Origin of the sequence: Rhodococcus sp. T2V (assembly GCF_029269925.1) — a bacterium.
GTDB classification, from domain to species: Bacteria; Actinomycetota; Actinomycetes; order Mycobacteriales; family Mycobacteriaceae; genus Rhodococcus_F; species Rhodococcus_F koreensis.
Map to the genome: position 1 here is coordinate 1 of NZ_JARJBD010000063.1, position 56980 is coordinate 56980.

Below are 56980 nucleotides of genomic sequence, written 5' to 3' on the forward strand. Positions count from 1 at the left end.
TATCGCAGGTCAACCACCCAAAACCCGGCTCGACACGCGGCGGTCGGCTGTCGGAAAATTCAGCACGCTCCTAGCTAGGACGGGTCGGCGGTCCCTCGGTCGGCCTGCCGGGTCGCGCGGTACGCGGTGAACACGCCGGCGGTCGCGATGACGCCGAGACCGAGGAACAGCAGTTGCGCCGAGGTGAGGGTCGAGGGCGCGCCGAGATTGACCAGCACTCCGGCGACCGCGGACCCCACGGCCATGGCGATCAACTCGACCGTGTTGAGCCCGGCCGCCGCCTTGGCGCCCTCGTGCGCGTCGTCGGTGCTCTGCATGGCGGCGACCATCAGGTGCGGGAAGGCGAGTCCGATGCCGGCGCCCGCGGCGGCCAGCGTGACCGCCCACAGAATCACCACGGCGAGTCCGGCGTCGTCGCGCCAGAGGGCAGCCGTCAGGAGCAGTCCCGCGGCGAGGACCAGTGGTCCGGTGACCATGGCCACCGTCTTCGTGCGCCGTCGGGAGATGTCGGAACTGAAGATCATGGTCACCGACCATCCGACCGACATCATGGCGCCGAGGAATCCGGCAGCGAACGGCGCCAGTCCGGCGAGCCGTTGACCGAACAGCGGTGTGAAGGCCTCGGACACGGTTCCGGACGCGAGGACCGCGATGGTGAGGTAGATCCACTTCAGGGACGACGCCCGGCTGTATGTCGATGTCGGCAGCACTCGGCGCGGTGATCGCCGCTCCCAGGCCAGGAACGCAGCGACGAACACGACTCCGACGGCGATCAGGATCAGCATGTGGGTGCGGTTGCCGAGGATGCCGGCCACACTGATCGCGATCGTCGCCAGGGTGAGCAGCGCGAGCGACGTGGCGGGGACGGGTTCGCCACCCCGCACACGCTCGGTGCGCGGCAACGCGCGGGGCGCGATCACTGCGATGACGGCGGCGACCACCGCCAGCGCGACGAACGCGAGTCGCCAATGGCCGAGTTGGGCGAACAGGCCGCCGATCGCCGGTCCGGCGAGAGTTCCCACGCCCCACATCGCCGACACCAATGCGGTCGCGCGGGCCCACAGACGTTCGGGCAGCGCCTCGCGCAGTACGGCGTAACTCAGGCCGGCGAGCAGGCCCCCGCCGATCCCCTGCACTGCACGTCCGACGAGGAGCACCTCCATCGACGGACCGATTGCGCAGATCATCGTGCCCGCGAAGAACGGCGCCAGCGCGAACAGATACGCACCCAGCGCCCCGCGGTGTGCGAGGAGGCGGCTCACGATCATCGACGAAATCACCGACGCCACCATGAAGACGGTCGCGCTCCACGCGTACAGCGATTCGCGGCCGAGCTCGCCGATGGCGGTGGGCAGCAGACTCGTGGTCAGGAAGATGTTGACGGCGTGCAGTCCGACGCCGCCGGCGAGGACAGCGGAGGTCGAGCGGTACCGGGGTCCGAGCAATTCGGACCAGCCGGCCTGTGACGGGGCGGTCGTTGTCATGCACTCCACGCTAAAAGCTCGAGTGGACTCGAGGTCAAGGGGACGATGCGATGTCTGTCGAACCGAAGGACTGAACGATGACGTGTTTCAGAGGTATTCGTGGCGGTGGCCGCATTCGAGGCCGTCGGGGGCCGATCGTGAGCATCGATTCATGCAGTGGAAGACCCGGTACCGCTTGCCCGGAGGCAGCGACGCGAATCCGGCGTGGGCGTCCTTGATTTCGTATCCGATCGGACCGTGGCAGGACGAACAGGTCTTGGTCGCGTCGGTTCCGCTCTCCATTCATCCATCGTAGGGCGATTCACGGGCGGGCACGGAGAAATTCACGTCCCACCTCGAGGTCTGGCTCGTCGTCCCGACCATACCCGGGAAAGCGGGAAAGTCCACCGGAGTCGTAGTCGTGAGATCCCAAGAAGCGCAGTAAAGCTCACGAACTTGCTTATTCCCTGCGGGTGGCTATGGTGCATGCAGGCATCAACGCCAATTACCGGAGGACTGAAATGTGAATGCAGCTACCGATCGTCAATGGGCGGTTCGTGACGCTGTTCTGCGTTGGCTTCTCGCGAAGGCTACCGAAGGGTATCGGAGTCCGATTCTGGACGCGGACGCCATCGGTGAGACCGTCGGCTGGGCGCCGTCGCCCTTGACCCGGGACGAAGTGGCCGACGCGTCGAATCATCTCTACAAGGAAGGGTATGTGACGGGCGTGCCGGTGATGGGTATCGGGATTCCGCGCCCGATGCTGACGGTCGCCGGGCGGCGGGTCGCCGAGGGCGGAAGGTCGCTGCGCCCAGTCGATTGCCGTCACGATGTCGAGGGTGGGCACTCGGTCCTCGAAAGCGGCCTCGTGCATTAGTCACAGGTGAGTGGCACGGTGTGCGTCAGTACACCGTGCCACTCACGTGCTGGGATGGCACACTGCGGGGGTGGAGCTTTCGCAGATCCTCGAATGGCGTGGCAGGTCGGTGGCGTGGGACAAGTTCGGGAACGGCCCCGCCGTAGTGATGTGCCACGGGACGCCGTGGTCTTCGCAGCTGTGGTGGCCGTTCGCACGCGCATTCGCCGCCGAGTTCTCGGTCTACCTGTGGGACATGCCCGGGTACGGGCAGTCGTCGAAGGACGGTGACCACGACGTCGATCTCGGCATTCAGGGTGAACTGCTCACCGACCTCCTGCGGCATTGGAACCTCGAGGCACCCCACGTCGTCGCGCACGACTACGGGGGTGCCGTCGCACTCCGCGCCCATCTCCTGCACGGCGCGCGGTACGCCTCGCTGGCCCTGATCGACGTGGTGGCACTGCGGCCGTGGGGATCCGGCTACTTCCGGCTCGTCGCGGACAACGCCGACGTCTTCGCCGCGCAACCGGCGTCCGTGCACCGTGGTGCTCTCGAGGCGTACATCGCGGGTGCGTCCCACCGCGGCCTGACCCCCGCTCAGATGGCCGTGCTGACCACGCCGTGGCTGTCGGAGGAGGGGCAGGTCGCGTTCTACCGGCAGATCGCCCAGGCCGACGAGCGGTACACCGACGAGATCCAGGACCGGTACGCGTCGATCGAGGTTCCCGTCGCGGTCGTGTGGGGGAGGGACGACGCCTGGATCCCCGTCGACCGGGCCGAGGAACTGGCGCGCCTCATCCCCGGTGCCACACTCGAGGTGATCGACGGCGCCGGGCACCTGATCCAGTTCGACGCTCCCGTCGAACTGGCGGTGTCGCTGCAGAGATGGCTCACGGCGCCGTCACACCCTCGATGACAGCCGCGGTCGTGTCGGCGATCGCCTGGTTGTTTCCCTGCGCGTCTTCCTGATTCGTGAGGCTGTCGGTGAGGATGGCGAGAACGATGGGGGAGCCGTCCGGACTCCAGGCGACGCCGGCGTCGTTGGCGGTTCCGAACCCGCCGCCACCGGTCTTGTCGGCGGCGGTCCATCCGGGCGGAAGACCGGCGCGCATCCGCTTGTCCGAAGTCTTGCTCGCCCCCATCCACTCGAGAAGCTGATCGCGGCTCGCCGCGTCGAGGGCATCGTCGACGAGCAGCGCCCGGAAACCCCGGGCGAGGCTGGTCGGTGTCGTCGTGTCCCGGGGATCGCCGCGGAAAGCGGTGTTGAGTTCGGTCTCCCACCGGTCCAGTCGTGTGCTCTCGTCGCCGAGGTCGCGGGCGAGGGCGGTGACCGCCTGCGGACCGCCGATCTCGCGGAGCAGATAGTTTCCGGCGGTGTTGTCGCTCTGCGTCAGCGCCGCTTCGGCGATCTGCCCCAACGTCATCGGGGTGCCCACGGCAGCGGCGGTGACCGGCGAGTTCTCGACGAGATCGCCGGGTTCGATCACCACCGTCTTGTCGAGGGCGGTCGACCCGTCCTCGATCTTGCGCAGGACCGCGGCGGACGCGTAGGCCTTGAACGTCGAGCACATCGCGAATCGTTCGTCGCCCCGGTGGCTGTAGACCGCGCCGGTCGCGGGATCGACGGCCGTCACCCCGATCCGCGTGGCGTACTGCGCCTCCAGTGCCTCGATTTTCGCGTCGAGGGACTGCTGATCCGGTAACGCAGCCACCTCCGACGTCGTGGGCAGGGTTTGCTCCGCGGTGGCCGTGCACGCCCCGACCAGCAACGGCAGAGCCAGTGCGAGTGCAACGGCGCCGCGACGACCGGTGCAGCTGGGCTTCGGGTGATGTCGATGTATCAGCATGGACCCAATGTGGGGGTGCCCCCGGCCATAGCGCAAAGACGAATCCGGCGTCGCGGCGAGTCGGGTGCGCTATTGCCCCAGGTCGGCAGGACGTTTTGTGTGTGCGAAATGACGGGCTCGCCCGAGGCGGGCGATCGGAACTGGTTCAATGGGCGGCATGGATCTGCTGCGCCATCTGAGTTTCTTTGTCGCCGTTGCGGAAGAGGGGCACTTCGGCAATGCCGCGTCGCGACTCGGCATGACGCAGCCGCCACTGTCACAGGGGGTGCGTCGGCTCGAACAGAGACTCGGCACGGAGTTGATTCAGCGCAGTGCCCGCGGCGTCGGACTCACCGAGGCGGGACGCCAATTGCTCCCGCGTGCGAGGCTTCTCGTGGACGACGCGGCCAGGTTCGAGGACGAGGCGCACCGCATCGCGGGTGGTCGCGACGCGGTGGTGCGATGGGGTGTCGCGCACTCGGTGGCCGACGCCGTGGTGGTGCGCTGTGTTCGTGCGTTGCGAGACGCCGACGCCACGCGTCCCACCCGGGTGGTGACGACCACGGCATCCACCACCGAACTCGTGGACGCAGTCCGCGCAGGCAGTCTCGAGATCGCCGTGGTCGAGCACCCGGCCCTGCTGACTGGTCTCGACATCGGCCCGGTCGTCAAGCTCCGGCGGTGGGTGGTGGTGCCCGACGACCACCCGGTGGCAGCCGCGAAGAAGGCGCAGGTCCGGATGCTGCGCGGGCTGATGCTGGCCATCGGTCCGCGCTCGGACAATCCGCCTGCCCACGACCTGTTCGTCGACCTGTGGCGGGTGCGGGGTCTGGACCCGGACCTCGTGATCGCGTCGGGGCAGCGGGAACTCCTCACACGCGTGTCCGCCGGCGGGCATTTCGGAGTGACGGCGACGCCGCCCGCGGTGATGCCCGGTGTGGCGTGGGTCGATCTGCTGCGCGACGTCCTCTCGCTGCGCGTGCGCATCGTCTGGCGCTCCGGGGCGGATGCCGCATCGTCTGCCGCCGCCCTCGACCGAGTGCTGATCAGGGCCGATCGATGACATCGGCGGAGAAGCGGATCCGTGACGTCTTCGCCGACGCCGGGTGCACCGGATGGTTGCACGCCCGCCGCGTCGGTACCCCGGTCGGCGATGCCGGCGACATCGCAGTCGGCGCGGACGACCTCGTCGTGCTCGCGTCCGTCTACAAACTTCCGCTGCTCGTGGCCCTGTGCCGCGCTTTCGAATCCGGGGAGTTGTCGCCGACCGCGCCCGTCCGGGTCACTCCGGCCGACTGCACTCCTGGACCGACGGGAGTGTCGACGTTCCGCGACCCGGTGGTGCTGAGCTGGCGGGATCTGGCGTTGTCGATGATGACTGTGTCCGACAACGCGGCCGCCGACCTGGTTCTCGGGCGGGTGGGACTCGCGAGCGTCGAGCGGGCACTGTCGGACCTGGGCCTGACGAGCACGCGCATCATCGGCGGCACCGCGGATGCGCACCGCAGTCTGGTGATCGACGCCCATGCGCACACCACCGCAGAAGCATTCGCGGCGCTCGCGGACAACGACGAGGCGTGGACGGTGTCCGCCTACGACCCGTCGTACGCGAGCGCGACGACGCCGCGGGAGATGACGTCGCTTCTCGACGCGATCTGGACCGGACGGGCGGTGCCCGGGGCGCAGGGCGAGTTCGTTCGGCAGGTGATGTCCGCGCAGATCTGGCAGCACCGTATCCGTTCCGGCTTTCCGCACTCCGGGGTGGACGTCGCCGGGAAGACCGGGACCATCGGCGCCATCCGCAACGAGGTGGCCGTCGTGACGTTTCCCGGCGAGATTCCGGTCGCGGTCGCCGTCTTCACCCGCGCCGCCCGGACGGACCCGGTGCTGCCGGTGGTCGATGCCGCGATCGGGCACGTCGCCCGGATCGCGGTGACCGAACTCCGCTTCGGCCGCGTCGCCTGATCGGTGTGAAAACACTTTCGATCGGGAACAGCAAGGACATGGCACTGAGAATCGTCGTTCCCGAGGACCTGATCGTGGATGGCCAGTGCGCGTTTCCCGTGGTCGGAGATGTCGCGGAGTACGCGCTGCGGTTCTACCCGCGCGGAGATACCGATACCGGTCCGGGCGACTTGCCGGACTTCGGATCGGACGTGACAGGAGAGATCGAGAATCTCGACGACAGGCCGGTGCGGTCGATGTTGCTTCGTGGCGCCGGGTTCACCGCATACGTGAAATCGGCCGACGAGCTGCGCGGTCCGGTCCACCTCCGTGGTTACTTCGAGGCGGATTTCGCCGCGCTGCTCCCCGAGTCCGCCCGAGTGACGGGATCGATCCGGCGCCGGCAGTTGATCACGCACACGCGTCACGCCGATCCCGACGGGCGGTACCGCTCCGCAGGCACCTACACGCTGAGCGAGGTTCCCGACGGAAAGGCCGGCCTCCGCACGGGTCTGGTTCCCGCACCGCCACCTGTGTCGGGGCCGTTCGCGGGAACGGGCTGGGTCGAGATGGTGGCGCCGCGGGACGGTCCCTGGATCCGGGAGAGCGGAATCCTGGTGGAGCTCGATCCACTCAGCCCGGATAGCGCCGAGGCGTGAAGACCCTCGTCCCGTGTTCGTTCTCGACGACGGTCGTCATGGAGGAGCCCACGATGAGCAGGCACCGCATGTCGATCTCGGCCGGGTCGAGGTCGGCGAGCCGCACGACCCGCACCGACTCCTGCGCGCCCGCCACGTCGCGGCCGATGATCACCGGGGTATCGGGGGAGCGGTGTTCGAGAACGAGGTCACGCATCGCGGCGACTTGCCAGGTCCGTGACTTCGACGCCGGGTTGTAGACGGCGAAGGCCATGTCGGCGCTCGCGACCGCCGAGATGCGCTGCGCCACAACGTCCCACGGCTTGAGTCGATCTGACAGGGACAGCACGGCGTAGTCGTGTCCGAGGGGTGCGCCGACCCGGCTCGCCACAGCGTTCGCGGCAGTCATGCCGGGCAGCACGCGGACGGGGACGCCCCGCCACTGTTCCTCGGCGGCCACTTCCAGCACCGCGGCGGCCATCGCGAACACACCCGGGTCGCCCGAGGACACGACGGCGACGCGGGCCCCGTTCTTGGCGAGGTCGAGCGCCATCGCGGCCCGTTCGGCCTCGACCCGGTTGTCGCTGGAGTGCCGGCGCTGGCCCGGACGTTCGGGGACCCGGTCGATGTACGGCCCGTATCCGACGAGGTCGGTGGCAAGCGACAGTTCGTGCTGCACTTCCGGGGTGGTCCAGGCCTGATCGCCCGGGCCGAGCCCGACGACGACGAGTTCGCCCTGCGGCGGCGCATCGTCGCGGCGGGCGTTCGACGGGCTGGGCACGATGGCGATCGAGAAGTAGGGGACGTCGCTGTCCGACACGTCGTCCGCGTGGTCGATCTTCTGCCGTGTCGTGCTGGCCCGCTCGACGTACCACGTCTCGTCGATGCGACCGGAGTCCTTCAACGCCTGCCGCACCGCCGGGTAGGTGCGTCCGAGTTTCAGGATGGCGGCGGCGTCGGTCTCCCGCAGGCGCCGCGTCAGCTCACCGCGCGGCAGGGTGCCGGGCAGGACGGTGAGGATTTCCTCGCCCTCGACGAGCGGCATCGCCAGCGCTGCCGAGGCGGCGCTGATCGACGTCACCCCGGGAATCACCTCCGCCTCGAAGCGCTGCGCCAGCCGCTTGTGCATGTGCATGTAGGAGCTGTAGAAGAGCGGGTCGCCCGCCGCGAGGAGCGCCACCGAACGGCCGGCCTCGAGGTGCGCGGCGAGCCGCTGCGACGCTTCCTCGTAGAACTCGTCCATCGCCCCCTGGTATCCGCCGGGGTGGTCGACGGTCTCGGTGGTGACCGGGTAGACGAGGTGCTCCTCGATCTGGCCCGCACGCAGGTACGGCGCCGCGACCGCGCGGGAGATGCTCTTGCCGTGCCGGGCGCTGTGGAACGCCACCACGTCGGCCTCGGCGATGATCCGCGCAGCCTTGACCGTCACCAGTTCCGGGTCGCCCGGTCCGATGCCGACGCCCCACAGCTTGCCGGTCGACTGCTCGTGGGAACTCATTCGACCTCGCTCGCAATCGCATTCAGCGCCGCAGCCGTGATGGCACTGCCACCGCGGCGGCCGCGGACCACCAGATAGTCGAGTCCGCTCGGGTGCTCGATCAATGCTTCCTTCGACTCCGCCGCGCCGATGAACCCGACCGGGCCGCCCACGATCGCGGCGGGCCGGGGTGCACCGGATTCGATCATGTCCAACAGGTAGAACAGGGCGGTCGGGGCGTTGCCGATCGCGACGACGGCCCCCTCCAGTTTGCTGCCCCACAATTCGAGCGCGGCCGCCGAGCGGGTGTTCCCGATCTGCTCCGCCAGCACCGGAACCCGGGGGTCGCGCAGGGTGCAGATCACCTCGTTGTCCGCCGGGAGACGCTTGCGGGTCACGCCGGCAGCGACCATCTGCGCGTCGCACAAGATCGGGGCGCCGTCCGCCAGCGCCGCGCGGGCGGCCTTCACGACGCCGGGGGTGAACGCGACGTCGTCCACGAGATCGACCTGACCGCTCGCGTGGATCATGCGGACCACGGCCTGTGAGACGTCCTCGGGAAAGGCACTGAGATCCGCCTCGGCGCGGATCGTGGCGAAGGACTGGCGGTAGATCTCCGCGCCGTCTCGGATGTACTCGATCATCCGCTCACGATAGAGGCTGCGGGTTCACCGCTCCTCCACCCGGTAACCCGTCTCGGTGGCGACGACGTCGGCGACCTCGCCCTTGGGGCGGCCGCAGCACCGCTCGCAGCCCGACCAGTGCTGTCGGCCCTCCACCGGGAGTTCGCCGTTCGCGACGGCGTCCCGCGCATCGGATCGCACATCGGCGAGCGCCTTCTCGCACCCGGGTTGCCCGGTGCAGGCGCTGACGTTCAGCCACGGGGAGTTCTCGTCGAAGATCAGGCCCATCGGCGCGAGGACCCGGACCACCTGCTCGGCGGACCATTCGTCCAGATCGCACAGCAGCACCGTTTTCCACGGCGTGACGATCACCGGCTTCTCGACCGCGGCGAGGAATTCCGCCAGCCGGGCGTCGAGGACCCCGAATGCGAGACCGCCGCCGAGGGTCACGTTGCCGTCCGGCTGGTCGAGCCACCCGATCGGCGGCCGGTGCTCGTCGAACCCGGGCACCGGGTCGGCTGTCGGTGCGAGCGTCAGTGCCGACAGCGTCCGTTCGACCCCGTCGGCGATCTCGGACAGCCGCCAGTGCCGATCGCGCAGCTCCAGGAAGACGCGGGCGGCATCGACGAGCACCGACACCGCGTCCGCTGCCGGGATCCGGGCGCCGCTGTCGCGACCGGCGAGGATCAGCGCGACCTCCGACCCACCGACCGCGTGGACCCCGAAATCGCCGCCGAGCGCCGAGACGTCGCCCCGGCCGTCGTCGAGGGTGAACAGGGTGCGGCCGGGCAGGTCGGCCAACGCGGAGTCGGCGCACAACGTCCGATCCAGTACACCGACCAGATCGCGCAGGTCCGTCAGACCCCCGATCCGGCCGGTCAGCGGCGAGACGAGGATGTTCCGGACCCGTTCGTGGGTTTCCGAGGGCAGCAGGCCTGCGTCGGCGAGGCGCCGGGCGAACTCCAGCGGATCGCGGACCGCCCGCAGTTGCGCATTGCCTCGGGACGTCAATTCGATCTCGCCGTTGCCGAGGTCGCGCGCCGATTCCGCGAGTGTCTGCAGCTGGGCGGAGGTCAGCACACCGCCGGGGAGGCGCACCCGGGCGAGCGCACCGTCGGCCGCCTGGTGGACCTGCAACGCGCCGGGGCATGCATCGGGGCGGGAACGGGAGTCGACCATGGTCCCAGGTTACGTCCGGCCCCGGGTAGCATCACCAGCACTTGCGACAGCAGGAGAGGAAGCCGGTGAGAATCCGGTGCGGTCGCGCCACTGTGAGCTCGCCGGAACCGGTGGGCGAGCCAGACCCTCGCCTGCCGTCCTCCGACCTCCGGTTCCGAACAGAACCACCGCCACGGGGCGCGATACCCCCAGGAAGGCTCCACACGTGATCCTGCTGCTCTCCACCTCCGACACTGACCTGCTCAGCGCACGCGCCAGCGGGGCGGACTACCGCTGGGCCAACCCGGCACGGCTGCTGGTCGAGGAGGATCTGCCGGGACTGCTCGACGGCGCCGACCTGGTCGTGGTGCGCATCCTCGGCGGCAAGCGGGCGTGGGAAGAGGGCCTCGACGCGGTCCTGGCCAGCGGACTGCCCGTGGTGGTCCTCGGCGGCGAGCACGCCCCGGACGCGGAGTTGATGGAGTGCTCGACGGTCGCGGCCGGTGTCTCGGCGGAGGCGCACAACTATCTCGCCGAGGGCGGCGCCGACAACCTCGCCCAACTGCACCATTTCCTGTCGGACACCGTGCTGCTGACCGGTCACGGTTTCGAGGCGCCGGTCCACCTGCCGAGCTGGGGTGTTGCGCCGTTCGCCCCCGACGCCGACGCGGACCGCCCCACGATCGCCGTTCTGTACTACCGTGCCCAGCACCTGGCCGGGAACACCCGCTACATCGAGGCCCTGTGCGAGGCCGTCGACGCGGCGGGCGGCACTCCGCTGCCGATCTTCTGCGCGTCGCTGCGCACCGCCGAACCGGAGTTGCTGACGACGCTGCGCCGAGCGGACGCGATGGTGGTCACCGTGCTCGCCGCCGGCGGCACCAAGCCGGCGGGTGCGTCGGCCGGCGGCGACGACGAGGCATGGGACGTCGCCGCGCTGGCCGCGCTGGACGTGCCGATCCTGCAGGGGCTCTGCCTCACCAGCAGCCGGGAGTCGTGGGAGTCCAACGACGACGGACTGTCCCCCCTCGACGTGGCCACCCAGGTCGCGGTCCCCGAGTTCGACGGCCGGCTGATCACGGTGCCGTTCTCGTTCAAGGAGATCGACGCCGACGGCCTGTCCACCTACGTTCCCGACGCCGAGCGCGCCTCCCGGGTGGCGGGCATCGCCGTCCGGCACGCCCGGCTCCGGCACATCCCCGCACCCGAACGCCGGATCGCCCTGTTGCTGTCGGCGTACCCGACGAAGCACGCCCGCATCGGCAACGCCGTCGGTCTCGACACCCCGGCGAGCGCGATCAGGTTGCTCACCGAGATGCGGGCCGCCGGCTACGACCTGGGCCCCGCGGACGGGCCGGACTCCGTGCCCGGCCTCGCGGCCCAGGACGGCGACGCGCTGATCCATGCCCTCATCGCCGCAGGCGGCCAGGACCCGGACTGGCTGACCGCGGAGCAGCTGGAGGGGAACCCGATCCGGATCTCCGCCGCCCGCTACCGCGAATGGTTCTCGGCGCTGCCCGCGGAACTGCGCGAGGGCGTCGAGGAACACTGGGGACCCGCGCCCGGCGAACTGTACGTCGACCGATCGCAGGATCCCGCCGGCGAAATCGTCATCGCCGCAATGCAGTTCGGAAACCTCGTGCTGATGGTGCAGCCGCCCCGCGGATTCGGGGAGAAGCCGGTCGCGATCTACCACGACCCGGACCTGCCGCCGAGCCACCACTACCTCGCCGCGTACCGGTGGATCGCGGCGGACGCCGCGGCCGGCGGTTTCGGCGCCGACGCCGTCGTCCATCTCGGCAAGCACGGAAACCTCGAATGGCTGCCCGGCAAGACACTCGGCATGTCCTCCTCGTGCGGCACCGACGCCGCGCTCGGCGACCTGCCCCTCATTTGCCCGTTCCTCGTCAACGACCCGGGGGAGGGCACGCAGGCCAAGCGCCGCGCCCACGCGACCCTCGTCGATCACCTGATCCCGCCGATGGCCCGCGCCGAGAGTTACGGCGACATCTCGCGGCTCGAGCAACTCCTCGACGAGCACTCGAACATCTCCGCACTCGACCCGTCGAAGCTGCCCGCCATTCGCCAGCAGATCTGGACGCTGATGCGTGCCGCCAAGATGGACCACGACCTCGGACTCGAGGAACGTCCCGACGAGGACGTGTTCGACGACATGCTGCTGCACGTCGACGGCTGGCTGTGCGAGATCAAGGACGTCCAGATCCGGGACGGCCTCCACGTGCTCGGTGCGGCGCCCCGGGACGACGCCGAGGTCGAACTGGTGCTCGCCATGCTGCGCGCCCGGCAGATGTGGGGCGGCGAGCAGAACGTCCCCGGACTCCGTGAGGCTCTCGGCCTCAGCGAGGACGGCGACGAATCCCGCACCCGTGTGGACGAGATCGAGCAGCAGGCGCACCGGCTGGTGCAGGGCATGCACGACGCCGACTGGAACCCGGACGCCGCCGACACCCTCACCGACGACGCCACGGTCGCGAAGATCCTGCGGTTCGCGGCCACCGAGGTGGTGCCCCGGCTGCGAGAGACGGACAACGAGATCGCCCAGGTGCTGCACGCGCTCGACGGCGGTTTCATCGCCGCCGGGCCGAGCGGGTCGCCGCTGCGCGGGCTGATCAACGTGCTCCCGACGGGCCGGAACTTCTACTCCGTCGACCCGAAGGCCGTGCCGTCGCGGCTCGCCTGGGAGACCGGTCAGGCGATGGCCGAATCGTTGCTGGACCGCTATAGGTCCGATCACGGCGAGTGGCCGCGGTCGGTGGGGCTGTCCGTGTGGGGCACGTCCGCGATGCGCACGTCCGGCGACGACATCGCCGAGGTGTTCGCGCTCCTCGGCGTGCGCCCGGTGTGGGACGAGGCGAGCCGGCGCGTGGTGAACCTCGAGGTGATCGGCCTCGAGGAACTGGGCCGTCCGCGCATCGACGTCACGGTCCGGATCAGCGGATTCTTCCGGGACGCGTTCCCGCACGTCCTGGCGCTGCTCGACGACGCCGTCCGGCTCGTCGCCGCACTGGACGAACCGGCCGAGAGCAACTTCGTGCACGCCCATGCGCAGGCGGATCTCGCCGAGCACGGCGACGAGCGTCGCGCGACCACGCGCATCTTCGGGTCCAAGCCGGGCACCTACGGGGCCGGACTGCTGCAGCTGATCGACTCCAAGAGCTGGCGCGGCGACGCCGACCTCGCCGACGTGTACACCACGTGGGGTGGCTTCGCGTACGGCCGCGGACTGGACGGCGCACCCGCCGCCGACGACATGCGGACGGCCTACCGGCGAATCACAGTGGCGGCCAAGAACACCGACACCCGCGAGCACGACATCGCGGACGCCGACGACTACTTCCAGTACCACGGCGGGATGGTCGCGACCGTGCGCGCACTCACCGGGAAGTCCCCCGAGGCGTACATCGGCGACAGCACCCGGCCCGAGTCGGTGCGCACCCGGACGCTGTCGGAGGAGACGTCCCGCGTCTTCCGGGCCCGGGTCGTGAACCCGCGGTGGCTCGAGGCGATGCGCCGTCACGGCTACAAGGGTGCGTTCGAGATGGCGGCGACCGTCGACTACCTGTTCGGATACGACGCCACCACCAACGTCGTCGCCGACTGGATGTACGAGAAACTCGCCGAGTCGTACGTGCTGGACGAGCAGAACCGCAAGTTCATGGAACAGTCCAACCCGTGGGCCCTGCACGGCATCGCCGAACGACTCCTGGAGGCGGCCGAGCGGGACATGTGGGAGCACCCCGAGCAGCAGACCCTCGACGGCCTGCGGCAGGTGTACCTCGAAACCGAAGGCGAACTCGAGGGGGACTGACCGGCATCGGGGCTAGCATGGGCCGGGTGACCACAGAATTCGATCGGGTGTCGTCCGCGAAATATGTCCTGCTCACCACGTTTCGGAAAGACGGCACCCCGGTGGCGACGCCGCTGTGGGCCGCCGCCGACGGTGACCGTCTGCTGATGTGGACGGTCACCGACTCCTACAAGGTCAAACGCATCCGCCGCAATCCGGAGGTGACGGTGGCCGCGTGCGATGCGCGCGGCAAGCCGAAGGGCCCCGAGGTGCCCGCCCGCGCCGTCATCCTCGACGCTGCGGACACCGATCACACCCGGGACGTGATCGCCCGCAAGTACGGCATCCTCGGCTGGCTCACGATGAAAGGCAGCCTCCTGCGCCGAGGGAAGACCGGCACCATAGGGCTCGCCGTCACGGCCGACGACCGGTAGCCCCTGTGTGGTCCGATGCGTCTCCCGGTGGGGCTCGGGCGCATACGATCTGGTGATGTCGCAGACGCTTCCCGCGGATGTTCGCCGCGGACAGCTCATCGAGGCGGGGCTGGCGATCGCCGCTCACCAGGGTGTCGCCGCGCTGACCATCCGCCGCCTGGCCGACGCGGCCGGTGTGTCGCTCGGGGTGGCGCACTACCACTTCGAGGACAAGGAAGAACTCCTGACCGAGATGGGGGAGAACCTGATCCTGCAGGTCAGCGAGTCGATGCGGGCGGCATTCGGCCGGCTGACGGGGGCCGCGGAACTGCCGGGCATTCCCGGTCTCCGGGAACTCCTCTCTGCCGGGATCGGCGGCCTGTGGCCGGTCATCGAGGCCACCCCCGACCACCAGTTGCTGACCTACGAGATCACCGCGCGGGCCCTGCGGCGCCGCGGCGCCGGCCACGACTCCGCCGGGGCGGTTGCGAGCCACCAGTACCGCACCATGGATGCCGAAGCTATCGCGTTCCTCGACCTGTGCGCTCACCGGGCCGGTGTCGCCTGGGGCACGCCCGTGGAGCAGGTCGCGCGCTTCGCGTTGGCGGCGCTCGACGGGCTGGTGCTGCGGTGGCTCGTCGACCGTGACGGCGACGCCGCACTCGCCGCTCTCGACGACCTGGTCCAGGTCGTCACCTCGAAGGCACTGGACGAAGGCTGACCGGTGCGCGGCGCGACTCGATCCTGCCCGGCCAGGTGGAAACGACGGACGAGCGCCCCGACGGCATGGACTCCTGTGTCGGGCACCCGCGGACGGGGCAGACGTGATCAATGCCCGGCCTGCCCCGGTATCTCGGTCACCAGTGTCCGAGATTGCCCTGCCAGATCGCCGAAATGATGTAGAGCGCCACGGTCAGTAGGTAGTACAAGTTGATCATTGTGCGCACCTCCTCGTCAGGGGCACAGCGGTTGCGGGCGGATGTCCCCGTGCCGGCTGGGTACCCCGTACGCCACGACTCAAGCGGGGTGCGCCGACATGCTGCGATCGGTGTTCATCACAGCCCCGCCTCGGCCTGTCACCGACGGCGCTACCGTCAAGTTGATTGAGTGTCTTGATGATTCGGTCATATTGTGTCGCCATGCGGTCGTCGACACGCCCTCGAGGAGTTTGCGGACGAACTTCTTGCCCACCTCGCCGCGGAGGCACCGGCGACGCGCCACGCCACCGGGCAGCACTCGTTCCACTCGCGGGTCCACTGCGCCCGATCCGGCACCGCCTAGAATGGGGTGACACGGACGCCTTCGCTGCATCGGGCGGGGTGGTCCGGCGGGGCTGCTCGTGAGCCGACCCGTGGGAGGTGGCCATGCAACCGTCCGACCGGATGTGGGCGCTGCCGCGTCGGGCCCGGGTCACGATCATAGTGACGGTGGCGCTCGTTGCTGTGCTGGTGATCGGGCCGCGTCTGGTAGTCGGGTATACCGATTGGCTGTGGTTCGGTGAGGTCGGCTACCGCCGCGTGTGGGGGACGGTCCTGGTCACGCGGCTGATCCTGTTCACGGCGGTGACGCTGCTGGTGGGTGCGGTGATCTTCGCGGCCACGGTGTGGGCGTACCGATCCCGCCCACTGTTCGCGGCCACTGCCGCGGACGCGGCGACGGATCCGCTCGAGCGGTACCGGACGGTGGTACTGCGCCGCCCGCGGTCGTTCACGGTCGGGATCGCGGTGCTGCTGGCGCTGCCGTTCGGGCTACACGCGCAGGCGAGTTGGGGGACGGTGCAACTGTTCTTGCACGGCGGTGGCTTCGGCACTGTGGACGCGGAGTTCGGATACGACATCGGCTTCTACGTCTTCGACCTGCCGTTCTACCGGCTGATCCTGACGTGGCTGTTCATCGCGGTGTTCCTGGCGTTGCTGATCGGACTGGGAACCCACTACCTGTTCGGCGGCATCCGGCTGGCGCCGAGCAAGGACCACCTCATCGAGGTGTCCCGGCCGGCGCGCATCCAGCTCGCGGTGCTCGCGGGCACGTTCATCGCGTTGAAGGCGGCCTCCTACTGGCTCGACCGGTACTCGTTGTTGTGGAGCGGCCGGAAGGAGCCCACCTTCACCGGGGCCGGATACACCGACATCAACGCGGTGCTGCCGGCGCGGCTGATCATGGTCGCGATCGCGGTACTGTGCGCGGCGGCGTTCTTCGCCGCGATCGCGGTGCGGGACCTGCGGATCCCGGCGATGGCCACGGTACTGCTGGTGCTCTCGGCGATCGTGGTCGGCGGAATCTACCCGGCGCTGATCGAGCAGTTCTCGGTTCGCCCCAACGCCGCCGATCGGGAGAGCCCCTACATCGAACGCAACATCGCCGCGACCCGGCAGGCCTATGGAATCGGCCCGGACCGCGTCGACTACCTCGACTATCCCGGGGTTGGCACCCGGCCGCCCCGGGACATTCCCGCCGACGTCACCACCATCGCCAACGCCCGCCTGCTCGACCCGACCGTGCTCTCGCGCACCTTCACCCAGCAGCAACAGCTGAAGAACTTCTACGGCTTCCCCGAGCACCTCGACATCGACCGCTACACCATCGACGGACGACTCGCCGACTACATCGTCGCCGCCCGCGAGCTCTCCCCGAACAGTCTCAGCGGCAACCAGACCCAGTGGATCAACCGGCACACCGTCTACACCCACGGCAACGGGTTCGTCGCCGCCCCCGCCAACAGGGTCAACGCCGCCGTCCGCGACGCCGCCGGGCAGAGCGCGAGCAGCGACAGCGGGTACCCGATCTACGCGGTCAGCGACATAGCCTCGCAGGCCGGCGGCGGCCAGGTGATCCCCGTCGAGCAACCACGCATCTACTTCGGTGAGGTGATCGCGCAGGCGGACCCCGACTACGCCATCGTCGGCGGACCCGAGGGCGCGCCGCCGCGCGAGTACGACACCGACACCGCCCAGTACACCTACACCGGCACCGGCGGGGTGCCGGTGGGAAGCTGGGTCAACCGGTTGGCGTTCGCCGCCCGGTACGCCGAACGCAACATCCTGTTCTCCGGCGCCATCGGGCCCGAGTCGAAAATCATCTTCAACCGGGACCCGGCCACCCGAGTCGAGCACGTCGCCCCGTGGCTGACCACCGACACCAACCCGTATCCAGCGGTGGTCGGCGGCCGGATCGTGTGGATCGTCGACGGCTACACCACTGCCGCACACTACCCGTACTCGCAGGTTGGCTCACTCGCCGAGCCGGTGGCCACCGACACCGGCCGCACCCTGCCCCTCGAGCAGGTGTCCTATGTGCGGAACTCGGTGAAGGCCACCGTCGACGCCTACGACGGCACCGTCACCCTCTACCAGGTCGACGAGAACGACCCGGTCCTGCGGGCGTGGATGAGCGTGTTCCCCGGCACCGTGCAGCCGCCGAAGGCGATCCCGCCCGAGCTGCGCGCGCACTTCCGCTACCCCGAGGATCTGTTCCGCCTGCAGCGGGACCTGCTGGCGAAGTACCACGTCGATGATCCGCGGGAGTTCTTCACCACCAATGCATTCTGGTCGGTGCCCAGCGATCCGACCGCCGACACCGGTGGCGAGCAGCCGCCGTACTACGTCCTGGTCGGCGACGCCGGCACCGCGGCCCCGTCCTTCCGGCTCACCAGCGCCATGGTCGGCTTCAACCGGGAATTTCTCTCCGCCTACCTCTCGGTGCACTCCGACCCCGACAACTACGGCAAGATCGACATTCTGCGGTTGCCGACGGACACCCAGACCCAGGGCCCGCGGCAGACCCAGAACTCGATGATCTCCGACACCCGCGTCGCCTCCGAGCGCACCCTGCTCGAGCGGTCCAACCGGATCTACTATGCCAACCTGCTGACCCTGCCGATCGCCGACGGCGGCATCCTCTACGTCGAACCGGTGTTCACCGAACGCTTGACCAGCACGCCCAACGGTTCCACGTTCCCGCAGCTGGCCCGGGTCCTGGTCAGCTACCGCGAACCCGGCACCGGCGGGGTGCGTATCGGGTACGCCCCCACTCTCGCCGAGGCCCTCGACCAGGTCTTCGGCACCGGCACCGGCGCCGTCGCCACGGCACCCGGCGGCGACGTCACCACTCCTCCACCCATCGAGGGGCAACCGCCGGCGGTGCCTCCAGCGGGCGCCCCGCCCGCCCCGCCGCCGGCGGCATCGGACCAGCTGACCGCGGCGGTCCTCGAACTCAACGCCGCCCTGGCCAACCTGCGCGAGGCGCAACGCACCGGCGACTTCACCGCCTACGGCGCGGCCCTGGACCGCCTGCAACAGGCCATCGACACCTACCTGGCCGCGGGCGGAACCCCGCACTGACCCGTCTCCTCGGCGCGTTCGACGCAATGACGTTGTGCCGTAGATGCGAACTGCAGGCAATGACGATCGATCAGAGCCGACCCCGCAGTAGTCTCGGTGGATGACGATTCTCGAGGACGCTGTTGCTCTGGCACGGGATGACAACGGCCTGGCGGTGGTCGCCACTTTGCGCGCGAACGGAACCATTCAGGCCTCGATGGTCAACGTCGGCCTGCTCGAGCACCCGGCCACAGGCGAACCGGTTCTGGGATTCGTGACCTACGGAAGGGTGAAGCTGAACAACCTGAGGTCTCGCCCTCAGATCGCCACCACCTTCCGGGACGGGTGGCAGTGGGCGACCGTCGAGGGAACCGCCGAGATAGCCGGTCCCGACGACCCCCAGCCGTGGCTCGACGACGAGAGATTGCGGCTTCTGCGTCGGGAGGTATTCGTCGCTGCCGGAGGCACGCACGAGGACTGGGACGAATACGACCGGGTGATGGCCGAGCAGGGTCGGGCGGTCGTATTCGTGCGGGTCGATCGGGTCTACAGCAACTGACAACCCACGAGGCACGAACCGCTCCGGCGAGCCTCACAACCATCGAGTTCCCACCGCTACGCTGCGCTCGACGTCATGCGCGGCGCGGCGATCCTGGGCACGCTCGCCACCAACATCTGGATCTTCACCAACGTCGAGGGACTCGTCGGATACATCAACGGCACCGGAAAGGCCACCGGCGGATGGGCTCCGGTGCAGGCGGTGCTGCAGCAATTCGCGCAGGGCAAGTTCCTCGGCCTGCTCACCGTCATGTTCGGCATCGGACTGGTCATCCAAAAGCGTTCCGCCCAGCGGCGCGGTCAACGGTGGCCGGGCGGATACCCGTGGCGCGCAGCGCTGCTGATGCTCGACGGAGCACTGCACTTCGTGCTGTTCACCGAATTCGACGTCCTGACCGGGTATGCCCTCACCGGACTGATCGTCGCCTTCGTCCTGACCACGGGCATCCGCGCGCAGCGAACGTGGATAGTGTGCGCGGTGGCCGTCCACGCGGCGATGCTCGCCCTCGTCGTCGCGGCCCTGTCCTCGGCGCCCGCGCGGGATCCGCAGTCGCTGTCGCCGAATCCCTATGCGGACGGCAGTTTCTGGGACCTCGTCGTCTTCCGCGCCGACAATCTGTTGCTGTTCCGGCTCGAGGTGCTGTTCATCCTGCCGCTGTCGATCGCGTTGTTCCTCGTCGGCGCGCACCTCTACGGTGCGCGCGTCCTCGACCCGGACCGTGGCGCGCTGCGGCGCCGCCTCATGATCGCCGGCCTGGCGATCGCCCTTCCACTCGACCTCGCGCTCGGACTGTTCGGTGGCGACGCGGGTCTGATCCTCGGCAGGTACGGGACCGCGCCGATCGTCGCGTTGGGGTTACTCGCGGCGATCGCGCACCGCTACGCCGACGGCCGCGCACCCGGCGTGCCCGGCCGGGCACTCTCGGGCGTCGGCCGCACCGCGCTCAGTTGCTATGTGCTGCAGAACATTCTGTGCTCGATCGTCTGCTACGGCTGGGGATTCGGCCTCGCGGCCCGAGTGGACGGCACCACCGTGGTTCCGGCGACGCTCGCACTGTTCGGCGCCGTCTCGGCGACCCTGATCGTCGTGTCGCGCCTGTGGTTGCGGCGATTCGATCGTGGGCCGCTCGAATGGCTCACGCATCGGGGCTACCAGCGGCTCACCCGGGCGGACCGGGAGGACGTCACCGCGCCAGCAGCGTCGTCCATTCCGTGAACTCGAGTGCGTAGGGCGGTGTCGGCGTCGTCACGGACGGGCACGGCTGTCGCCGAGTCGCCAATTCCACCAGCGATTTCGCTGCCCGCAGCACGCTGACGTGGTGATGGCGGGAGACGTCGAGCAATTCCTCGAACGCCTCGGCATCGCCGTATCCGCGGGTGGCGATGAGGATGCCCTTCGCGGTGGCGAGGACCTCGCGTCCGTCGGGGTGGCGGTGCGGAATCGAATGTGCAGGCGGTGCAGCCTCGAGGACGTCGTTCGACACTGGGATCTCCTGGATTGTGGTACTTCGCTGAATGCTCGGCGCGGTCATACCGCCGCCACCATCAGCGCCGTGGCGAGGACGACGATCAGTCCCCCCGTCGCGGCGGCGAGAACTGAACCGGTGATGATGCCTATGCCGGTGGCGCAGACGAGGCAGACGAACGTCGTCAGTGCCACGTCGGCGAGCGCGAACCGTCTCGTGACCTTGGTGTGGCCGTGGAGTGCTTCGCGGATGCGGGTATCGGAGTGCATGAAACCTCCTGTTCGGGCGTGCAAGGGACGGACTCGGCGCATGCGTCGGCCACGCGGCGATGCGGGAGGTTCGGTCCCGTTCTCTGGAGACCTGAATATGACATCCGCGGCGAAACGTCTCTGGAGTGAGCAATCTCATATGCGTGATGTCTGCAGCATTTATAACGGAAAGCTCACGGCCTGTCACCTAGACGAGCGTCCGCATAGAAATCGCGCCCTCACAGCGCCTTGCTGACCGAAGACATGTGGAAGTCCGGCACCCGCACCGACGGCATCGCGGTCCGGGTGAACCAGTCCTTCCACTCGCGGGGCAGGGTCCGCTCGGTGGCGCTGGTCTGCGTGACCCTCCGCAGCAGGTCGAGGGGGCTCTCGTTGAATCGGAAGTTGTTCACGGCGCCCGTGACCTTCCCGTTCTCGACGAGGTAGACGCCGTCCCGCGTCAATCCCGTGAGCAGCAGCGTGGCGGGGTCGACCTCCCGGATGTACCACAGGGTGGTCAGTAGCAGCCCGCGTTCGGTCTCGGTCACCATCTGGTCGAGCGTCACCGAACCGCCGGCGTCGAGGATCAGGTTGTCGCCGGGCACGGTCGCCTCGGCGCCGAACTCCTTCGCCGCCGACCGCGGGTACGCGAGCGCACCGACGGTGCCATCGCGGATCCAGTCGACCCGGCTCGCGTCCATCCCGTTGTCGAAGACGGACACCGACTCGGACGACGACCCGGCGATCACGAACGGCGCGTACTCCAGGCCGAGCGCGGCGGGATCGGAATAGAGGGTGAGGGGGAGTGCGCTGAGCTTCTCCCCGATGCGGGTGCCCCCGGGCGCCGACAGGGCCGAATGGCCCTCTTCGGCGGCCCTGCCCTCCATGGTCCACATGAGGTAGATCATGAGGTCCGCGACCGCGGACGGCGGCAGGATCGTCTCGTACCGGCCCGCGGGCAACTCCACCCGGTTACCGGCCCAGTCCAGGCGCGTCGACAGGTCCTCGAGCAACTTCACTCCGGCCACGTCGGTGAAGTCCTTGGTGCTGGTGCCCACCCAGGCGCTGGCGTCGCCGCGCTTGCCGTTGATCTCGACCGACCCGGTCGGCTGGACGAATCGGCGCCGGATTCCCGTCGACGTGCCCAGCCACGTGGTGTGCAGCTGATGATGCGCGAAACCGTAGAGTTGATCGTCGCCGTCGAAGCCCATGCGCAGATCCTGGGCGAGTTGTTCGAACGCGCCGATCTCGGTGCGCTGCGCCGAATCCTCCCAGTGCTCGTCGGTGCCGGTTCCGGTGAGCAGCGGCATCGCGTCGGAGGCGGGTGTGGCTGCGCGGGCCGAGATTTCGGCCGATCGGACCACTCCGTCGATGTCGGCGACGTCGACGGACGCGGAGGTGACGATCCCGACCCTGGCGTCCTGCCCGGAGCGGACGATCGAGATGACCGTCCAACTACGCGAGGTGGACACGCCGTTGGTGGTCATCGAGTTGCCCGCCCACCGCAGCGACGCCTCGCTGGCATCGGTGACGATCACGATGGTTTCGTCCACGGTGGCCCGGGCGAGGACCTGCTCGACGAGGTGCTGCGGTGCGATCATCGGCCGCCTTCCGTCCGAGTGTTCAGTACGTTGACGCCGCGGAAGCGTGCCGACGGGCAGCCGTGGCTGACGGCCGCGACCTGACCGGGTTGCGCCTTGCCGCAGTTGAATGCGCCGCCCAGCTGCCAGGTGGACCGGCCGCCGACGGCGTCCATCGAACCCCAGAAGTCGGTGGTGGTCGCCTGGTAGGCGACGTCGCGGAGTTGACCGTCGAGCTTCCCGCCGCGGATGCGGTAGAACCGCTGGCCGGTGAACTGGAAGTTGTAGCGCTGCATGTCGATCGACCAGGACTTGTCGCCCACCACGTAGATGCCGTCCTCCACCCCGGAGATCAGGTCCTCGGTGCTGCGGTCGCTGTCGGGATCGGGCTGCAACGACACGTTCGCCATCCGCTGGATCGGGACGTGGTGCGGCGAGTCGGCGTACGAGCAGCCGTTCGACCGCTCCAGCCCGAGCCGGGGCGCGAACGCCCGATCGAGTTGGTAGCCGACGAGAACCCCGTCGGCGACCAGGTCCCACGACAGCGTCTCGACACCGTCGTCGTCGTATCCGACTGTGGCGAGGCCGTGCCGCTCGGTCCGGTCGGCGGTCACCCGCATGATCGGTGTCCCGTAGCGGAGCGTGCCGAGCTTGTCTGGCGTGGCGAACGACGTGCCGGCGTAGGCGGCCTCGTAGCCGATGGCCCGGTCGTACTCGGTGGCGTGCCCGATGGACTCGTGGATCGTCAACCACAGGTTGGTCGGGTCGATCACCAGATCGGTGGGGCCGGCCACCACGCTGGGGGCCTTCACCTTCTCGGCGAGCAGGTCCGGGATGTGGGCGAGTTCGTCGGTCCAGTTCCACACCCCGTCTCCGGCGACGTATTCCCATCCGCGGCCGACGGGGGGAGCGAGGGTGCGCATCGTCTCGAACACACCTGCCGACTGGTCGACGGTGGTCGCTTCGAGTTGCGGATGCAACCGCACCCGCTGTTGCACGATGGAGGACCCGGCGAGATCGGCGTAGAACGTCTGCTCCTTCACCTGCAGGCATCCGGCGGTGACGTGGTCGACCCCGTCGGAGGCGAGCAGCCTGCGGGAGTATTCGCCCAGCAGCGAGATTTTCTCCGACGCGGGGATGTCGAACGGGTCGACGTCGTAGTCGGACACCCAGTGCACGTCCGAGTACACCGGCTCGTCCGCGAGTTCGACGTGTTCCCGGTTCAGCCCGCGCAGCGCCCGGGCGACGGCGACGGCCTGTTCCGCGGTGGCGGCGGCGGTCGCGGGGGTCAGCTCGGCATGCGAGGCGAAACCCCACGTGCCGTCGACGACGACCCGCACCGCGAACCCGAGTTCGTCCGTGTCCACCGCCGACTGCACCTCGCCGTCGCGGAGCCGCAGGGACTGGCTGGTCAGTCGATGTACCCGCAGGTCGGCGTGCGACGCACCCGCCGCACGGGCGGCGGCGAGCGCTGCGTCCGCCAGCGAACGCAGTGGAAGGGCAAGGAATTCCGGATCAACCTGTCGTGGAGCCGTCACCTGGACCACCGTAGTCGGTCGATCACCTGAATTGCTGCCAACCCAACCGGATCACCATCGCGATCACCACGATCAGCAGGGTGATCCGGACGAAACCGGCACCCTTGCTCAGCGCCATCCGTGAACCGGTGATCGCTCCGATCACGTTGCAGACCGCCATGCTCAAACCGAGCGCCCACAGCACGTGGCCGGTGGCGGCGAAGAACACCAGCGCTCCGAGATTCGATCCGAGATTGATCACCTTCGCCATCGCGGCGCTGCGCACGAATTCCGTGCCGAGGAACGTGGCGAAGCTGATGATGAGGAACGTCCCGGTGCCCGGCCCGAACAGGCCGTCGTAGAAACCGAGGAGCCCGGCGGAGAGCAGGACGACGGCGACGACCTTCCGCCGGGTCGGCGGATCCTTCGCCAGCGTGGTCCCGAGTTGCGGACGGATGGTCACGAACACGGCGACCCCGACGAGCACCGCCATGATGAGCGGGATGAAGACGTCCTTGTCGATGCGCGACACCGTCGCGGCGCCGAGCGCGGACGTCACCGCCGCGAGAACACCTGCGGGAACCAGCAGCCGCCAGTTCATGGGGATGCGGCGCGCGAACGTGACGACGGCGGCGGACGTGCCGGTGAACGCGGTGAGCTTGTTGGTGGCCAGTGCCGCCTGCGGCGTCAGCTGGGGTGCGACGAGAAACAGTGCGGGAATGAGGATCAGCCCGCCGCCGCCGACGACGGCGTCCACCCACCCGGCAGCCGTCGCGGCGGTGAGAAGAAGCGCCCAGTCACCCACATTCATGGTGCCGACTCAACCACACGCGCCGCGAGGTACTTACGCTGAGCACATGAGGAGGTTCAGTCTGTGGCTGCGGGGCAAGCCGACGGTTGCGGACTCGATGTTGGCGGCGATCCTGTTCACCCTCGAGGTGTTCGTGTTCACCGCGTCGGGCGACCGCTCGCCGTGGGTGCAGCTGGTGATGGGTTTCCTGCTGTGCCTGCCGATTGCGTGGCGCCGCAGGTATCCGCGGGCGGCGGCAGGTGCCGTGCTGGTGATGTCGATCACGATCACCTTCATCAGCTATTCCATCGGCGACCTCGACGCCGAGCACCCCGGCCTGCTGGCCCTCGCCGTCTCCCTCTACACGCTCGTCGCCTACGTCGACCGCCGCACCGCCGCGATCTACGCGGTGGGCCTGGTCGTCGACTCCGTACTGTCGATCTGGTTGCTGGAGCAGGAACTGCTGGCAGCCGGACTGTACTCGGTGCTCGTGTTCGCGCTGTCCTGGATCACCGCGGAATTCCTCGGCGCCCGTCGCGCCTACGACGAAGAGGTCGCGGCTCGCCTGGTCGTCGCGGACTACGACCGGGATCGACGCGCCGAGGACGCGGTGGCCGCCGAGCGGACCCGGATCGCCCGGGAACTGCACGACGTGGTCGCACACGCGGTGAGCGTGATGATCGTGCAGGCCGACGGTGCGTCCTACGCCCTGAAGAGCAACCCCGACATCGTGAAGCAGGCACTCACCAACATCGCGAGCACCGGGCGGGAGGCGCTGGCGGAACTGCGGCGCACCGTGTCGCTGCTCCGCACCGAACCGGCGACCGACGACATGCCCCAGCACGGCACGGCCGGTCTCGCCCGGGTGGTCGACATGATGCGCAGCGCCGGCCTGCCCGTGGAACTCGAGCTGACGGGGGAGTTGGACGACATCAGCCCGGCGGTCAGCCTCGGCGTCCACCGGCTGGTTCAGGAATCGCTGACCAACGTCCTCCGGCACGCCGGGGAACGCCCGCGTGCCAAGGTTCGGGTGCGGCGCCGCGAGACGGACGTCCTCGTCGAGATCACCGACAACGGCAACTCGTCCGGACAGTTCTCGCTCGGATCGGGCAACGGACTGCTCGGGATGCGGGAGCGGGTCGCCGTCTTGCACGGCACACTCGAGGCGGGACGGCAGACCGACGGAAGTTGGCGGGTCACCGCGGAACTGCCACTTCAGCTGGAGGACTGAGCGGCCCGAACTCTCAGGCGACTTGCTGTTCTCGGAGCGAGCGTCTTTCCGGCGACTCGCCGCCGCCACGACCAGGCCCGCCGCGACCACACGACGATCGCGAAGGCCTCACGGCAAACGGCCCGAACCCTGCCATCGGAATCCGGGTCGAAGTTACGCATGGTGCGCCCGCAGTCGTGGATACTGCACCGGTGATGCTGACCAAACGGACCTGTCTTTCGGCCATGTCGATGGTGATTCTCGCTGTCGCGGCCATGCTGGTCGCGGCCCCGGGGAACAGCGCCGCCGAACCGTCGGCCCGGCGATACACGATGGTGGCGTTCAGTAACGTCAGCGACCGCGACATGGATGTATACGAGTCGGGGGACGGCACGGGGTTCGAACCCCTACGACTGTCGTCGTTTCGGCCCCCGTCAGGGCTCGTGCGTGACCCGAGCATCTTCCGGAACACAGACGGGTTGTATTACGTCACCTACACAACAGGCGGCGGCGCGAATATCGGCTTCGCACGCAGCAGTGACCGCATCAACTGGACACCCCTGGGGAACTATCCGGTTCCGTTCTGCTGCGCCTTCATGCCAGGCACCGGGGATGGCACCGGTTTCGCGAGCCCACCGGGCTTCTCGGGGTCGGCCGGGTTCAAGGACGGACCGTCGCTGTCGCCATTCGTCACCAAAGCCTGGGCGCCCGAATGGTTCGTGGACGGCGACCGCGTCAACGTCATCCTGTCCCTGTCGACCGGTGGAGGATTCGTGCCGTATCTGATGACGGCGCTGGAACCATCGCTCAGGTTGTGGAGCCCGCCTGTTCCACTCGCCGGGATCGGCGCGGACCACATCGACACCACGGTGGTGAAGGTGGGATCGACCTATCATGCGTTTACCAAGAACGAGACAAGGAAGGTCGTCGAGCATGCGGTCGCGTCGTCGGTGACGGGGCCCTATTCATTCGTCCCGCCTGGCGATTGGGGCTCGCTGGTGGAGGGCCCGGCTGTGGTTCAGTTGCCGAACGGCACCTGGCGGATATACCTCGACGCCTATACGGAAGGTAAATATCTCTATTCAGACAGCACGGATGGACTGCGCACGTGGTCGCCCGTGCACGAGCTTCCGGGGCTTTCCGGGACGGCGCGCCATTTCGGCGTGATGGCAGAGCCGGCATGACGACGACTCGGTGACGGTCGTGTCGTCAGCACACGGTGGAGTCCGATCGGACGGAGAACGACGGAGGACGATCGCCGCACGCAACACGGCGGGGGACAGGCGGTGTCGCTGTCCCATGCGGGCGGCCGGCGACGCGTGGGTGCCGGCGTCCAGGTCCTTGCGCCGGGTGCGGCTCGTCGGTCTCCACGACCGTTCCGCTACCGGCGCGGTGCCTGGCTGTTGCGGACCTCGGTACGAAACAGCCAGGTCGCGTCAGGTTCATCGTTGCGCGGTCTCTCCGCGGTGGTTGTGACCGAATGGAGCAGTGGTCGAGCGGTGACGGCGCGCTGGTGGTACCGCGTGGAGGGGTGGTCCGGCGACCACGGTGTTATGAATGGTGCCGATTCCCTCCACGGTCACGGTGACGGTGTCACCGATTCGCAGCGGTGGTGGTTGCTGTTCACCGTTCCGTCCCCAGAATTCGGCGAGGCAGCCACCCCCGCAGGTTCCGGAGCCGAGCACGTCCCCGGGCCGCACCCACGTGCCTCGGCTGGCGTAAGAAATCAACTCGGCGAAGGTCCACGCCATGTTCGCGAGGGTGTCGCCGCCGATCCGGGTGCCGTCGACCGACACCTCCATGCCGAGGTCGAAGCGACCGTCGGCCTCGTAGTCGACGAACTCGTCCACGGTGACCAGCAGCGGACCGAGGGTGGTGGCGGTGTCCTTGGCCTTCACCGCTCCCAGGCCCACCCGCATCTCACGACCCTGCAGATCGCGGGCGGACCAGTCGTTGAGGATGGTGAACCCGGCAACATGATCGAAGGCCTCGTCGACGCTGAGGTTGAAACCGGCTTTGCCGATCACGACCGCGACTTCCAATTCGAAGTCGAACACGTCGCAGCCCGGGGGAACCGGAACCGTGGCGCCCGAACCGATCGCCGCGTGCGGATTGGAGAAGTAGAAGGCCGGCGCTTCGTACCAGGCGTCCGGGATCGCGTTCGCACCCGTGACCGCCCGCAGGGAGCCGGCCGTGTGCTGCTCGAACGTGATGAAGTCGCGGATACTGGCGACCGGAAACGGCACCGCCACAGGACCTTCCGTGGACCATCGTAGCGATCGGCCGTCCATCGCCTGCTCGGGATCGCCGGTTGCGAGCATCTCGAACAGGTCGACGGAGCGAGTCAGCAGGTCGATACGATCGTCGTCGACGACGCCGTAGCGTTGGACACCGTCGACGAACAGCGAACCGATTTTCATGCCGGCTCCTCGTCGAATATCGCCACGGCGCGGGTCCAGCCGGCCGACGCCTGGTGGATCTTCACGGGGAAGCACGCCACCTGGAAACCCGACGAGGGAATCGATTCGAGGTTGCCGAGCTTCTCGATGTGGCAGTAGCCGATCTCGCGGCCGGCGCGGTGGCCCTCCCAGATGATGGCGGCGTCGCCGGTTTCGGCGTACCGCTGGGCGGTGTGGACGAACGGTGCGTCCCAGCTCCAGGCGTCGATGCCGGTCACCCGCACGCCCTGCCGCAGCAGGTGCAGGGTGGCGTCGCGGCCCATGCCGCAGCCGGTGCTCAGGTAGTCGTCGTGGCCGTACCGGGCGCCGGCGCTCGTGTTGACGAGGACGATGTCGAACGGCGCCAGGGCGAATCCGATCCGGTCCAGTTCGCGGTCGAGGTCGTCGGGGGCGACGACATAGCCGTCGTCGAAGTGCCGGAAGTCGAGTTTGACGCCGCGTCCGAAGCACCACTCGAGCGGAACCTCGTCGATGGTGATCGCTCGTTTGCCACCGTCCATGGTGGACGCGTAGTGGTAGGGAGCGTCGAGGTGGGTGCCGTTGTGGGTGGACACTCGGACCCGTTCGACGGCATATCCTTCGCCGCCGGGCAGATCCTCGACCCGGGCACCGGGGAAGAACTGCAGCAGCTCACCGCGGGTGTGTTCGTGATCCAGATAGTCGATCTCCGGCAGATGTCCGGGCGGGTCGGAGGGGATACCTGCCTGTAGTGACACGGACAGGTCGACGATTCGTCGCATGATTCACGCCTTACTTCGGGGTCGGGATGACGGGGAGGAGCAGGGAGGTGCCGGAGTCCGGGCCGGTGTGCACGGTCGTGGTGCCGTCGAAGATGCCGTCGGGCCGGTCGTCCGGGTCGTCGTGCGGAGTCAATCCGTTGCCGCGCATCTCGATGCCGTAGATCACCGGCCACGGTCCGTCGCCGGGCATTGCGAAATCGCGGCCGGCGAGCGTGACGCCGAGCCGGTAGCCGGTGGGAACGACGAGGGAGGTAGGCCAGATCTCGACGTCCAGATCGACAGCCTCGCCGGGCGTGAGCGGCTGCTTGCTCGAATGCCGGTGCCACGGGCGGTGCGGCAGACTGGCGTGCTCGTCCAACTCGCGGTGGGAGGCACGCAGCCAGCCCACACCGAGCACACCGTGGGGGTCGATCGCGTCCACCAGCGACATCTCGTTCCCGTCGGGGTCCTGCACCCGCAGGGTGACGATCAGGTCGGCGTCGGTGGTCGAGGAGGCGAGGCGTACCCGGGCGGAGGCGGGTCCGGTGATCTCCATCGGCTCGGTCAGCGGTTCGGTCCAGAAGTCGAGCCCGGGCCCCAGCGCGGCGAATTCGGCGGTGTCCTCGGCGGGTGCTTCGGTCGGGCTCATCGTCTCGGACGCGGCGTCGAGGTAGAACCGCGTCCACCGCGTACGGGCCAGCGGCCATTCCTGTTCGTCGCGGCCTTCGAACGAGCCGTCGAGGTGCCGCACGTTCAGCCGCACCGGGGGCTGGTCCTCCCACCCGGTCGCCTCGTCCTTGAGGAAGTGGCCGAAGAACCGCTTCTGCAGGTCGACGCCGTAGTCCGTGTAGAACTCCGCGTAGTGCTCGTGGCCGTGCACCTCGAGCCACTTCTGCGATGAGGAGACCTGGGCGTAGGCGTCGAAATTGCCGCGGGTGTGCAGCCGGTGCGCCCAGTTCGCCGCCGACAACACGGGTACCTCGATCCGCGTCAGATCCGGGGTGCGTGCCCGGCTGAACTCGTCGAGCAACTCCCGGCGCTTCGCTTCCCCGATCGTGTCGACCCGGTTCGCCGCGAGTTCGTCGTCGGTCAGCGTCGGCGGTCCGGCGACCAACTCACCGTTGTTGGGGTTGCGTCTGCCGCGGTCGCCGACCCCGTGTTGGACCGTGAAGATCTGGTGTTCCTGCCAGGCCTGGCCGAACCGCGTCAGGATTCCGCCGTGCCGGTTGAGGTCTCGGTAGAAGTCGGTGAATCCCTCCCACGGACACATCGCCGTCAGGTGCGGTGGCCGCAGCGCCGCGACCGACCACTGGTTGGCCGCATAGTAGGAGATCCCGAGCAGGCCCACCCGGCCGTTCGACCCGCCTCGGGTGCCCGCCCACTCGATCGCCTCGTAGTAGTCGCGGGCCTCCTGCTCGCCGAGCATGTCCAGCAGCCCGGCCGAGCGGCCCGCGCCCCGGGAGTCGACGCGGATGCAGATGTATCCGTCCGGCACCCACTTCTCCGGGTCGACCGTTTCCCATACCTGGTAGCGGTTGCTCGACCCGGCCGCCGCATCGGGATGCGCGCTGATCAGCTGCTGCCACATCGGCCCGAAACCTTCCTGGAACGCCAGGCCCTTTCCGTACGGACCGAGCGTCATCAGCACCGGATACGCACCGTCGTCGTCCGGCCGGAATACGTCGGCCCGCAGGATCGTGCCGTCCGACATCGGCACGGGTACGTCCCAGTCGATGCGCATCCCGTCCGCCGTCTCGGTGCGTTCGGTGATCTCCGCGCTGGTTTGCGATGTCATGACTGCCCACCTTCTTAAGTCTAGAAACTTGCATTAACAGTATGAGCTGAGTCACGTCATAAAAGCAAGGGACTTGCGTTAAGGTGGGGGTCATGAGTGATCAAGGCGCCCAGCGTCGACCCGGTGGCCGTTCCGCCCGCGTTCGCCGCGCAGTCCTCGATGCCGCTCTCGACGTACTGCACGAGCAAGGCATGGAGGGGTTGGCGGTCGCAGAGGTCGCGTCCCGGGCCGGCGTGCACGAGACGTCGATCTACCGTCGATGGGGCACGCGGGAGAACCTGATGATCGAGGCTCTGCTCGACGAAGCCGAGGAATGGGGTCAGGTACCCGACACCGGATCGCTGCGCGACGACCTGATCGCCTACGCCGGTAGACTTTTGGCGTATCTGTCCAGCCCGGTCGGCTCGACCTTCGACCGGGCGCTGGCCGCGTCCGGCGACGACCCGGCCGCCGCCGAAGCGCGTAACCGGTACTGGGAGGCACGCTTCGCGCGGTCGGGTGAGATCGTGCGGCGGGCGATCGCACGGGGTGAACTGCCGGACGTCACCGATGTTCGACTGGTCATCGAAATGCTGGTCGCCCCACTGCACTTCAAGGTCTTGCTCACCCGTGAACCTCTCGATCCGGATCTCCCCGAACGCATAGTCGACTCACTCCTGCACGGCCTCGTCGGACGCGGCAACTCTGGCACCGCGACGGGCTGATGTACACCCACCGACGGCGGTGCTGCTGCTGTCCGCGCTGGGTCTGCTGGCCTCCGGTGTCGCGGTGACCACCGCACTGGAGAGGTCGCTGACCTCGCGTATCGATCACCAATTGCACACGGCGGCACTGGGTTGGGCGGATCCACGCTCCGAACCGCAGCCACGTCCGGCGCAACTGGGACCGGGGCGCCCGCCCACCGGGTCGGTCGACGCGCTCAGGCCGTCGGGTTCGGTGATCGCTAGGAGAGGGCGCGAAGCACGGTCGCGGGAATTTCGCTAACAGGAGTGTCGCTGGAGCAGGAGCCGGATCGGATCGGCGCACGCCCCTGCCGTGGGCGGCGGAGAGGTGCGGGATTGGCGGAGATGGAGGGCATCCTCCATGCGCATGCGGCGCGCGAGGAGGCGGTGGCGCGTTGGGGCAGGTCGTGCCGTGACAGTAGTAGCACCGCAGGTGGCTTTGTTGTCGACGCCGCAAGAATCATTCGCACAAACTTGATCGAGCGAGTCCAGTTTAGTTTGTAGCGGGTTTGTGCGGGCTGCAGCCTCGTCAACCCCACGCGGGCACGGTGTCCGATTTGTCCGTTTATGCCGTAGGCTGAAGGCCACCGCCGATCGAGGACTCCGCATCAGGAGAAGGGATATGGGCCACCGTCACAGACCCGGGCCGCGTCGATTCGGGCGGCCGCGATGAACACCACGGTGGCCAATATCGGTCTGGTGCTGCTCTTCGTGCTGGTCGGTGGCGTGTTCGCCGCCACCGAGATCGCCTTGGTGTCGCTGCGTGAGGGCCAGCTCCGCAACCTGGAGCGGCGGGGGGTGCGCGGGGTTCGCACCGCCGCCCTGGCCCGGGACCCGAACCGGTTTCTCTCGGCGGTGCAGATCGGGGTGACTGTGGCGGGGTTTCTGTCCGCCGCTTACGGTGCCTCCACCATCGCACCGGCTCTGGTGCCTGCCCTGGAATCCTGGGGGCTGCCGCACGGGGTCGCCGCGACGGCCTCGCTGGTTTCCACCACCCTGGTGATCGCCTACCTGTCCCTGATCCTGGGCGAGCTCGTGCCCAAAAGGGTTGCGCTGCAGCGCGCCACCGAGGTCTCTTTGCTGACGGCTCCGCCCCTGGATCGGTTCGCCGCCGTGATGCGTCCGGTTATCTGGCTGCTGTCGGTGTCCACCGACGCGCTGGTGCGGATCTTCGGTGGGGATCCGGCAGCGAAGGGTGAGGCCATCACCCACGAGGAGCTGCGTGATCTTCTCGTTGGGCACGCCGCGCTCGCCGATGGTGAACGCCGCATCCTGGCCGAGGTTTTCGACGCCGGGCAACGCTCCCTCGTGGAGGTGATGCGGCCGCGCACCGATGTCGATTTCCTGCCCGGAGGCACCTCGCTCGCTATGGCGCGGCAGTTGGCATTGGAGCGTGGTCACTCCCGGTATCCCGTGACGGGCTCCTCGTTCGACGAGGTCGTCGGATTCGTTCATCTGCGTGATCTGCTCCTCGCCGACGAACACGTGGTGACCACGGTGGCGGAGGTGAGTAGACCGGTCCTGCAGCTTCCCGCGTCCAAGCCGGCGTTGGCGGCCTTGGCGGAGATGCGTCGCGACAATCTCCAGATCGCGATCGTCGTCGACGAATACGGCGGGACCGCGGGCATCGTCACGCTCGAGGACATCGTCGAGGAGGTGGTCGGGGAGATCGGGGACGAATTCGACGCCCGACACACCCCGGACGCCCCGTCGCGGCGTCCGCGGAGCGTGGATGGTCTGTTGATCACCGAGGACTTCGAGCGGGACACCGGGATCGCGGTGCCCGACGGCCCGTACGAAACGGTGGCGGGGTTCGTGCTGCACCGGCTCGAACGTCTGCCACAACTCGGCGACACCATCACCGTCGACGGCGCCGAACTCACCGTCAGTGCTCTCGACGGGCGTCGCATCTCCCGCCTGCGCATCACCGTCCCCTGGCCGGTTCCACCCGCACCGGAGGCCGGGACCACGCCGCAGCGACGATGACTCCGGTCTGGGGTAGGCCTTCGGGGGTACGGGGTACGGGGGTGCATTGTGCGGTGTGCACTCGGATGCATCCATGTTCGTCAGGCGCAGTTCCTGCAGATCCGCCGCGCGGGTCGGCGAGGCGGCTGCGGCGGTGGACGAGGATTCAACTGGTGCAGGTGAATTCGTCGGCCTACTCGGGGAGGCCGCGGGCGATGAGTTCGTCGCCGGACAGGTCGGCGCCGGGAGTTCGAAGGATTGGGCGGTGTCGGCGGCGAGGAGGACGTCGAGCCGGACCGGTGTGCTGGTGGTGGCCGGTCGGTGGTTGGGGATGGTGCATGTAACGCCGCGCCGTGTGAAGCAGATCACACATATGCGTGGGTGCTGGACCGTCCACGCGGCCGCCGCGGTGGCGATCCGATACCCGAGTGACGAAGGCAGATTTCTCATGGCGATACCCTCGACCCCGACGATTCCCGTGCCCACATCCCGGACGTGGCGGCGGCCCGGTGCGATGAGCACCGCCGAGATCAAGGCGCGGATCGAGGCCATGTATGCCGACGATCGCCGACCGAACACTCCGACCCCTCGCTGACGCATCGCCGGTCGAGTACGGAACGGGGCCGGAGTAGGCGGCGGCCGCTCGTCTGTTGCTCGCGGTGATCAAACGGGGCCATAGCCTGGTTGCGGTCTCCGACTACGACCGCGGTCGCTCGCTGTATCTCAATCCTGCAGGGATGGCGCTGATGGGTTTGGCGGACGGGCCCGCGGTCGGGGGCGTGGGGCGCCGCACGCGATCCACTCGCGTATCTGCGCTGCCGAGATATGAGCAAATGTGACCGGTGCCGAACGGGTGGCGCGCGAGACGCCGGTCTGCCCGGCGTTGCGGGGAAGTCCAGCCCCGCTCACGGTCGCCGAGACGTGTGTCAGTCGTCGGATTCGGTCTTCTGCTCGTCCCGAACGAGCCCCAGGGCGGCCGACGACGGAGAAGACGGAGGCGGTGGCGGCGGCGAAGACATCGTCGGCTGCCTGTGCTCCATTCGTACTTGTCGCACTGTTCGTTGTCCAGCGTTCGCTTGGCTGTTCCTCTTGCCGGTGGAGAGGGCTGTCGGGCTCGGTCCTTGTCGGGGTGCCACGTCGCGACGGCCCAGATTGCGACGGCGTTGAGAGCGATGATCGTCATCGCCCACATGGGGTGGTAGGGCAACCGGAGGAAGTTGACGAGGATCGAGACCGCACACACCACCATGGCGCCCCCTCTCGCCCCGGTGGTACCGGTGAACAGGGCGATTCCGCGGCGGTGACGGTCGCGCCGAGAATCAGGTGGGTCTATCCCCACGCGGTGAGGTCGAATTGGTAGGTGTAGTCGATTCCGGTGGCGAGCAGGACGGCCCACCCCTAGCGGACCCTTGCGCCACATCGCGCCTGACCAGAGATTCCTCGACCGTTTCCCTTCCCGGGCAACGCGTGTACTCGGCGTGCGCGAGGACAACGGTGAGGTGATGCTGACGCGCAGGAACGCGCCGGCTCTGCGGTTGACCAAGGAATCGGTGAGCCGTGCGGAGTTGAGCACTCTCGGTGTGGTGGGGCAGCTCTTCGCCGCGTCCTTGGATGAGGCGGCGCTCGACCGGGTCTCTACCCGGCGGGCTGTGGCGTTGCCGTGGACCGGGTCGCTGCGGGCGAGATGCGCTACGCGCACCTCGGTTGCTTCTGCGACGCCCTCGTAAGGGGGGGGGTGTCTGTGGTTCTCGTCACATTTGACGAGGCGGCGGCGTGCCTGCTTGCGTACGGCAGTGAAGTCGCCCGTGTCAGGTTGCGGGGGTGTTATCGCGCGATCCCCGCGCTTCTGGGCCAGTCCCGCAAATGTCGAGGTCGCCACCGGTTTCCCGGCTCTGCGGGCCCTGCTCGGCGGGGCGTCCGGGCCGGCGATCCTGTCTGTCGTTATCCATCCGTGATGACTGCTGTAAGCCTCTGACGTTGACATACTTCGACCAAGATCATTTTTAAGTATCGATTAGGTAACGATTGCGCGGCCGATACCGTTTTGTTACTTTCCAACTCGACGGGGGTCCGAGATCGCGCCTCTCGAGAGCGCGGGCCAGCCAACGAAGACGAGGTAAGGCACTGTGGCGAAACACCGCAGGACGGCAAATCGTTCAAATTTCATCACCAGCCGCGTGAAGATCGCGACCGTCGCCGTGGCGACCGGCGCCATCCTGATCGGCGGCGCCCAGTTCGGCACCGGGTCCGCGGCCGCCCGCCCGCTCGAGATCCCGCCTGGCCTGCTGCCGGCCGGTGTTCAGCTACCCGCGATCGAACTGCCCGACATCCCGGCCGCCCCGCCCGCGCCCGGCATGCCCGGGCAGGCCAACCCGGGCAGCCCCGCTCCGCTCAAGGTCCGCGCCGTGCAGCCGGTGTCCGGGACGCTGTCCTCCGGCTACGGCCCCCGCTGGGGTGCGCACCACGGCGGCATCGACATCGCGGCCCCGATCGGCACGCCGATCCAGTCCGCGGCCGACGGTGAGGTCATCTCCGCGGGCCCGGCCTCCGGGTTCGGGCTGTGGGTGCGAGTACGCCACGACGACGGCGACGTCAGCGTCTACGGCCACATCAACGAGTTCGTCGTCAACGTCGGCCAGCGGGTCGCGGCGGGTCAGCAGATCGCCACCGTCGGCAACCGTGGTCAGTCGACCGGTCCGCACCTGCACTTCGAGGTCTCGGACGCGGGCGGCAACCGGCTCAACCCGAGCCAGTGGCTGCGCGACCGCGGCGTCTCGGTGACCTGGGGAGCCGACTAACACTCGCCCCGGCGGTAGTCAGTTCAAAACGGCGCCGCCGCGCCGTTGCCACGCCGCGCCAGTCTCTTTCGACAACTCCGACGTGCCGCGGCTGGCGCGGCACGTCCACAAGCTGTCGGTGGAAGAGCGCAATCACGCCATGATGGTCGTTCAGTACTTCCTCGACCGCGACTTCTCCGTCGAACTCAGCGGAGTCGATGCGGGCAAGAGCACGCCGCGGGACATCACGCCAATCGGCAGGGGGTACCGTGCGGCGATCACGATGGGCCCTCCGCGGTGCGGGATCGGGGTACGAGCTCGAACCAGGCGCTGATCCCACCGTGCAGATGTGGATCCGGATAACTGAGGGCGAGGCCCTGCTGCTCGAAGGCGGCGAACCATTCCGTCCAGGAGATGTGTTCGAGACCGGAGTCGACTCCGTGGATGTCGATTCGGAGGACGTCGCCGACTGCGGTGTGGGGGACCCGGGCAGGGGCGCCGTGATGGGCTTGCGTCCACTGACGAATTTCCTCGTGGTCGGTGGTGAGATGCGTGTGAGTGGTCATGACATCGATCCTGCCGTGTCGCTGTAGGTGTCCTCGCGGCTCGGTCACGGCGTGAGTGCGATGATCACGGGGTCAATCGCCACCGCAAGGGCACCGGTGTGGGTGCACTGGGGGCATACCCGCCGCGGCCGGGACCAATCATGACCGACCGCCGGATCGCGGCACGATGCTGGGTCGGCAGTGGCACGCCAAGGGGAGGGCTCGTGGACGGTCGTCGAGGCGGACTACTGGTACGGGCTGGAACCTGCGGTGCGGCAGGCGGAGGCGGCCGCAACATGTTGCGCTGAAAGCAATGTGGGGTGTGTGCTGACCGGGGATGTGGCGGTGGATGTATATGCGCCGTGGCGGTTGCCTGCGGTGGGCGGGTTGTACATCCGCGGGCTGTTGGACTACACGGTGGCCGGCTTCACGCCGACCACCGATGCGAAGTACACGTTGGTGGTGACGGTGCCGCAGGACCCGACCGTGTGGCGCACCGCGGCGGCGGCACAACCGACCGGGCGGGTCGATCCGATCATCGCGCTACACGAAGTACTCGGCAGCCCGGATGCGGCGGAGGCCGCCGAGCACCTGCGCAGAGCGATCCTGGATGGAACCTGGCGTGGATCCCTCCGATCTGCCGACCGACCAACGCCCTACCTCCCCTTTGTCCGCCCGCCCCGCCACGACACAGTGTGATGACGGATGCGGGGGTGCCGAAGGCGCACAATCGGTGAATGGCTTTTCGGTTCGTACAGGAGACAGTCCGTTTTCTCGCGGTCTCCGATCCCGGCAGGCTGCGGCTCCGGGCCGCAACTGCCACGACGATCACCGTCGTGCTCGCGATGGTGGTGCTGCTGCCGGGCTTCAACGCGATCGGCCAGCCACTCACCGTCGCGCTGCTCGGGACGGTCGTCGCGATGCAGTCCTCGGCGGCGGTCAAGGACAGGGATCAGCACGGCAGGGTGATCACGACACTGCTGCTCGTGTTCCCCGCAATCGCAGCGGTGTCGATGTCCGCCGTGCTGTCGCAGTTCGGGAAGGTCGCCGATGTGGGCTTCATCGCGGTGCTCTTCGCGGCCGTCTGGGTGCGGCGCTACGGCCCGCGAGGGACGGCGCTCGGGATGGTTGCGTTCATCTGCTACTTCTTCGCGCTGTTCCTTCGGGCGGAGCCTGGGCAGATTCCCGTCCTCGCCGTGTCGATCGTCGCCGGCGTGGGTATCTCGCTCCTCGTCCGTACGGTGATCGTGCCGGACCGGCCCGGGCTCGAAGTCACACGGTTGGTTCGGGCGCTGCGGGCCGCGTCGATCGACGTGCTGGAGGTGGCGTCGCGCAGGGGTGATCGGAATCTCGATCTGCTCCGCAAGAAGCTCGACCGGCTCGGAAGTACCGCGCTGATGATCGACGACTGGCTCGACCGCAACGATGCAGCCCAGCTCCTGAGCGTCACCAACGATGATCTGTCCGTTCGTATCTTCGACGCGCAGATCGCGACCGAACAACTCGTCAGCGCGCTGTGGGCGCTCGACCCGAACAAGTCGTGGCCGAATGCGCTGGGGCAGGCGACCACGGCGCTGGGTTCGTGCCTGCAGAACAATCCGTCGGACGACCAACTCCGCGCCGCCCGACGCCTCGCCGCCGCGGCCGCAGACAAGTCCGATCCATCGACACCGGAGGGAATCGCGACCGCCCTCGCGATGCGGGCAGTGCGGGCACACATCGCGATCCATCACATCACCCACAATGCCCTGCGAACAGAATCGGGGCCGAGGACGAAGCCGGACGAGGCCGACGAGGCGGACACCGGATGGAATCCGAGCACCAAAGCCGCGATCCAGGTAGCCGTCGCGACCAGCGCTGCAACGATTCTCGGTGAGCTGATCTCGCCCGACCGCTGGTATTGGGCGGTCCTGACGGCGTTCCTCGTCTTCACCGGAGCGTCGACCCGCGGTGAGATTCTCTCGCGCGCAGGCCACCGCGTCGTCGGCACCATCGCGGGAGTTCTTGCAGGAGTGTTGTTGTCCGCGTTGGTCGGAAACAACCAGCCAGTGCAGCTGCTCCTGCTCGTTGTCTGCGTCTTCTTCGCGTTCTACCTCGTCACGGTTGCCTACGCATTGCTGTCCTTCTTCGTCACCGTCATGCTCGCGATGCTGTACGGGCTGCTCGGCACGTTCAGCATCGAGGTACTCGAACTGCGCATCTACGAAACGGCGGCCGGGGGAATCGTCGGAATAGCGGCGGCGTGCTTCATCTTCTCCACCGGAACGCGATCGACGCTGATCTCGAAGATCGACGACTACCTCGATCAGATGACTGCCATCATCGACACCGCTATCGGAGCCGTCGCCCATCCAGGCCGCGAATCTGACCTCGTCGCCGACATCCGGAAGCTGGACAACGCGCTGAAGGATCTTGTCACGGCGGGCAAACCCCTGGAAATGGGGCCGACGACGCGGACCCGTCGGGGAGCGAAACGGTTGTTGCGGATCATGACGGCCGGTAGTCGGTCGTCTCATGCACTCGCCCGGGCAGGGGTCAGCGCCTCTCGCGGCGAACCGGACAGCGGGCCGTCGCAGGGGACCGCGACGGCATTGCGCCAAGCAGCCGACGTCACCCAGGCAACCGTCGCCGACGTCAAACGCGCACTCTCCGGCGAGCACGTAGAGCCTCCAGAGAAACTCACCGAAACGTCGGCACTCGACGTCATGCTGCAGTCGACGACCACACCCGGGCCGGTTCGCAGTGCCGTCCGCTCGCTCAGCACCCTCAACCGCACGATGGGGGAGGCATTGACGCGTGTCTGACGGCGTCGTGCATACCCCCTCCGAAGCACAGACCATGCCGTCGAAGGGGGCGGCGGCGGCTTGGATCGCGCGCCTCACCCCTCGCGGACCGATGACCGTGACGGTATGCGGTTGCCTCGGTGGGTGGATGTCGGCTACCGACGACCGCCGGGCCTGAGTCGCCCGGTTCAACGCATGGATGCGTCCGCCCAACGTTTGAACGTAACCGCCGAAGACCATGACAGGTCTCGGCGGCTATACGATCGGATCGGCAGGCGTGCCAGTGGTTCGTTGCTGTCGACTCAATCCGGCAGCACGTTGGCGGCCGCCGCTGCGGCGGCGTCTCTTCGGCTGGGCCACATGACACCGACACTCTTCATTCCCTTGGTGACGTCAATTTCGGGATGTTCGAGGACGACGTCGCGGTAGGAAGGACTGCCCACGATCGCGGGTTTGTACTTGTTGAACGAGGCATCGATCTCGTCTCGAAGTCCTTGTGGTAGACCAAACTGGTCGTAGCACTCGTAAAGACAGTCGAACATGGCGTTCCAGTGGACTTCGGTCAACCCCATGCCCCGGTGGGCGGTGAGCATGTCCCGTCCGCGATAGCGAACATTGCCGCCCCATTGCGCGGAGAGGAAGTCGACGAAGTTGATGTGCTCCTTGTAGAACGTCGACTCGGACATGTGCGCCCAGATGTGGCCGATATCGGGATGTGCCATTCCCTTTTTGAGGGCTTCTGCAGCGAATATGTAGATGGCGTCGTATCCACCCAACCGTTCGTACAGTGATGGCTGAGGGTCCGTCGAAGATGAGTCGGTGGGTGAATGATCTGGCTGCGTCATCATGGTGCCTTCCTATCCTTCGAGGATCTGGGCGAGCTCGGATTCGGACGGTTCGGCTGCCGGAGACAGCGGGCGGTTGACGACCCTCGATTTGCGCGTGTTGTCGAAGTACAGCCGGAACACGTCGGGACGCGAATAGTGGCCCACCGGGTCGGCCGCATTCTTTGCTGCGAGGATGGCGGCGTAATCGATGTCCGCGTAGAGAATGCCTTCTTCGGTCGGAGCCAGCGGTTCGGCTAGATCACGGCCGTCGGGGCCGAAAATGCGGGCATGTCCACCCCCGAGCGCCAAGAACTGCCTCTTGAGTTCGGTGTCGGCCACGAGTGCCTGGCCGGCTTCGCCGATCAGGCCGGTCGGTGAGAGGACGAAGGTCTGTCCCTCGACGGCGTACTGACGGGCGGCACCGACGTTCACTTCTGGACCCAGGGCGTTGACCACGCCCTCGAAAATCGAGAAGCTGGGCCACGCTGCTACGTGAAGCTGTTCATTTTGGGAGAACATTGCGTACTTTGCCAGCGGTTGCAGATGTTCCCAGCAGTTGAGCGCGCCTACTCGACCAAGTTCGGTGTCGATGACCTGGATGTCCGACCCGTCGCCCTCTCCGAACATGGTTCGTTCGACGTGCGTGGGCTTGAGCTTGCGACGAACGGTCTTGGTGACGCCGTGTCTGTCGATGAAGGCTTGGGAGATGTAGAGGGATCCGTGTTCGCGTTCGCTGAAACCCAGCGAAATTGCGATGCCTGCATCACGGGCTGCCTTCTCGATTCGTGCGAACTGGGCACTACCGACCTCGATGGAGTTGTCGACGTAGGGCCGGACGAATGGGGACTGCCACGCGACCGAATCGAGCCACAGAAACCACGGGTATCCCGGGATCCAGACTTCAGGAAAAGCGATGATGTCTGCACCTTCGGACGCTGCCTGCGACGCCAAGACAATGGTCTTGTCGATGCCTCCGTCGACGTCGTTCCAAACCGGTTCGGCCTGGACGGCGGCTGCTCGGAATGTCTTCGTGTAGTCGGACACGTCTGCCTCCTTCGAGGGGGTGTTGCGCGGTCGATGTACCGTGCTTGCTTCGACCATAAGGAGCCATCGGCGGTCTGTTCTCGATGTTTCCTGCATCGCATCCGACGATTCGTGCACGCCTTCCATCTGCGGATTCGACGCTTCCTTCATGCGGCATCGGGCGTACTTCTGTGGTAACACGTTGGCAACTCGATGGAGCGTTCTGTATCAGCCGAAGAGTGTTTATGCTCGGGGACATGGCTCACGTGCGAGCGCAATCCGCCACCGAGTGGGCAGAGGCATGCAGCAATGCCTTCGTACCGCTGCGGGTGCGCACACCTGCAACCAGATTTGCAGCGACCCTCGACCGGGTGGAACTCACCTCGAGTGTTTCGATAACTCGTGTGGCCAGTGACGGTTCGGAAGTGGTCCGTTCCGCGACCACGATCGCACACCATCCGCGAGATGACCTGTTGCTCTCGATTCACCGAATCGGTAGCGGACGCGTGCTGCAGCACGACCGCGAGGCGATTCTCAGCAGGGGTCGGGCTTCTCTCTACGACGCGTCCGCGCCCTACACGCTGTCCTTTCCCGGTCGGATGAGCGAAATCGTGCTGCAGGTGCCGCGTGGGACTGTCCCCACGACCGGGCATTCGTTCGCTGACATCACGGCGTCGGCGCTGCCGCCGTCGACAAGTTTGCTCGCGCTGCAGAATTTGCTGCTGTCGGTCGACCCGCAGGTACCACCGCGAACCGGTTCGATGGAAAACGAGATGCTGGCGGATGCGGCTACGACGTTGCTTCGAGCCGCTCTGCTGCCCCTGGAGTCCAGGACGCCTCTCAGGCTCGAAGGTCATGCGCTGGCCGTGGCGATGCGTTCCTACATCGACGACAACCTGACCGACCCGACGCTGACCGTGGAAAACCTCGGGCGCGCACTGCATGTCTCTGTGCGGCAGGTGTACAAAGTCTTCGCCGAGCATCTGAACGAGTCACCCGGCACCTATATTCGTCGTACTCGCCTCAGACGTGCCCACAACGAACTGAGCGCCGGGCTCAGCGTCCTCCAGTCAGCTATCACAAGCGGTTTCGCGGACCCGGACACATTCACTCGTGCCTTCAAACGTCACTACGGATTCCCGCCGTCGGCTCTCAAGCGCATGCACCAATAAGGCGACGAAGTTGATCGCCCGCAAACGTGCCCGGCTGGATCCGATGGATCAGATAGCCCCACCGTCTTGCCCGACGCCTACCCGACAGCGCCTTGCCCGGCAGGGGCTCGTCATCTCGGGCGCTCGGGCCGCACGCTTGGATGTGGATGGGGATTGTCTCGCCGCTGGCAAGGGTTACGGCGAGCGAAGACCTCACTTCGAACTGAGACACGCCTTCGGCAGCGATTCCGGACAGCGCCATCCATCCGGCCTCTGGTGGTTCCCTCGCGACGGACGGGTCGCCGGATTGATGGATGGTCAACCGCTCCAAGTGCGAGGCTCGAAACGAGCGACCGAAGCTGACACGGGGATTGGGTACCCCGAGAACGAGGGATGCTTTCGGTGAATTTCCGCCTGGTTGAACAAGAACCGCCCAACGGGTCGTATCTCCAGCGAATACGACGGCGAAATCGGAGTCGCGCTCGATGAGCCGGACTGGTCCGAATCGCTCTCCGGCCGTGGTGCGGTGCATCAATGGGACTGCTTCGCTCGCAAGCCTCACGTTCAGAACCTCGACCAGCCGCCCTTGGACCTCTTCCTCATTCGCGTGCCGCGTGCCGCGTGGGTCGCGGACCGCGATCGTCGGCCTGTCCGGTGCCGGCAAGTCCACCCTTCTCGCCCTCATCGAACGGTTCTACGACCTCGGTGTGGGCCGGATCGAGATCGCCGGGGTTGACATCACCGACTTGCCCCGCACCGTGCTGCGCGCCCACCTCGGGTACGTCGAGCAGCACGCACCGGCGCTGTCGGGCAGTGTCCGCGAGAACCTGATACTCGGCGCCCCGCACGCGAGCGACGAGCACTTCCGGGCCGTCCTGGATACCGTCAACCTGCTCGGTCGGATCGACACGGAGGCCGAGGGTCTGGACGCACAGATCGGGGAAAACGGGATCCGGCTTTCCGGCGGGGAACGGCAACGGTTGGCGATCGTCCGCGCCCTGCTGGCGCAGCCCGCGTTGCTGCAGTTGGACGAGCCGACCTCGAGCCTCGACAGCCGCAACGAGGAGATCCTCCAGACCGCACTCGACCCACCGCCGTCGAGCAGACCGTAATCATCGTCGCGCATCGGCTCGCGACGGTGAAGAACGCCGACCAGATCATCGTCCTCGACCGCGGTCGTGTGCACGCGGTCGGCACCCACGACGAATTCCTGTCCACCAGCGAGCTCTACCGCGAACTCGCCCACCACCAACTCATCGGCGCACCCCGCCCCTGATAAGCCTGTTCGGACGACGATCCGTTGGAATATCCGCATCTGGTCCCGGGTCGTGTTTGTCATTCTCATCCCGGTGGGTGAGGCAGTCGCGTCGTGTTGCGGGGAAGTTCGGGGTAATGCCCAGCACGGAGAGCATGCGTAGTGCTCGGAGAGGGGACCCTGTGTGCCAGAGCCCGAAAGACGCGACGCCGATTACCGCCGAGATCAACGCAGCCGCCGTGCAGCTGTACGACATGGACAACCGGCAGGACTTCACCGACTCCCGTCGCGGCTTGATCGCCGAACTGCCGGGGAATGTCGTCGGTGCCGACGGCTCGGTCATCTTCGACCCGACCGAGTTCGACTACCTCACCGACGACGCACCACCCCCGAATACGGTCAATCCGAGCCTGTGGCGGCAGAGCCAGCTGATCGCGCGGGGCGGACTGTTCGAGGTGGTGCCCGGTCTGTATCAGGTCCGCAACAACGACATCGCCAACCTCACCGTCGTCGAGGGCGGGAACGGGCTGGTGGTCATCGACTGCATGGCAGGGGTGGAATCCGCCCGCCAGGCGATGGCGCTGATTCGCGAGCACGTCAGCGACAAGCCGGTGGCGGCGGTCATCTACACGCACACCCACATCGACCACTACGGAGGCGTGAAGGGGGTGGTCGACGCGGCCGACGTCGCGTCCGGAAAAGTGCCGATCATCGCGCCCGGTCACCAGTTCGACAAGTATGCGATCGGGGAGAACGTGATCGCCGGAAACGCGATGGCGCGGCGCAGTTTCTACGCCTTCGGCGGACTTCTCGACTTCGATCCCAAGGGCACCGTCAGCTGCGGGATCGGCATCGCCAGCACACACGGCCCGACCGTCTCGTACATTTCGCCAACCGACCTGATTACCACGACAGGGGCGAAGCGCGAGATTGCCGGGATCGAATTCGAGTTCCTCTACGCGCCCGACATCGAGGCGCCGGAGGAAATGCACATCTGGATTCCGCAGCTGGCGGCGCTGACCTGCGCCGAGAACGCCAACCATTCGCTCCACAACATTCAGACGCTGCGCGGTGCCCGCACCCGGGACGCCCGCAACTTTGCTCGCTACCTCGACGAGACCCTCGAACGGTGGGGTGATCTGGCCCAGGTGCACCACGGGCCGCACACCTGGCCCGTCTGGGGCAACGCGAATATCGCCGCATTCATCGAATCCCAGCGCGACACATACAAATACATTCACGATCAATCGTTGCGGCTGGCGAACAAGGGATACACCCCGCTCGAGGCGGCCGAGGTCATCGAACTGCCGGACGAGCTGCGCCGTAACTGGGCCAACCGTGGCTACCACGGCACACTTCATCACGACGTCCGCGCGGTCTACACGAAGGAACTCGGGATGTGGGACGGCGATCCGGTATCGCTGCATCCGCACCCACCGGTCGAATCGGCGACCCGGTTCGTCGCGTTCGCCGGGGCCGACAACATCCTCGCCGAAGGGCGCCGCGCCTTCGACGCCGGCGACTACCGCTGGGCGGTGGAGATCCTCCACAAGCTGGTGTTCGCGCAGCCGGACAACACCGAGGCGCGGCAGTTGCAGGCAGACGCGTACGAGCAGATGGGGTACCAGGCCGAGGGGCCTCAGTGGCGGGGCATCTTCCTCAGTGCCGCCAAGGAACTGCGCGAGGGCCCACTCCCGCCCGCGTACGTCACGGCGAGCGAGGACACGATCCTGGCGATGCCCCTCGACATCCTCTTCGACTTCGCCGCAGTACATGTCATCGGTGAGAAGGCCGCGGACGCCGACATCCGCATCGATTTCAGCTTCACCGACGAACACGCGCACTGGACGATGCGGATCGCCCGGGGAGTTCTCAACGCCCGGGCAGGGTCGTCCCCCGACACCCAGCTGACTGTGTCGGGTCCGAAGAAGGCCCTTGTGGCTGTGTTGCTGACGCCGGCGTCCGCGACCGAACTCGAGCAGGCGGGAATGGTGACTCTGGACGGCGACGCCGGCGCTCTGTCTGCGGTCGCTGCGGTGCTCGACGACTTCGATCCGAGCTTCCCCATCGTCACACCCTGACCGACCCCACTCCAGTTTTTTTCGCGGCGCATGGTTCCGGAGCAGCGTCGTGGTGACATGCCTCCCGAGGCAGCGTTGGGCCGGACCGAGATCCGACGAAGCCGAGGTCCGCGCAATTACTCCGTTTCCCGCGGCGTCGGCTCCTCTTGCTGGTCGAGGACGCTGACGGTGACGCCGTAGGGGAGGAATCGTACCGACCGGTGGGGATCGGTGTTGTGCTTGTGCGCGCGGAGGGCATCGAGTTCGGTGGCGTACACCTGCTCGACGCGGGCGACGCCCTCGCCGTCGACGGTGTAGATCGCCCACACGCCGTCGCCGGTCTCTCCGGTCGTCTCCGGTTTCGACGCGGCGCGTGGCGGCCGGGCGAAGTCCGCGAACACGCCGGTCCACGGGATCTGGGAATCCGCCTGCTCCAGGAACCGGACGATCCGGTCCTTGACGCCCTGCAATTCCTCGCCGGCCTCACGGATCACGCGGTCGAGATCGTCGGGGTCGAAGCCGAACGGCCTGTTGTCGCCCATCACTGTCTCCTGACTTCGGCGGGACAACTCCAGTGTGGTCGCGGATGCCGATCGGCGCCACGAGGGTCGCCGATCGGCGACCGGGCCGCAGGGTGGCGCCGCCTGCGGAGGGGAGACATCAGGCGTCCGGTGCCGCGTAGACCCGGTCGCCACCCACATAGGTCAGGACGGCCCGGGTCTCCGCGATCATGTCGGCGGGCCCGGTGAACGGATCCCGGTCGAGGACTACCAGGTCGGCGAGCTTGCCCACCTCGATACTCCCCGTGTCGTCGAGGTGGTTCACATATGCGGACCCGGCGGTGTAGGCGGTGAGTGCGGACGTGAGGTCGATCCGTTGCTTCGGGAGGAAAACTGGGCGTCCCTGCCCGTTCCGGCCCGGCAGAACCCGATTGACCGCGACGTGGATCCCGTGGAGCGGGTCGGCACTGCTGACCGGCCAGTCGCTGCCGGCCGCCAGCGTCGCACCCGAGCGCAGCAAGGAGCCGAAGGGATACTGCCGCCGGGTCCGTTCGTCGCCGAGGAACGGGATAGTGAGCTCGTCCATCTGCGGTTCGTGGGCTGCCCACAGCGGTTGCATGTTGGCGGTGGCTCCGAGCGCGCGGAAGCGGGGGATGTCGTCGGGGTCCACGACCTGCACGTGGGCGAGGTGTGGGCGGGTGTCGCGGAATCCGTTCGCGGTCCTGGCGGCCTCGACCGCGTCCAGCGCGTCACGCACGGCACGGTCGCCGAGCGCGTGGAAATGCACCTGGAATCCGAGGGCGTCGAGCTCGGTGACGTAGCCTCGCAGTTCGTCCGGGTCGACGAAGCTCGTGCCGGAATGTGCGGTCGCACAGCCACATCCATCCAGATACGGCGATATCATCGCCGCGGTGTGGGATTCGGCGACACCGTCGAGCATGATTTTCACGGTGTCGGCCCGCATCCTCCCGACGCGGAGACGAGCACGTCGGCCGAGCAGGTCGGGGATCTGCTCGGATCCCTGGCCGCGATCCCACCACAGGGCGCCCGCCACCCGCGCGGTGAGGGAGCCGTCGCCGGCCGCGGTCAGGTAGGCGTCCGAGACGTCGGAGATGCCGGAGGTGTCACCGAGCAGTGCGTCCTGCCAGGCGGTGATGCCGAGCGAATGCAGGTGCTGCTGCGCGTGGAGCAGCGCCGCGAGCCGATCGTCGGGGGTGTGCTGCGGGGTGTGGCGGCCGACCAGCTCCATCGCGGACTCCTGGAGCATGCCGGTCGGCTCGCCGTCCGCGTCGCGTTCGATGCGGCCGCCGACGGGATCGGGAGTATCCCGGGTGATGCCGGCGATGGTCAGGGCCCTCGTGTTCGCCCACGCCCCGTGGTGGTCGCGATTGGGCAGGAACGCCGGCCGGTCCCGCACGACGGTGTCGAGGAGTTGTGCAGTGGGTGTGCCTCCGTCGAACGCCTCCATCGACCACCCGCCGCCCACGATCCACGGCAGTTCCGGGTGTGCGTCGGCATAGCTGCGGACGGCAGCGAGGGTGGACCCGGCATCGCTGGTGCCGGTGAGGTTGCAGCGGGCATACTCGAGGCCCGCCACCACCGGATGGATGTGCGCGTCCTGGAAGCCGGGCAGCAGGAGCCTGCCGGCGAGGTCGACGATCTCGGTGCGGGCGCCGATCAGGTCCCGGACCTCGTCGTGGCCGACGGCCGATATCCGGCCCCCGGTGACGGCGACCGTCGTGGCTCGGCGGCGCGCCGGATCGAGGGTGGCAATCGATCCGCCGGTGAAGACCAGATCTGCGGGTCGTGCTGACATCGAGAATCTCCTGTCGGGAATGGCTTTCGCCGGTATTCGGTGCACGCGGCGGTGCGATGGTCAGGATCGGGTGGTGACGGCGACCTCGGCGGGTGCACCGAGCAGGCTCGCGTCGTCGGCGTCGGTTCCGCGGCCGGTGACGAAATAGGGCGATCGGCGGACCCATTTCGCGTGCGCGGCCACCATCAGTCCGGAGATCACGACGAGAACCGGGAACAGCAGCTGAAACCACCCGTTGGTCGCGCTGATCTCGAGATGATCGGCCGAGGTGTAGAAAATCCAGCCCAGATATCCGCCGAGCGCCAGCAACACCAGGGCACTGAGCGCGGGAAACACGACCGCGCGCAATCCCTCCCACGGATGTTCCCGTAGGAGTCCGCGGAACCGCACAGCGGCCGCGAGTGCCGTCAAGCCGTACCAGAGTGCGACCACCAGTCCGATCGAACTGATGCCCGCACCGAGAAGATCGCTCAGTTTGGGGATGACCGTGGCCAGTAGCGCGACCACGGCGGAGATGCCGCCGAGCAGCACGGTGCCGGCCGCCGGGGTTCCGTAACGGGAATGGACACGGGTCCACACCGGGCCGAGGGTGCGGTCCCTGCCCATCGCGAACAGTCCACGGGCACTGGGTATCACGGTGGCCTGGAGGGACGCGACGACGGAGAACATCAGCGCCACCACGGGGAGCGCGGCCAGCGGCTGAGCGGCGAGCGCCTCGCCGAGATACGCGAGTCCGACGGTCCCGTTGTCCGCGAGTTCTGCCGGGGTGAGGACGCGCTGGAACGCCACCGCGCCGAGCAGGAACAAGCCGAGCACCATGAAGACGGTGACCACGCCGGCGCGGGACGCGTCGCGCGGATCGCGCACCTCCTCGCTCACGCTGAACGCCGCTTCGAAACCCCAGTAGAAGAAGACCGCGATCACCATGCCCTGCGCCAGCACGGCGAACGACGGAATCGCGAAGGGGTTGAACCAGGAGAATGTGAACGGCTGGCTCCCGGCGAACAGCCCGTACACGCAGAATCCGATCAGCACGACGTACTCGAAGACCAAGAGGTACTTCTGCAGTCGTGCCGCCACCGCGACGCCGCGGACGGCGGTGAACGTCACCGCTCCCAGAATGGTGAGTCCCAGCAGCGTCGACTGCAGTGTGGAATCGGGATCGAGCGGGAGTCCGGCGACACTGTGCACGCCGGACATGCCGCCGAGCTGCAGGATCGCCGACCCGGCGATGGCGGTGGTGTAGGCCATGAACACCACGACGGCGACGATGGCCATCCAGCCGGTGAGGAAGCCCAGCCACGGACTGAGGCTGCGGCCCACCCAGACGTAGCTGTTGCCGCAATTGGGTTCGACCCGGTTGAGCCGGGCATATCCGCTGGCAATTCCCAGAATGGGGACGAAGGCCAGCAACAGCACCACCGGCATCTGGAGCCCGACCACGGCGGCGACGACTCCCAATCCGACACCGATGCTGGTCGTCGCCGCGGTACTCGAGGCGGCGATCGCAATGCCGTCCATGACGCCGAGGGATTTGCGGAAGGTCGTCGCCCTGGGCGCGCCGGCCGCGCCGTCGTTCACTGTTGCCATCTGCGTCGCTTTCGCTCGAAGGGTGGGAAGGGTGCGATGCCACGCGCCGACCCGGACTTGTCATGCCCGGTGCCTGGGCTTTCGCTCCCTGCCTGTGACATGCAACACTGTCGGTGTCGACCTGGTCAACGGTGTTGGCATAAGGCAAGTGCGAGGGAAGGAGCCACGGAATTGGCGAAGCAGATGGTCTCGGATTCGCCCAGGAGGAGGCGCAGGCCGACGAAACAGGGGGTGGTTCTGTCGGAGCAGGCGATCATCGAGACGGCGCTGCGATTGCTGCGGCATCACGGCAGCGCAGGGTTGTCCGCCCGCCGTCTCGGGGCTGCGCTGGGGGCCGACCCGAGCACCCTGTACCGGTACTTTCGCGGCATCGACGACCTGACGCTGGCGATCGCCGACGAGCTGATCGGCCGGTCGTTTCACGGGTGGGAACCCACGGGGGACTGGTGGCGGGACCTGTACGCACTCGGAATACGTTCGCATGCGGCATATTTGGACCACCCGCAGGCGGCAGTCCTGTCGGCCAGCAGAGTCAGCGGCCGCGCCTCCGAGCAAGCCGCAGTCGACACGATTCTCGGAATACTGCGCGAGGCGGGTTTTCCCGACGGTGCAGCTGTTCGCCTCTACCGCGCGTTCGTGGATCAGATGCTGGCGTTCGCCGCACTCGACGGCGCCGAACTCGCGCTACCCGACGACGTCCGCCAGTCCGACCGGGAACTGTGGCGATCGTCCTACACCCAACTGCCTGCTGAGACCCACCCGAACATCGCGGCGACCGCGGGACTTCTGGTGGAACTCTCCGACCGCAGTGCGTATCCCGACGCGCTCGAACTGTTCCTCGACGGCGCACGCGCCCTGCTTCAGCGACTCGACGCGGCGCGGCGCCCGGAGGGCGCATGATCCCGACCTTCATCGGTGACTCCCGGGTCGCGGACGTCGTCGACGACGTTCCACAGGGCCTCAGCCGGCGGCGAGCGGCACCAGGGTGAAGTGGCCGACTCCGCGGGCCGCCGAGAACACCTCCCACGACATCGGCCCGCCGGGACCGCGACCCTCCCCGTACCGGAGGTCGAAGGCGGGATCTACCGGCGCCAGCCGGTAATCGAAGAAGGCGTAGTTCGCGCGCAGCAGCGTGCGCGCCGGCTCGGAAGCCTCGGCGAGGCGCGGCACCAACCGGTCCTCGACCACCAATCCGCGGTCGGAGAACTCGTCGACGATCACGCATTCACAGAAGTACGCCAGCGTGCCGATCTCACCCGGCGACCGGACCGGTGCGTCCCCGACGAGCGTCCCGACCGCACGGCCGACCCGCTCGTAGTCGTGCGCGCTCGCCCAGTTACCGAAAATGGGCGGTGCCTCCCACGGAAGACCGCCCTCGACGTCGAAATACACCGCGCCGGCGCCCAGCACGGCGAGCGCAGCGGCCAGCGCACCGACGGCGGCGCGGTCCGTCTTGTCGCGAGATGTCGTCCAATGGATGCCGGCGGCGAGGACGGCGAACATCGCCAGTGTCGTCGCGGGCGCCACGTAGTACCAGTGGTACGGCACGGTGTCGAGGACGACGTAGGCGCCGTAGTAGAGGGCGCCGGACAGCCCGAGCGCGAGCACCGCTCCCGGCACCGGCACCGGCAGCGGTCGCGTCCGGTAGCGGGCGTACGAGAAGAGTGCGAGGAGAAGCAGGACGAGTCCGAGTGCTGCGGGCCCGAATGCGGCGACGGTCCGCCACGGGTTGGACTCGAAGTACATGACCGGGCCGGTGAGGTAGTTGTAGCCACCCACGTCGGAGGCCTGGCCCTGCTTGATCAGAAAGGTGTCGGGAAGGGCCGAACCGAGGACGAGCCAGCTGAACAGGTACCACGGCGCGGCGATCGCGGCGAAGCCCCCGAGGGCCTGACGCACCTGGCCGCGAATCGCCGGCGACAGGGCCGCGATAACGAGAACGAACACGAGCAGGTCCAGACGTACCAGCGCCGCCATCCCCGCGGCCGCACCGAACCACGCGGCCCGGCCGTCGAGCGCGAACCACACCATCACCGCGATCGCGGCAGGGATCAACAGCACCTCGAGCCCGACCGCCGACAACACGAACGGGTTGAACACCACCAGCGCACCGCCGAGGACAGCCCAGAACGGTCCGAGTCCGAGCCGCCGGCCGATCCGGGCCAGCACCCACCCCAGCAGTGCGGTGACCGCGACGTTGAGCATTCCGAGTGCGAGCAGCGGATCGCCCGGGCCCCACAACCGGGTCAGAAACGTCAGCGCGCCGAGCGCCAGCACGTTCAGCGGGGAGGTCGACGTGTTCGCGGTCAGGCCGTGCACGATCGCCCACTCGCCGTGGACGGCCAGGTTCCGGGCAGCCGACAGGCTGATGTAGGCATCGTCGGTGAGGCTGCCGGACACGACCCAGAACAGCACGGCCGCCGCCACAGCGCCGGATGCGGCGAGGATCGCCGGCGCCCGGTACGAGTTCGCGACCGGCGGCGGGGTGGACCGATCGAGCGGCGGGTTCAGCAATCCTGTAGACACCGCGACATCGTAGAGGGCAGGCGAGCGCGCCGCGCAGCCACCGAACCCGAACGTGACGAGGTCGTGCGAGTGCTGAGTGTTTAGCGGCGCCGATTGACGGGAAATCGACGGCGCAGGGTCGGAGGCGCAACCGGTGGCACACCCGGTCCAGGTTCCGCGGGTTGAGTCCCCAGGCCGCGGGACCGCCCGCCGCCGATGGTTCCCGGCGTGTTATTCGCTGAATTCGCCCATCGCGGGCGACCATTCGCGGATCTGCACGTTCGCCACCAGATTCTCCTCGGCGAACGGATCGTGTGCGAACACGCGGGCGACCGCGTCCTCGTCCTCGGCGTCGACTATGAACAGCGCACCGTGGCCGCTCGCGAGAGGCCCGCTCGAGCGCATGATCTTGCGACGGAGAAGTTCGGAGAGCCACGCACGGTGCTGTGTTCGGTGATCGTCACGAAGGGCCGACGTCTCGGGGCTGTACGTGTACTCCACGACGAACAGGGGCATGGGGTCCTCACTCAGCCGTGGTCGATGTAGGACTCGAGCTGGTCGCGTTCGGTCTGCAACTCGCCGATCCGGCTCTTCACCACGTCGCCGATGCTGACGATGCCGACCAACTGGCCGTCGACGATCACCGGTAGGTGCCGGATCCGGCGTTCGGTCATGGTCTCGGCGAGACTGTCCACGGTGTCGGTCGGCAGGCAGGCGAACACCGACGTGGTCATGATGTCCACGACCCGCGCATTCAGGATGTCGGGGCCGCGTTCGTGGATGCGGCGCACGATGTCGCGTTCGGTGACGATCCCGACGACGGCGTCGTTCTCCGTGACCACCAGCGCTCCGACGTTGTGCCGGGCGAGTTCGCCGATCAGGGTGCTGACCGGCATATCCGGATCCACCGTTACCACGGCGGGACCCTTGTTCCGCAACACATCCGCGATTCGCATCTGGACACCCCGATCCCTGGGCTCTCCCACTGTCCGCCGACTCGATCATAGGCAGACTTCGAGCGTATGCCAGGGCTAATGGAGGTCTTGGTTTGGTTATCCACTCGTGACCGCCCGGTCCCGCGGGCTGCGCGCGCACCCGGAGCGCGGTGTTAGGTTGGCGCTGTGCCGATCACCGTGCTACTCGTCGACGACCAGGAACTGATGCGGATGGGCCTCAACATGGTGCTCGACGCCCAGGACGACATCACCGTCGTCGGTGAGGCGAGCGACGGCGCGGCCGCTGTCGCCGCGGTCCGCAAACTCGAACCCGATGTGGTGTTGATGGACGTCCGCATGCCGGTGGTGGACGGGGTGAGCGCGACCGCCCAGATCCTGGAGTCCGGGGTCGCGAGCCGCGTGCTGGTGATGACCACGTTCGACCTCGACGAGCACGCCATGGGTGCGTTGCGGGCGGGAGCCAGCGGGTTCCTGCTCAAGGACACGCCGTCGGAAGACCTGGTCTCGGCCATTCGCAGCGTGGCCGCGGGGGATGCCGTGGTGTCGCCGAAGGTGACCCGGCGGCTGCTGGCGAGGTTCCTCGACGACGGTCCGGCGCCGCTGCGCGACCCGGAGGTCCTCGACGTGCTGACCGAGCGTGAGCGGGAGGTGCTGCAGTTGGTCGCCACCGGGCTGTCGAACACGGAGATCGCGGCTCAGCTGTTCCTCTCGGAGTCGACCATCAAATCGCACGTGGGCCGAATCCTCACCAAGTTGAACGTCCGCGACCGGGTGCAGGCAGTGGTGCTGGCCTACGAGACGGGCCTCGTGCGACCCGGCTCGTAGGCCGGCGGGTGGGGAAGCGTATTGCCGTCAGACGGTGAAGGTGCCGACGGTCGGGACCACCGTGCACGTGACCGCGTCGGCGTAGCCGACGGTGCCGAACATCGTCGCGAGAACCGTGCCCCTGCCGGTGTCGACGATCTTCGACAGCAGCGGGGTGCCCAAGATCGGCAGTTTGTCGTCGAGTTTCACGATGCCGCCTTGGAACGTGGTCAGGTTGATCCACGCGACGCTGAGTTCGGACGATTGCGGGATCGCGACGTAGGCGGGGATTGCCTGGAAGCGGAGTTGGTTCGCGCTGATCTGGGGGAAGAGGTTCGGTCCGCCCTGGGCGCTGGCCAGCGTGACAGTCGCGGGTTTGTCGGCGACGCCGCACCCGAGGGTGGGGGACGGGTACATGAAGTCCTGGGGCGTGGTGAGTCCGACTTCGAGCACGTCCTTCGGGATGAACACGCTGGCGCCGAGAAGCGCGTCGACGGCGGCGGTCGCGGCGGGGGAGACCTCGGTGGCCAGCGCCTGCAGTTCGGCGGCGCCCTGTGCGAAGTCGGCGACCGGTGCTGCCGACGCCGGTCCCGAAGACAGCATGCCGAAGGCGGCTGCGGACGCGAGAACGATTGCGGCTCGGCGGAAGACTGTGGAACGAGTCATTTCGGCTCCTCGTTGTGCGCGGGATCGGAAGACCCCCATCGCAGTGAACTGCATCATGCTGAGAGTCTCAATGTCAACTTGAGGTTTAGCATCGTGCTCGCTTCGATATCTGCAGCCGGGAGAAAATCGGCGCCGTCGAACGTTGAACGAGCAGACGGTTGACCCCAGACCCTCGATGAACCGGCCGTCCGAAAGGGGGCGTCATGTACGCCGCACTGTTCCTGCTGTACGTAGTGGTGGAGATCGCCGCTCTCGTCCTGGTCGGTCACGCGATCGGCGTGCTGTGGACGGTGCTCCTCCTGCTCGGGGGAACGCTGATCGGACTGCTGCTGATGCGGTCGCAGTGGCGTCGTGTGATGGACGGCCTGCGCCGGGCGGCGGGCGGCGACGGATCCCCGGGGGCCGCGGTCGCGGACGGTGCGCTCGTCGCGCTGGGCTCCGCCCTGATGTTCGTTCCCGGCCTGGTCACCTCGGTGCTCGGACTGCTCTTCCTCATTCCCCCCACCCGGTGGGCCCTCCGGCCCGTCGTGGTCCTGCTGGCGGGCCGCCGCGCCGCGACCGTCGCGGCCGGGGCCGAGGCCTTCGCGCGGGCGCCCCGGCGCGGTCGCGGCGAGGTGATCGAGGGAGAGGTGGTCGACGAGGTCTTCGACGGCGAAGTGATCGACGAGGACCCCCGAACCCCGACCCGTGATCCCCGCGTTCTGCCCTAACAGGCAGACTGGTTGCCTGTGACTACACAACTGCTGGTCGGCGGCCGAATCTACAGTTCCTTTGCTCCAGACGCCACGTCGATGGCAGTGACCGACGGCGTCGTGTCGTGGGTCGGCGACGACCGCGCGGCCCGCGCGCTGCACCCCGGCGCCGAGGTGGTCGACCTCGGCGGGGCGTTCGTCACACCGGCGTTCGTCGACACCCACGTGCACGTCACGGCGCTCGGCCTGAACATCGTCGGACTCGACCTGGTGGGGGTCGGTTCGCTCCGCGAGTGCCTCGACCGGCTCGCGTCCTTCGCCCGCACCCATTCCGACGCGGTCATCTGGGGACACGGCTGGGACGAATCGGCGTGGCCGGAAGGCACGGGCCCGACCACGGCGCAACTCGACGAGGCCGCCCCCGGACGCACCGTGTACCTGTCCCGGATCGACGTCCACTCGGCCGTGTGCTCGACGGCCCTGCGCCGGTCGATCCCGGATCTGAGCGAGACCTCGGGGTTCTCGTCCGAGGGGCCGCTGACCTTCGAGGCGCACCACGCCGCCCGCACCGTCGCCCGCTCGCTGCTGACGGGCGGGCAGCGGTCCGCCGCCCGCGTCGCCGCCCTCGATGCCATCGCCTCGCGCGGCATCGTCGCGGTCCACGAGTGCGGCGGACCCGACATCGCCGGACTCGACGATTTCCGTGAACTCCTCGCCACCCCGCACGGCGTCGAGGTCCGCGGCTACTGGGGTGAGGCGGTCACCGACGCCGACGAGGCCAGGAAGTTGCTCGACGCCACCGGCGCGCACGCGCTGGGCGGCGACCTGTTCATCGACGGATCCCTCGGCTCGCACACGGCGTGGCTCAGCGAACCCTATGCGGACCTGGACGGCGGCACCGGCAAGAGCTACCTCGGAGTCGACGAGATCGCCGCGCACGTGCGCGCCTGCACGATCGCCGGCATCCAGGCCGGGTTCCACGTCATCGGCGACGCCGCCGTCCGGGCCGCGGTCGACGCGTTCGCCGTCGTCGCCGACGAGTTGGGCGGTCCCGCGGTCGCGGCCGCCGGGCACCGACTCGAGCACGCCGAAATGATGACCGGTGACGACGCGGCGCGGCTGGCGCAGTGGGGTGTGATCGCCAGCGTCCAGCCCGCATTCGACGCGCTGTGGGGCGGAACCGACGGCCTGTACGCGCAGCGCCTCGGAACCGAGCGTGCCGTCACCCTCAACCCGTTCGCCGCCGCCGCCTCCGCCGGGGTGTCGCTCGCACTGAGCTCCGACGCACCCGTCACCCCGGTCGAACCCTGGGCGATGCTGCGCGCGGCCGTCCACCACCGCACACCCGGCAGCGGGATCTCCCCGCGCGCCGCGTTCTCGGCCGCCACCCGCGGTGCGTGGCGTGCCGGCGGGGTCCGCGACGGGCTCGCCGGGACGCTCGCTCCGGGTGCGCCGGCGTCGTACGCCGTGTGG

51 protein-coding genes, 2 pseudogenes and 1 riboswitch (1 of these 54 cut by a window edge) are annotated in these 56980 nt (G+C 67.9%); of the genes and pseudogenes, 28 read left to right on the forward strand and 25 right to left on the reverse strand.

The window, feature by feature from the left end:
• Positions 1 to 74: 74 nt before the first annotated feature.
• Positions 75 to 1484, reverse strand: coding sequence for an MFS transporter (locus tag P3H15_RS36535; RefSeq protein ID WP_276141710.1), 1410 nt, complete (start codon positions 1482 to 1484; stop codon positions 75 to 77).
• An 87-nt stretch (positions 1485 to 1571) separates the two neighbouring features.
• Entirely contained in the window at positions 1572 to 1766 is a 195-nt protein-coding gene (locus P3H15_RS36540) for a hypothetical protein (protein WP_072950573.1), read from the reverse strand.
• A gap of 220 nt (positions 1767 to 1986) precedes the next feature.
• Here P3H15_RS36540 and P3H15_RS36545 point away from each other — a divergent pair, with 220 nt between their 5' ends.
• Both P3H15_RS36545 and P3H15_RS36550 read left to right on the forward strand, forming a co-directional pair.
• A complete protein-coding gene (locus tag P3H15_RS36545; protein ID WP_206012328.1) occupies positions 1987 to 2340 on the forward strand; it encodes a serine recombinase in 354 nt (117 codons plus the stop codon).
• A gap of 70 nt (positions 2341 to 2410) precedes the next feature.
• Positions 2411 to 3238 carry an alpha/beta fold hydrolase gene (locus tag P3H15_RS36550; protein WP_276141711.1) on the forward strand — a complete coding sequence of 276 codons (828 nt, stop codon included), beginning with the start codon at positions 2411 to 2413 and terminating at the stop codon, positions 3236 to 3238.
• Here P3H15_RS36550 and bla read toward each other — a convergent pair.
• Positions 3213 to 4169: a class A beta-lactamase gene (bla, locus tag P3H15_RS36555; protein WP_276141712.1), complete on the reverse strand. Its 957-nt coding sequence runs from the start codon at positions 4167 to 4169 to the stop codon at positions 3213 to 3215. The two genes, P3H15_RS36550 and bla, sit on opposite strands and share 26 nt — an antisense overlap.
• Positions 4170 to 4317: 148 nt before the next feature.
• Between bla and P3H15_RS36560 the strand changes: the two genes are divergently transcribed.
• Genes P3H15_RS36560 through P3H15_RS36570 form a run of 3 tightly spaced genes read left to right on the forward strand, consistent with a single transcriptional unit; the run spans position 4318 to position 6751 of the window.
• Entirely contained in the window at positions 4318 to 5211 is an 894-nt protein-coding gene (locus P3H15_RS36560) for a LysR family transcriptional regulator (protein ID WP_276141713.1), read from the forward strand.
• Positions 5208 to 6113, forward strand: coding sequence for a serine hydrolase (locus P3H15_RS36565; protein WP_276141714.1), 906 nt, complete (start codon positions 5208 to 5210; stop codon positions 6111 to 6113). Before P3H15_RS36560 ends, P3H15_RS36565 begins: the two co-directional genes overlap by 4 nt.
• A 38-nt stretch (positions 6114 to 6151) precedes the next feature.
• Positions 6152 to 6751: a hypothetical protein gene (locus P3H15_RS36570; RefSeq protein ID WP_276141715.1), complete on the forward strand. Its 600-nt coding sequence runs from the start codon at positions 6152 to 6154 to the stop codon at positions 6749 to 6751.
• Here P3H15_RS36570 and P3H15_RS36575 read toward each other — a convergent pair.
• The 3 genes from P3H15_RS36575 to cobG are packed head-to-tail and all read right to left on the reverse strand — an operon-like array spanning position 6726 to position 10009.
• Complete coding sequence (locus tag P3H15_RS36575) at positions 6726 to 8228, reverse strand: precorrin-2 C(20)-methyltransferase (protein WP_276141716.1); 1503 nt, start codon at positions 8226 to 8228, stop codon at positions 6726 to 6728. The two genes, P3H15_RS36570 and P3H15_RS36575, sit on opposite strands and share 26 nt — an antisense overlap.
• The gene (locus tag P3H15_RS36580; RefSeq protein ID WP_095864132.1) at positions 8225 to 8851 is read right to left on the reverse strand and encodes a precorrin-8X methylmutase; all 627 of its coding nucleotides are present in this window, start codon (positions 8849 to 8851) and stop codon (positions 8225 to 8227) included. The genes P3H15_RS36575 and P3H15_RS36580 overlap by 4 nt, the downstream gene beginning before the upstream one ends.
• Before the next feature lie 24 nt (positions 8852 to 8875).
• The gene (gene cobG / locus P3H15_RS36585) at positions 8876 to 10009 is read right to left on the reverse strand and encodes a precorrin-3B synthase (RefSeq protein WP_276141717.1); all 1134 of its coding nucleotides are present in this window, start codon (positions 10007 to 10009) and stop codon (positions 8876 to 8878) included.
• Positions 10010 to 10015: 6 nt separating this feature from the next.
• Positions 10016 to 10159, forward strand: a riboswitch (cobalamin riboswitch).
• A gap of 55 nt (positions 10160 to 10214) precedes the next feature.
• On the opposite strand from cobG, the gene P3H15_RS36590 reads away from it, so the two are divergent.
• From P3H15_RS36590 to P3H15_RS36615, 6 genes are all read left to right on the forward strand, one after another.
• Positions 10215 to 13817, forward strand: coding sequence for a cobaltochelatase subunit CobN (locus tag P3H15_RS36590; RefSeq protein WP_276141718.1), 3603 nt, complete (start codon positions 10215 to 10217; stop codon positions 13815 to 13817).
• Positions 13818 to 13834: 17 nt separating this feature from the next.
• On the forward strand, positions 13835 to 14230 hold the full coding sequence (locus tag P3H15_RS36595) for a PPOX class F420-dependent oxidoreductase (protein ID WP_087557467.1): 396 nt from the start codon (positions 13835 to 13837) through the stop codon (positions 14228 to 14230).
• Positions 14231 to 14285: 55 nt separating this feature from the next.
• Positions 14286 to 14930: a TetR/AcrR family transcriptional regulator gene (locus tag P3H15_RS36600; protein ID WP_276141719.1), complete on the forward strand. Its 645-nt coding sequence runs from the start codon at positions 14286 to 14288 to the stop codon at positions 14928 to 14930.
• A gap of 643 nt (positions 14931 to 15573) precedes the next feature.
• A complete protein-coding gene (locus tag P3H15_RS36605; protein ID WP_276141720.1) occupies positions 15574 to 18549 on the forward strand; it encodes a UPF0182 family protein in 2976 nt (991 codons plus the stop codon).
• Positions 18550 to 18649: 100 nt separating this feature from the next.
• Complete coding sequence (locus tag P3H15_RS36610) at positions 18650 to 19087, forward strand: TIGR03618 family F420-dependent PPOX class oxidoreductase (RefSeq protein WP_276141721.1); 438 nt, start codon at positions 18650 to 18652, stop codon at positions 19085 to 19087.
• 75 nt (positions 19088 to 19162) lie between these two features.
• A complete protein-coding gene (locus P3H15_RS36615; RefSeq protein WP_276141722.1) occupies positions 19163 to 20302 on the forward strand; it encodes a DUF418 domain-containing protein in 1140 nt (379 codons plus the stop codon).
• On the opposite strand, the gene P3H15_RS36620 is transcribed toward P3H15_RS36615, so the two are convergent.
• The 5 genes from P3H15_RS36620 to P3H15_RS36640 form a co-directional block, all read right to left on the reverse strand.
• Positions 20271 to 20618, reverse strand: a complete 348-nt coding sequence (locus P3H15_RS36620; protein WP_346348815.1) for an ANTAR domain-containing protein — start codon at positions 20616 to 20618, stop codon at positions 20271 to 20273. The two genes, P3H15_RS36615 and P3H15_RS36620, sit on opposite strands and share 32 nt — an antisense overlap.
• Complete coding sequence (locus tag P3H15_RS36625) at positions 20615 to 20821, reverse strand: hypothetical protein (RefSeq protein ID WP_206011392.1); 207 nt, start codon at positions 20819 to 20821, stop codon at positions 20615 to 20617. The genes P3H15_RS36620 and P3H15_RS36625 overlap by 4 nt, the downstream gene beginning before the upstream one ends.
• Before the next feature lie 218 nt (positions 20822 to 21039).
• Entirely contained in the window at positions 21040 to 22401 is a 1362-nt protein-coding gene (locus P3H15_RS36630) for a metallopeptidase TldD-related protein (protein ID WP_276141724.1), read from the reverse strand.
• Positions 22398 to 23918 carry a TldD/PmbA family protein gene (locus tag P3H15_RS36635; protein WP_276141725.1) on the reverse strand — a complete coding sequence of 507 codons (1521 nt, stop codon included), beginning with the start codon at positions 23916 to 23918 and terminating at the stop codon, positions 22398 to 22400. Before P3H15_RS36635 ends, P3H15_RS36630 begins: the two co-directional genes overlap by 4 nt.
• A 22-nt stretch (positions 23919 to 23940) precedes the next feature.
• A complete protein-coding gene (locus P3H15_RS36640) occupies positions 23941 to 24708 on the reverse strand; it encodes a TSUP family transporter (protein ID WP_276141726.1) in 768 nt (255 codons plus the stop codon).
• Positions 24709 to 24754: 46 nt separating this feature from the next.
• On the opposite strand from P3H15_RS36640, the gene P3H15_RS36645 reads away from it, so the two are divergent.
• Both P3H15_RS36645 and P3H15_RS36650 read left to right on the forward strand, forming a co-directional pair.
• Positions 24755 to 25918, forward strand: a complete 1164-nt coding sequence (locus tag P3H15_RS36645) for a sensor histidine kinase (protein WP_276141727.1) — start codon at positions 24755 to 24757, stop codon at positions 25916 to 25918.
• Between the two features lie 194 nt (positions 25919 to 26112).
• On the forward strand, positions 26113 to 27081 hold the full coding sequence (locus P3H15_RS36650; protein ID WP_276141754.1) for a glycoside hydrolase family 43 protein: 969 nt from the start codon (positions 26113 to 26115) through the stop codon (positions 27079 to 27081).
• A 258-nt stretch (positions 27082 to 27339) separates the two neighbouring features.
• Here the strand turns inward: P3H15_RS36650 and P3H15_RS36655 are convergent, their stop codons facing one another.
• The 3 genes from P3H15_RS36655 to P3H15_RS36665 are packed head-to-tail and all read right to left on the reverse strand — an operon-like array spanning position 27340 to position 30870.
• Entirely contained in the window at positions 27340 to 28317 is a 978-nt protein-coding gene (locus tag P3H15_RS36655) for a fumarylacetoacetate hydrolase family protein (protein ID WP_276141728.1), read from the reverse strand.
• A complete protein-coding gene (locus P3H15_RS36660; protein ID WP_276141729.1) occupies positions 28314 to 29096 on the reverse strand; it encodes a cyclase family protein in 783 nt (260 codons plus the stop codon). The genes P3H15_RS36655 and P3H15_RS36660 overlap by 4 nt, the downstream gene beginning before the upstream one ends.
• 10 nt (positions 29097 to 29106) lie before the next feature.
• Positions 29107 to 30870, reverse strand: a complete 1764-nt coding sequence (locus P3H15_RS36665) for a CocE/NonD family hydrolase (RefSeq protein WP_276141730.1) — start codon at positions 30868 to 30870, stop codon at positions 29107 to 29109.
• A 92-nt stretch (positions 30871 to 30962) separates the two neighbouring features.
• Between P3H15_RS36665 and P3H15_RS36670 the strand changes: the two genes are divergently transcribed.
• The 3 genes from P3H15_RS36670 (at position 30963) to P3H15_RS36680 (ending at position 34152) form a co-directional block, all read left to right on the forward strand.
• Positions 30963 to 31574: a TetR/AcrR family transcriptional regulator gene (locus P3H15_RS36670; protein ID WP_276141731.1), complete on the forward strand. Its 612-nt coding sequence runs from the start codon at positions 30963 to 30965 to the stop codon at positions 31572 to 31574.
• Between the two features lie 687 nt (positions 31575 to 32261).
• Positions 32262 to 33578: a hemolysin family protein gene (locus P3H15_RS36675; protein WP_276141732.1), complete on the forward strand. Its 1317-nt coding sequence runs from the start codon at positions 32262 to 32264 to the stop codon at positions 33576 to 33578.
• 73 nt (positions 33579 to 33651) lie between these two features.
• The gene (locus tag P3H15_RS36680; RefSeq protein WP_276141755.1) at positions 33652 to 34152 is read left to right on the forward strand and encodes a hypothetical protein; all 501 of its coding nucleotides are present in this window, start codon (positions 33652 to 33654) and stop codon (positions 34150 to 34152) included.
• Positions 34153 to 34644: 492 nt separating this feature from the next.
• On the opposite strand, the pseudogene P3H15_RS36685 reads toward P3H15_RS36680, so the two are convergent.
• Positions 34645 to 34975, reverse strand: a pseudogene (locus tag P3H15_RS36685) (hypothetical protein); the annotation flags it as partial.
• Between the two features lie 708 nt (positions 34976 to 35683).
• On the opposite strand from P3H15_RS36685, the gene P3H15_RS36690 reads away from it, so the two are divergent.
• The gene (locus P3H15_RS36690) at positions 35684 to 36355 is read left to right on the forward strand and encodes a M23 family metallopeptidase (RefSeq protein WP_276141733.1); all 672 of its coding nucleotides are present in this window, start codon (positions 35684 to 35686) and stop codon (positions 36353 to 36355) included.
• Positions 36356 to 36416: 61 nt separating this feature from the next.
• Positions 36417 to 36566, forward strand: a pseudogene (locus tag P3H15_RS36695) (ferritin-like domain-containing protein); the annotation flags it as partial.
• Positions 36567 to 36612: 46 nt separating this feature from the next.
• On the opposite strand, the gene P3H15_RS36700 reads toward P3H15_RS36695, so the two are convergent.
• Entirely contained in the window at positions 36613 to 36900 is a 288-nt protein-coding gene (locus tag P3H15_RS36700) for a hypothetical protein (protein ID WP_276141734.1), read from the reverse strand.
• Positions 36901 to 37080: 180 nt separating this feature from the next.
• On the opposite strand from P3H15_RS36700, the gene P3H15_RS36705 reads away from it, so the two are divergent.
• Entirely contained in the window at positions 37081 to 37578 is a 498-nt protein-coding gene (locus P3H15_RS36705) for a hypothetical protein (RefSeq protein WP_276141735.1), read from the forward strand.
• 38 nt (positions 37579 to 37616) lie between these two features.
• Entirely contained in the window at positions 37617 to 39683 is a 2067-nt protein-coding gene (locus tag P3H15_RS36710) for an FUSC family protein (RefSeq protein ID WP_276141736.1), read from the forward strand.
• A gap of 281 nt (positions 39684 to 39964) precedes the next feature.
• Here the strand turns inward: P3H15_RS36710 and P3H15_RS36715 are convergent, their stop codons facing one another.
• Positions 39965 to 40510: a group 1 truncated hemoglobin gene (locus tag P3H15_RS36715; RefSeq protein WP_276141737.1), complete on the reverse strand. Its 546-nt coding sequence runs from the start codon at positions 40508 to 40510 to the stop codon at positions 39965 to 39967.
• Positions 40511 to 40519: 9 nt separating this feature from the next.
• Positions 40520 to 41533 carry a carbon-nitrogen hydrolase family protein gene (locus P3H15_RS36720; protein WP_276141738.1) on the reverse strand — a complete coding sequence of 338 codons (1014 nt, stop codon included), beginning with the start codon at positions 41531 to 41533 and terminating at the stop codon, positions 40520 to 40522.
• A 236-nt stretch (positions 41534 to 41769) separates the two neighbouring features.
• On the opposite strand from P3H15_RS36720, the gene P3H15_RS36725 reads away from it, so the two are divergent.
• The 4 genes from P3H15_RS36725 (at position 41770) to P3H15_RS36740 (ending at position 45999) form a co-directional block, all read left to right on the forward strand.
• Complete coding sequence (locus P3H15_RS36725) at positions 41770 to 42684, forward strand: helix-turn-helix domain-containing protein (protein WP_276141739.1); 915 nt, start codon at positions 41770 to 41772, stop codon at positions 42682 to 42684.
• 593 nt (positions 42685 to 43277) lie between these two features.
• Positions 43278 to 43775 (forward strand): ABC transporter ATP-binding protein, encoded by a 498-nt coding sequence (locus P3H15_RS36730; RefSeq protein WP_276141740.1) that lies wholly within the window; start codon positions 43278 to 43280, stop codon positions 43773 to 43775.
• A gap of 26 nt (positions 43776 to 43801) precedes the next feature.
• Complete coding sequence (locus P3H15_RS36735) at positions 43802 to 43939, forward strand: hypothetical protein (RefSeq protein ID WP_276141741.1); 138 nt, start codon at positions 43802 to 43804, stop codon at positions 43937 to 43939.
• Between the two features lie 161 nt (positions 43940 to 44100).
• Positions 44101 to 45999, forward strand: a complete 1899-nt coding sequence (locus tag P3H15_RS36740; RefSeq protein ID WP_276141742.1) for an alkyl/aryl-sulfatase — start codon at positions 44101 to 44103, stop codon at positions 45997 to 45999.
• A gap of 116 nt (positions 46000 to 46115) precedes the next feature.
• Here the strand turns inward: P3H15_RS36740 and P3H15_RS36745 are convergent, their stop codons facing one another.
• The 3 genes from P3H15_RS36745 to P3H15_RS36755 form a co-directional block, all read right to left on the reverse strand.
• A complete protein-coding gene (locus tag P3H15_RS36745) occupies positions 46116 to 46520 on the reverse strand; it encodes a hypothetical protein (protein ID WP_276141743.1) in 405 nt (134 codons plus the stop codon).
• Between the two features lie 118 nt (positions 46521 to 46638).
• A complete protein-coding gene (locus P3H15_RS36750; protein ID WP_276141744.1) occupies positions 46639 to 48294 on the reverse strand; it encodes an amidohydrolase in 1656 nt (551 codons plus the stop codon).
• 60 nt (positions 48295 to 48354) lie between these two features.
• Entirely contained in the window at positions 48355 to 49884 is a 1530-nt protein-coding gene (locus P3H15_RS36755) for an APC family permease (protein WP_276141745.1), read from the reverse strand.
• Between the two features lie 171 nt (positions 49885 to 50055).
• On the opposite strand from P3H15_RS36755, the gene P3H15_RS36760 reads away from it, so the two are divergent.
• Positions 50056 to 50784 carry a helix-turn-helix domain-containing protein gene (locus P3H15_RS36760; protein ID WP_346348816.1) on the forward strand — a complete coding sequence of 243 codons (729 nt, stop codon included), beginning with the start codon at positions 50056 to 50058 and terminating at the stop codon, positions 50782 to 50784.
• A gap of 60 nt (positions 50785 to 50844) precedes the next feature.
• Here the strand turns inward: P3H15_RS36760 and P3H15_RS36765 are convergent, their stop codons facing one another.
• The 3 genes from P3H15_RS36765 to P3H15_RS36775 all read right to left on the reverse strand — a co-directional run bounded on the left by P3H15_RS36765 (position 50845) and on the right by P3H15_RS36775 (position 53345).
• The gene (locus P3H15_RS36765) at positions 50845 to 52410 is read right to left on the reverse strand and encodes a hypothetical protein (protein ID WP_276141747.1); all 1566 of its coding nucleotides are present in this window, start codon (positions 52408 to 52410) and stop codon (positions 50845 to 50847) included.
• 210 nt (positions 52411 to 52620) lie between these two features.
• Entirely contained in the window at positions 52621 to 52905 is a 285-nt protein-coding gene (locus P3H15_RS36770) for a YciI family protein (RefSeq protein WP_072946196.1), read from the reverse strand.
• A gap of 11 nt (positions 52906 to 52916) precedes the next feature.
• Positions 52917 to 53345: a CBS domain-containing protein gene (locus tag P3H15_RS36775; protein WP_072946198.1), complete on the reverse strand. Its 429-nt coding sequence runs from the start codon at positions 53343 to 53345 to the stop codon at positions 52917 to 52919.
• A gap of 165 nt (positions 53346 to 53510) precedes the next feature.
• On the opposite strand from P3H15_RS36775, the gene P3H15_RS36780 reads away from it, so the two are divergent.
• Positions 53511 to 54170 (forward strand): response regulator transcription factor, encoded by a 660-nt coding sequence (locus tag P3H15_RS36780; RefSeq protein ID WP_124393470.1) that lies wholly within the window; start codon positions 53511 to 53513, stop codon positions 54168 to 54170.
• Positions 54171 to 54197: 27 nt separating this feature from the next.
• On the opposite strand, the gene P3H15_RS36785 is transcribed toward P3H15_RS36780, so the two are convergent.
• Entirely contained in the window at positions 54198 to 54815 is a 618-nt protein-coding gene (locus P3H15_RS36785; RefSeq protein ID WP_276141748.1) for a hypothetical protein, read from the reverse strand.
• 203 nt (positions 54816 to 55018) lie between these two features.
• Between P3H15_RS36785 and P3H15_RS36790 the strand changes: the two genes are divergently transcribed.
• Both P3H15_RS36790 and P3H15_RS36795 read left to right on the forward strand, forming a co-directional pair.
• The gene (locus P3H15_RS36790) at positions 55019 to 55525 is read left to right on the forward strand and encodes an FxsA family protein (protein WP_276141749.1); all 507 of its coding nucleotides are present in this window, start codon (positions 55019 to 55021) and stop codon (positions 55523 to 55525) included.
• Positions 55526 to 55537: 12 nt separating this feature from the next.
• Positions 55538 to 56980: the 5' portion of an amidohydrolase gene (locus P3H15_RS36795; RefSeq protein WP_276141750.1), read on the forward strand. It continues 162 nt past the right edge of the window; only the first 1443 of its 1605 coding nucleotides appear in the window; it begins with the start codon at positions 55538 to 55540; its stop codon lies beyond the right edge, outside the window.

What these genes read in the sequence shown, in the direction of transcription:
- P3H15_RS36535 (WP_276141710.1), bottom strand. Translation starts at nt 1,484, where the DNA reads ATGACAACGACCGCCCCGTCACAGGCCGGCTGGTCCGAATTGCTCGGA.
- P3H15_RS36540 (WP_072950573.1), bottom strand. Translation starts at nt 1,766, where the DNA reads ATGGAGAGCGGAACCGACGCGACCAAGACCTGTTCGTCCTGCCACGGT.
- bla (WP_276141712.1), bottom strand. Translation starts at nt 4,169, where the DNA reads ATGCTGATACATCGACATCACCCGAAGCCCAGCTGCACCGGTCGTCGC.
- P3H15_RS36560 (WP_276141713.1), top strand. Translation starts at nt 4,318, where the DNA reads ATGGGCGGCATGGATCTGCTGCGCCATCTGAGTTTCTTTGTCGCCGTT.
- P3H15_RS36565 (WP_276141714.1), top strand. Translation starts at nt 5,208, where the DNA reads ATGACATCGGCGGAGAAGCGGATCCGTGACGTCTTCGCCGACGCCGGG.
- P3H15_RS36570 (WP_276141715.1), top strand. Translation starts at nt 6,152, where the DNA reads ATGGCACTGAGAATCGTCGTTCCCGAGGACCTGATCGTGGATGGCCAG.
- P3H15_RS36575 (WP_276141716.1), bottom strand. Translation starts at nt 8,228, where the DNA reads ATGAGTTCCCACGAGCAGTCGACCGGCAAGCTGTGGGGCGTCGGCATC.
- P3H15_RS36580 (WP_095864132.1), bottom strand. Translation starts at nt 8,851, where the DNA reads ATGATCGAGTACATCCGAGACGGCGCGGAGATCTACCGCCAGTCCTTC.
- cobG (WP_276141717.1), bottom strand. Translation starts at nt 10,009, where the DNA reads ATGGTCGACTCCCGTTCCCGCCCCGATGCATGCCCCGGCGCGTTGCAG.
- P3H15_RS36595 (WP_087557467.1), top strand. Translation starts at nt 13,835, where the DNA reads ATGGGCCGGGTGACCACAGAATTCGATCGGGTGTCGTCCGCGAAATAT.
- P3H15_RS36600 (WP_276141719.1), top strand. Translation starts at nt 14,286, where the DNA reads ATGTCGCAGACGCTTCCCGCGGATGTTCGCCGCGGACAGCTCATCGAG.
- P3H15_RS36605 (WP_276141720.1), top strand. Translation starts at nt 15,574, where the DNA reads ATGCAACCGTCCGACCGGATGTGGGCGCTGCCGCGTCGGGCCCGGGTC.
- P3H15_RS36610 (WP_276141721.1), top strand. Translation starts at nt 18,650, where the DNA reads ATGACGATTCTCGAGGACGCTGTTGCTCTGGCACGGGATGACAACGGC.
- P3H15_RS36615 (WP_276141722.1), top strand. Translation starts at nt 19,163, where the DNA reads ATGCGCGGCGCGGCGATCCTGGGCACGCTCGCCACCAACATCTGGATC.
- P3H15_RS36620 (WP_346348815.1), bottom strand. Translation starts at nt 20,618, where the DNA reads ATGACCGCGCCGAGCATTCAGCGAAGTACCACAATCCAGGAGATCCCA.
- P3H15_RS36625 (WP_206011392.1), bottom strand. Translation starts at nt 20,821, where the DNA reads ATGCACTCCGATACCCGCATCCGCGAAGCACTCCACGGCCACACCAAG.
- P3H15_RS36630 (WP_276141724.1), bottom strand. Translation starts at nt 22,401, where the DNA reads ATGATCGCACCGCAGCACCTCGTCGAGCAGGTCCTCGCCCGGGCCACC.
- P3H15_RS36640 (WP_276141726.1), bottom strand. Translation starts at nt 24,708, where the DNA reads ATGAATGTGGGTGACTGGGCGCTTCTTCTCACCGCCGCGACGGCTGCC.
- P3H15_RS36645 (WP_276141727.1), top strand. Translation starts at nt 24,755, where the DNA reads ATGAGGAGGTTCAGTCTGTGGCTGCGGGGCAAGCCGACGGTTGCGGAC.
- P3H15_RS36650 (WP_276141754.1), top strand. Translation starts at nt 26,113, where the DNA reads ATGCTGACCAAACGGACCTGTCTTTCGGCCATGTCGATGGTGATTCTC.
- P3H15_RS36655 (WP_276141728.1), bottom strand. Translation starts at nt 28,317, where the DNA reads ATGAAAATCGGTTCGCTGTTCGTCGACGGTGTCCAACGCTACGGCGTC.
- P3H15_RS36660 (WP_276141729.1), bottom strand. Translation starts at nt 29,096, where the DNA reads ATGCGACGAATCGTCGACCTGTCCGTGTCACTACAGGCAGGTATCCCC.
- P3H15_RS36665 (WP_276141730.1), bottom strand. Translation starts at nt 30,870, where the DNA reads ATGACATCGCAAACCAGCGCGGAGATCACCGAACGCACCGAGACGGCG.
- P3H15_RS36670 (WP_276141731.1), top strand. Translation starts at nt 30,963, where the DNA reads ATGAGTGATCAAGGCGCCCAGCGTCGACCCGGTGGCCGTTCCGCCCGC.
- P3H15_RS36675 (WP_276141732.1), top strand. Translation starts at nt 32,262, where the DNA reads ATGAACACCACGGTGGCCAATATCGGTCTGGTGCTGCTCTTCGTGCTG.
- P3H15_RS36680 (WP_276141755.1), top strand. Translation starts at nt 33,652, where the DNA reads ATGTTCGTCAGGCGCAGTTCCTGCAGATCCGCCGCGCGGGTCGGCGAG.
- P3H15_RS36700 (WP_276141734.1), bottom strand. Translation starts at nt 36,900, where the DNA reads ATGACCACTCACACGCATCTCACCACCGACCACGAGGAAATTCGTCAG.
- P3H15_RS36710 (WP_276141736.1), top strand. Translation starts at nt 37,617, where the DNA reads ATGGCTTTTCGGTTCGTACAGGAGACAGTCCGTTTTCTCGCGGTCTCC.
- P3H15_RS36715 (WP_276141737.1), bottom strand. Translation starts at nt 40,510, where the DNA reads ATGATGACGCAGCCAGATCATTCACCCACCGACTCATCTTCGACGGAC.
- P3H15_RS36725 (WP_276141739.1), top strand. Translation starts at nt 41,770, where the DNA reads ATGGCTCACGTGCGAGCGCAATCCGCCACCGAGTGGGCAGAGGCATGC.
- P3H15_RS36745 (WP_276141743.1), bottom strand. Translation starts at nt 46,520, where the DNA reads ATGGGCGACAACAGGCCGTTCGGCTTCGACCCCGACGATCTCGACCGC.
- P3H15_RS36750 (WP_276141744.1), bottom strand. Translation starts at nt 48,294, where the DNA reads ATGTCAGCACGACCCGCAGATCTGGTCTTCACCGGCGGATCGATTGCC.
- P3H15_RS36755 (WP_276141745.1), bottom strand. Translation starts at nt 49,884, where the DNA reads ATGGCAACAGTGAACGACGGCGCGGCCGGCGCGCCCAGGGCGACGACC.
- P3H15_RS36770 (WP_072946196.1), bottom strand. Translation starts at nt 52,905, where the DNA reads ATGCCCCTGTTCGTCGTGGAGTACACGTACAGCCCCGAGACGTCGGCC.
- P3H15_RS36775 (WP_072946198.1), bottom strand. Translation starts at nt 53,345, where the DNA reads ATGCGAATCGCGGATGTGTTGCGGAACAAGGGTCCCGCCGTGGTAACG.
- P3H15_RS36785 (WP_276141748.1), bottom strand. Translation starts at nt 54,815, where the DNA reads ATGACTCGTTCCACAGTCTTCCGCCGAGCCGCAATCGTTCTCGCGTCC.
- P3H15_RS36790 (WP_276141749.1), top strand. Translation starts at nt 55,019, where the DNA reads ATGTACGCCGCACTGTTCCTGCTGTACGTAGTGGTGGAGATCGCCGCT.